The organism is Brevundimonas sp. EAKA (assembly GCF_000698025.1).
GTDB classification, from domain to species: Bacteria; Pseudomonadota; Alphaproteobacteria; order Caulobacterales; family Caulobacteraceae; genus Brevundimonas; species Brevundimonas mediterranea_A.
The window spans coordinates 1-44,839 of the sequence record NZ_JMQR01000012.1 but is presented as its reverse complement, the minus strand read 5'-3'; the positions used below and the strand labels follow the sequence as shown (position 1 = coordinate 44,839).

The window sequence follows — 44,839 nt, the reverse complement described above, 5'->3', positions numbered from 1 at the left end:
CCTCAAGAGGCTCTGGCTTGAGGGCCGGACCGCCGAGCAGATCGCCCGCGAACTGAAGAACGGCATCAGCCGCAGTGCGGTGCTGGGCAAGGTGCACCGGCTCGGCCTGTCGACCGGACGGCCGGGGCGCCTGTCCGCGGCCTCCAGACCCGAGACGCCCCGGGCGCGCGTCGAGAGATCCGGAACCCGGCCGGTCAAGCGGTCCGCGACGGACGCCCCGGCGCTCCCGGCCGAACCCGTGCCCAACCTGCCGTCCCGGGGCATGACCATCCTCACCGTGAAGCCGGGCCAGTGCCGCTGGCCCTACGGCGATCCGGCCGATGCAGGCTTTTCCCTCTGCGGCCGGCCGGTGGCCCGGGGCGCCTTCTGCGCCGGCCACGCGGCGGTGGGCTATCGAACGCCGCCGGGCGGCGCCCCGTCGCTGCTCAACCTTGCGGGTCTGGCCTGAGCTCTGGCCCGGTGTCGCGACGTACGTTTGATGAGGATCGTCGGCGGTCTCCCGGAGGCCGCCGTCTTGCTGTGCGGTCCGGGCCATCGACCGGTCGGGACGGCGGCGCGCCGCCGTCGGAGACGCCGGGCGCCGGGTCGTCGTCCGTATCGGCGCAAGCGATGCGCCGAGTTGTGTCGTCGTCGCGAAGGGCGACGACGACCTGCCCCCACACAACGCCCTCCGATCTTGTCACGGCGCCCCGGAAGTCAACGGCTGCGCCGTTCCCCTCCGCGGGCCGCAAAGGGGCGGCCCGCTCCGGTGACTGCCGGGGACCCCGCCGTGGCCAAGACCGGGGTCGTTGCGCATGGGGCGCACGGCATTCTCAAAGGAATGTTCCAATGACCTTCTACAGCCATCCCTTCATCGCCTCCGCTTCCCAGAAGTCCGACTCCGCCTTCGACGACCTGACAGCCTCCCTGAACGAGGCTCGCCCGCATCCGACCGAGGAGGCCCTGGTCCAGCTCGGGCGCGCGCTCATGACCGAGCTGGTGGACATGATCTCCGACACCGCGCTGGAGGATTATCAGACGATCCTCGGAGAGGCCCTGATCGGCGCCTTCCATTCGGCGGCCGGACGGATCGAACGCGATGCGGATCGGGCGCGCGATGCGATGCGATCGCTCGACCGCGACTTCGATGGATCGGAGGCGGCGGACACCGAGCTCCAGGACGCCACCGCGAAAGCCCGGGCCGGCGATGCGGCGACCCAGGCCTGCGAACTGATCCGGGACGCGGCGTCGGAGACCTGGACGGTCGCGACCGGAGAGGTCTGGACGGCCTGGCGGGGCAGCCGGCGCGGTACGCGTCTGACAGCCGCCCAGCTGGAGGCGAAACAGGCGATCAGGGCGATCCGGCAACGGCGGTCCGGAGAGGCCGATCCGGGCGGACCGGTGGTCGCCTTCCGGGGCGCGCCGACGGCCGACAGCGCGGAGGACGCGGGCCGGATCTTCGACGCCCTGAACTGGGCGAAACAGGAATGGCCGGACATGGCCCTGGCGACGACCGGGGCGAAGGGCTCCGAGAAGCTGGCGATCAAATGGGCCCGGCAGAAGGGGGTGACCCTGATCCTCGCCCGGGCGGATTTCGATGCCCACGGCAAGGCGGCTCCCTTCCGGGCCAACGACGAGCTGATCGCGCTCGAGCCGGAAGTCTGCCTCACCCTGGTCCATTCGGTGGATCGGGCGCGGGCGGATCATCGGCCGTTCGGACCGGCGCTCAACTTTGGACAGAAGGCGATGGAGTCGGGACTGCGACACGTGTCCATCAAGGCGCGGGCCGCCTGACGGATCAGGCCTGACATCGACGACCCGCTCGGCTTCGGCCGGGCGGGTTTTTTTTGTTTGTCATCCGGGCGCGGTCGGGCGGACTTCCGCTTCCGGCGACAGGGTGGGCCTTTCAGGGCCAGCCCTTGTTTTCTGTTGTTTGGGCATGTCGGCGAGTGATCGGGATGGCTGACAATCTGCGAAAAGGGCCGGAGGGCAAGATAAAAGGGCGTTTTGGGCGCTTCGCGTTTCTTGTATTCTCTCCGTGACTTGGGCGAGGGGACTTTGGCCGTTGGCGACTTGGGATGAGTTGCCGGGCGGCGAAGGCCTTCTCCTCTGCCGGGAGGGTTCGAATGCTGGTCCGAAGCGCCATCGACGAGCGGGTGTCGGCCGGCTCCGGTCAGGACGCCGACGGGCTTCGGGTGAGCCTGCCGCTTTCCCTGAAGAAGGATCGCGCCGGGGTCCGGACCGGGATGCTCCAGCGGCTCGCTTGCTCTCGCGCCTTCGCGCTCGGGGACCGCTCAGGTGTGCTGAGGGCGGCGCAGAACCGGTCAGGTCGGGCCTTTCGCCTCGACGTCCGTCAGAAGGTGATCGTCAAGGCGCTGGTCTCGCGCCACGCCGGCCGGGGCGCCGAGAGAGCGGCTGCGCTGGGCAAGCATGTGGCCTATCTCGGCCGGGCCGGGGCGGGGCTGGAGGGCGAGCGGCCGGACTTCTTCGATCGGGAGCTGAATGGGATCCGTCCGGCGGTCGAGACGGACGGCTGGAGCGAGGACCGGCATCATTTCCGCTTCATCGTCTCGCCCGAGCATGGCGAGCGGCTCGACCTGAAATCCTATGTCCGGGAGGTCATGGGACGGGTCTCGGCGGACCTCGGAGAACCGAACCTGACATGGGTGTCGACCTGCCATTACGACACCGACCAGCCGCATGCCCATGTGCTGGTTCGCGGACGGCGGGAGGACGGACGCGACCTGGTCATTCCGCGCGACTACATCGGCTACGGCTTCCGGGCGCGGGCGCAGGAGGTGGCGCAGGAGCGGCTGGGCGATCTCTCCCGGGTCGAGGCGGAGCGGCGGGTCTGGAAGGAGACCGAGGCGGACCGGTTCACGGGGTTCGACCGGCGGCTGATCGCGGAGGCGGACGCCGGTGGGACGGTCATGGACGGCGTCGGCGCCAACGACGCCTGGGCGGCGCTGACGCGGGGGCGGCTGAGACATCTGGAGCGGCTGGGTCTGGCGACGCGGACGGGGCGGCGGTATCGGCTCGACCCGGAGATGGAGACGAAGCTGCGGACCCTGCAGGCGCGACGGGACATCATCCGGACGCTGAATCAACGGCGCCTCGAAGGGGCCAAGGAGGTACGGGTCTTGGGGGCGGCGGCGGTTCGGGGCGTGGTGGTGAAGACGGGGTTCCATGACGAGGCGGGGTCGTCGCCTTGGGTGGTGGTGCGCGATCTTGGAGGAATCGAGCACTACGCGAAATTGCGGGCGGGAAGTCGGCCCCTTGTCGCGGGCGAGACGGTGCGGCTTGAAGCGGCTTCGGCCGGATACGCGCGGGTTGCGGGAAGAACGCCGGCGGATCTCAGTCGGTAGACGCGTCGGCATGGCCGCGCTCCGCGTCTGTGCTCGGCAGGGCGAAGCTTCAGCGCGGTTGACCCGGTCGATCCGGACAGCGAAGGTCCCCGGCTTGGGGGCGTGCGTGCAGACTTTTCTGGGTTGGATTGACGGTGATCCGTCACATGAGGCCGCAGTTCTCAGGGCGCTGGGCGCGAGCGGACAGCAGGATGCGCGAGAGGAGCTTGGTCTCGGCAGTCTGAGAGACAGTTTCGCCGATACCTTTTTCCCGGGGCTGAGCACGATCCAGACCCGCGCGCGGTATTTTTTCTTCGTGCAATGGTGCTGCGAACTCGCCGCGCGACGATCAGCCGAGGACGGGATCCTGACCGCCCTCCATCGTCATGAGGTGGAGCTGATCTCTGCGCTCAGCCACCTCGGTCAGGGCAAGGGGGTGATCGGGATCGACAGCCAGGATCGCCTCAGGCGAATGCCGTCCGACATTTATTGGTCCGGTCTCATGCGGCTGGGCATGCGCCAGGCCGAAGGTTCACCCGTCCACTGGGCCAGAGGCGTCGTCGCCGCCCGGGAGACGGAGCGGCAATCGCCCGGTCGCGAAGGTGAGGCGGCGATAGAGTCCACCTTTGGATTTGATTCCGACCGTCCCCGGATGCCGGACAATTTTCCAAACCTGCCGGCTCTGGACTTCGGCCTGACGACCGACGAGGCCCGGACGCTGCGACGGCGACTTGCAGGGGCCTGCGCTGATCGGGATGGCCGTCTGCATCAACACAATCTGATGAGCGTGTTCATGACGCACCGCAGGGCGCTGCCGCGCGGAATGAGCCTCTGGGACCACCCGATGGTCCCGGCGCTTCAGAGCGAAACCCAGCAGCTGTTGCAGCTCGCGCGGGCGTTCACGGAAGTCATGTACGGCGCCGGGATTCTCTACCGCCGCACGGTCGCCCGGTTGTCGCTGCCCGAAGGCGGTCAGCTCGACCGATATGAAGGTTACGCCGCGGGTCTCCAGGACTGGGCTAACGCTCTTCGCCCCGCCGATGTTCATCTGGTTCTCGACCATATCGATGAAGCGGGTCGCCTCGGTTTCGCCACCAGGCATACCATCAGCCCCGAGACCCTGGCGTTCGTGAAGGCCTGGGCGGCCCTCTGTCGAGCCGGGCCGGATCTGCCCGCCAGCGAGGCGGCGGCGGAACTGGTATCAAGACGCGAGGTTGCCCTGAAAGGGCGGGCGGGCACTTCCCGCATTCGACTGGCGAGCGCGCGATCCCGCTGGAGGGGCGGAGAGGCGCAAAGGCTCGATTATCGCTGGGGCACCGCGCACCAGTATCTCAACGATCTGGCCAGCGTCCGATAATGCTGGGCGCGCGGATGAGAACCTCGCTGTATGACCTCGTGCGGCCGCCCGTCGGCTGGCGGTTCGACGCCCTGGTCGTCTGCACCTATTCGGCGGATTTGCGCAGTGTGCTCGCGCTCCCCGCGGCCCTGCTATCGGACCGTCCCGGCGGCGATCTCCAACCCCGGGCCATTACCCCTGCGCAGATCGCCGCCCTGCGCCGGATCTGCGATCGGACCGTCATCTTCTGCCAGGACGGTGCAGTGGCCGGCGCGGACGGTCTGCCGCCAGCGGTGATCGAACTCGAACCCCTGGTGAATGCGGTCCGCCTCGAAGGTGGCGGGGCCTTTCATCCGAAGGTTTGGCTCGTCCGCTTCCGCGACGACCGCGGTCGGGTTTCGCTGCGCCTGGCGGTCATGAGCCGCAACCTGACGGCGGATCGATCCTGGGACGCCGGCGTGGTTCTGGAAGGCCAGCCGGGTCGGACGCCGCGAGATGACGGTCTCACCCAGCTCCTGGACGCCCTGCCGGACATGGTGCGCAGGCCCCTTCGACCGGCCCAGGCTGCGCTTGTCCGCGATCTGGTCGGCCAGGCCCGGACGACGCGCTGGATCCCGCCCAAGGGGTTGGCCCGACCAGACCTCCGCCTCATCTGCAAGGATCAGACCTGGCTGCCGCCTCCCAGTGACAGCCTTGTGGTCTTTTCGCCCTTCCTCACCAAACCCGCTCTGCGGCAACTGCGCGCGACGCGCCGTCTGGCCCTCGTCTCCCGGGCGGACGCACTCGACCGATGCTGGGGCGAGGCGGTGACGGCTTTTGATCGCCGTCTGGTTCTGGATCCCCCGACGGGCGAGGACGACGCCCGCCCGGGCCAGCTCCATGCCAAGATCTACGCCTGGGATCGCGGTGATCGTCGCGGCCTGGCGATCGGTTCGATGAACGCCACCTCGGCCGCCTTCTCAGGGGCCAATGTGGAGTTCATGGCGGTGTTCGACGCCACGGCCGCCCTGCCTGACGGCGTATCATCGCTCCTCGACACTCTCGCGCCGGTGCTCGTCGATCATGCGCCCGAAGAGACGAGCACGCCGGAGGAAACGACTGACGACCGTCCCGCCCGCCGGGCGTTGAGCAGCCTCGACCTCACGCTCGATTGCGCGCCGGATGGCGAAGGCTGGCGTGTCTCCCTGCGTGCGCCCAATCCCCTGTCCGATGCGGATCAGGCCGAATTGATCGGCTTGACCTTCCGCCCCGCAACCTTGCCCCTGGATCAGGCATGCCCTTGTCTCGACGGACTGGCCGAACGTCAGGCGGCCGAATTTCCAACGCGCCTGGCGCTCGCCCAGATCACCGGCTTCATCGTCTTCGCATCGCCGACGATCGCGCCCTTCACCCTCCGGCTGGAGGTGCTGGGCGTTTCCGAGGACGAGAGGCGCAGAGCCGCTCTCCAGGCCCTCATACCGGACACGAGAAGTTTTCTGGAGTTCGTGAGGGCCTTGCTGGGTGACGATGCAGCGCTTCAGGCCCTGCTCAATCCTGGCGGCCCCGCCGCCGGTTGGGCGGCGGCGGCGGGCGGCATGGGGGGTGGCCTCCTCGAACTGCTGATCCGCGCCGTGGCGGACGATCCGCAGCGATTGGAGCTCCTCGTTGAAGCCTTTGACGGGTTCGGGGCCCAGGAGTTCGAGCGCCTCGCGCCGCCGGAGTTTCGCAAGCTCTGGACCGCCGTGATGGCGGCGCGAGAGCCGGCATGAGCGAGCCGACCCGGTTCCAGCAGGCCACGGCCGACTACGCGGTCAGCCGTCTTTGGCGCGACCGCGCGCCGGCCTACCGGTTCCTGGTGGCCGACGAGGTCGGCCTGGGCAAGACGATCGTCGCCAGGGAGATCATCCGCCAGACGCTCACGCGTTTTCCGGAAGGCCCGGTCGACATCATCTACGTTTGCTCCAGCCAGGCCATCGCCAGTCAGAATCTCGACAAGCTCGTCATCGATGCGGGCGGCGCCTCGGCCCGGGCCACACGGCTAAGCCTGCTGGCGATAAACACGCGGAGCGAGGGCGACGAGGATCGCGTTCGCTATTATGCGATCACGCCGGATACCTCCTTCAATCTGACCCGGGGCGCCGGGTCGATGCGGGAACGCGCTCTGATCCATCGCCTGTTGCGATCCAGGCTGAGGCCGGCGGGGTTCGAGGATCTCCTGCGCGAGCGGGCGGGACGAAAAAGCTGGGACGATCACGTCACGGACCTCGCGGACGTCCGGCTCGATCCCCGGATCACTGAAGCCTTCGTCGGGGCGGTCCTGTCGGACGACGCCCTGGTCGCCGAGATACGCCGGCTGGCGGCATTGGCGCTCGATGAGGCAACGCCCCTCGCGTTCCGACGCGCGCGAAGCGGTGTTATCGGGCGGCTTCGCGCCCTGCTGGCCCGGGCGGGGGTCGACGCCGTCGCGCCGGCCTGTCTGATCGTGGTCGACGAGTTCCAACGCTACGCCGATCTACTCGCCGCGCCCACGCAAGGCTCTTCCCTGGCCCAGGAGCTGGCCATGGGGCTGATGCGCGCGGGTGACCCGGGACGGCGTGTGCTGCTTCTGTCGGCGACCCCCTATCGCATGCCGGGCGCCGCCGTCGGCGGCCAGACCTATGACAACTTCGTCGATCTGATCCGCTTCCTGGCCGGCGACGCCCCGGCGAAGGCCCTGGACGACGCGCTTGGCGAGTTCGCCGCCGCGCTGCGAAGTCCTGAACGGTCGTCTGATCGGATCACGGCGGCCCGGGACCGGGCCGCGGGCATTCTGAAGCGCGTGATGAGCCGCACGGAGCGGGTCAGCTGGACCCAGGGCGGGGCCAGCATGGTCGAGGAAGTCATTTCCTACCTCGATGTCGAGCCGGGGGACCTTGCCGGCGCCGTCGCGGCGCGCCGCATCGCCCGCAGCGTCAAGGCGCACGACCCGACGGAATATTGGAAGTCTGCGCCCTTCTTCCTCGACTTCATGAGGGACTATCAGTTCCGGCGTTCGGTCATGGCGACCTCGCGGGTCGAGCGTCGTCGTATCGCCGCAGACCTCAAGCCCCTGTTGATGCAGCAGGGAGATCTCCGTGGACTGCAAGCGACGCCGATTCCCAATGCCCGGATGCGCGCCCTGATCGCCGACGCCCTGCCGAAAGGCGTGGAGAACCTCTTATGGGCTCCCCCCTCCCTTCCCTACCTCCAACCCTCCGGCGTATTCGCGGATGCACCGGCTGATCTCAAGCGACTGGTCTTTAGCGAATGGCGCCTCGCGCCGGACGCGATTTCCGCCTTGGTCTCCTACGAGGTCGAACGGCGACTGGCCGAACGATGGAAACCAAAACGGCGCCGACGCGCCGGCGCCGGACGTCCGGATCCCCGCCGCGCCCATGCCGACTTCGCCAAACCGGGCGAGTTGTTGCGCCTTCACCGCCCGGGCCGGGCCGGCGCGACCGACTCCCATCCCGCCGCCCTCGCCCTCCTGGTCCCCGGCGTCCGGCTGGCGGAGTTGGGCGATCCACTGTCGCTGGCGACAACGAATGGCGGACCTGTTTTGGCTGCGGCCGCCGAGGCCGCCGTCCGCCGCCAGATCGTCGGCGCGCTCAAAGACCTGCCCAAGGGCCGCCCCGAGGGTCACCCTGACGAGCGTTGGTATTGGGCGGCCCCTCTCTTGCTCGACGGCGCCGACGCGAGAACCTGGCTGGCCGGGAAGAACCCCCTCGGCGCATGGCATGACGGGCGCGACCAGGGCCCCGATCCCGCCCGGGCGATGCGGCTGATTCTGGCCCATCCCGAACGGCTGGGGCCTCGTCCCAAGGATCTTGTGAAGGTCCTCGCCCAAATGGCGCTTGCCGGGCCTGCGGTCTGCGCCCTGCGCGCGCTATCGCGCACCTTTCCCGTCGTCGGTCTGGAGCCCGCGGTTCGCAGCGCGGCTTTCAAGGTGGCGCGCGGGTTCCAGACCCTCTTCAATCAGAACGACGCGACCGTCGTGGTTCAACTGGCCTATCCGCGCATCTCGACCTATTGGCTCCAAGCCCTCGCCTATGCCCGGGACGGTAATCTCCAGGCGGTGCTGGACGAGCATTTTCATTTGCTGTCGGACGCCATTTCCCTCGACAGCAAGGGGCCGGCCGATCGGATCCGGAGGGCCGGCGAAGCCGTCTACGGCGCTCTGACCCTGCGTCGCGCGACGGTTCAGGTTTCCGGCCTGGAGCGACGGCGCGGAAGTGGGATCCAGTCGGTCGGCCTGCGCTGTCGGCATGCGCTCAGATTCGCCGAGATCAAGGACGCCACGGGCGGCGTGAGTCGTCTTGACGCTGTGCGCGGCGCGTTCAACTCGCCATTCCGGCCGTTCATCCTGGCCTCCACCACGGTCGGGCAGGAGGGGCTCGACTTCCATCCCTGGTGCCATGCGGTGGTGCACTGGAATCTGCCCCGGACCCCGGTTGAGCTGGAGCAGAGGGAAGGCCGGGTTCATCGGTACAAGGGCCAGGCCGTCCGGCTGAACGTGGCCGCGGCCTTCGGCCTGGAGGGCCTGTCCGGGCGCGGCATGAACGGCCTCATCGATCCGTGGCGAAGACTGTTCGAACTGGCCGCCGAGGCGGAACCCGACAATGAATTGGCGCCGAGCTGGGTGTTCGAAGGGGGAGACGCACCGCGTAGAGTCAAACGGATCGTACCTCTTATGGCCTTCAGTCGGGAAGCGGACGCCTGGCCGCACCTGACTCGCCGGCTCGGTCTCTACCGGCTCGTCATGGGCCTTCCCAGACACCAGGACCTGTTCGCCGCGATCGAGGACACCGTGACGCCAGAGGAGGCGCGCGATTGGGCGATCGACTTGCGGCCGAAGGGCCGGCGTCGTTGAATCCCGCTCGGCGCCGGCGCGTATCAGTCGTCGATCTGCAAAAGGTCGTCTTGGCGACATCGCAGGCTCTTGCATAATCCTAGACGACCGCCGGCCGGGTTCCGATCCTCCAGAGACGCGCATCAGACCTCGCGGAAGACCAGAATCGCCGATACAGGATCGTCTAGACTAAACACCACGTCATCCTCCAGGAGCGGCCATCGTCTGCGGTCGCAATCGACCCGTGGCCGCCGACCCCGACTCGCGCGAAGCTGCGTCCCCCTCCTGCTCCTGATCGGAAGCCCGTGCCCCTCGACGCTCTTCGCGCCTATCAGCCATCGCTTCCGGCGCTCTGCGGTCTTGAGGCGGCGGTCGAGACTCTCGCCACCGCGAGCGCGGCCGATCGGGGGGCGATCTTCACCCGGCCCGAGGTCGTCGAGTTCATCCTCGACCTGGTCGGCTACACACCGGACAGACCGCTTGCTCGCCTGCGGCTTCTGGAACCCTCGTTCGGCGGCGGCGACTTTCTGAGGGCGGCGGTTCGTCGCCTCGTCCAGTCCTACAACGACGCCGGCGGCGCCGCGCCGGCCGTCGATCTTGCCGAGGCGATCCGCGGGGTTGAGCTGCACCGGGCGACCTTCGCAGCGACGGCGGCCCAGCTGACGGCCGACCTGGAGGGACTCGGCCTCACTTCCACGGACGCGACCCTCCTCGTCCAGCGCTGGCTGTCCTGCGACGACTTTCTCCTGGCGCCGATCGCGGAGAAGTTCGACGTCGTGGTCGGCAACCCGCCCTACATCCGCCAGGAGCTCATTCCGCAGTCGCTGATTGACGAATACCGTCGGCGCTACGCCACCGTCTACGACCGCGCCGACATCTACATCCCCTTCATCGAGCGATCGCTGGACCTGCTGACCGGGCAGGGGGTCCTGGGCTTCATCTGTGCCGACCGATGGACCAAGAACCGCTACGGCGGCCCCCTGAGAAAGCGGGTCGCCGAGCGCTTTCATCTGCGGGCCTATGTCGACATGGTCGACACCCCCGCCTTCCTGTCCGACGTCGTCGCCTATCCGGGGATCTTCGTGATCGGCGCGGAACGGGGCGAGATCACCCGGATCGCGCGCCGGCCGGTGATCGAGGCGGCGCCGCTGTCGGATCTGGCCAAGGCCTTGACCGGTCAGCCGGCCGATGCCGAGGTTCACGCGGTCGGCCTGGTCACCGGGGGCAGTGAACCCTGGCTTCTGGAAGGGTTTGACAGCCTTGAGGTCGTACGGCGTCTCGAAGCGGCGTTTCCGACCCTGGAAGAGGCCGGCTGTAAGGTTGGCATCGGCGTGGCGACCGGCAACGACGAGGCCTTCATCGGCCCCCTCGATGCCCTCGACGTCGAGCCGGACCGGAAAGTTCCCTTGGTGATGACCCGCGACATCCATGCCGGGGACATCCGGTGGCGGGGTCTCGGCGTCATCAATCCGTTCAAGGACGAGGGCGGTCTGGTGTCGCTGACGGACTACCCGCGTCTGGGCGCCTATCTCGAAGCGCGCCGCGAGGCGATCTCGCGCAGACATGTGGCCCGGAAATCCCCGGCGAACTGGTACCGGACCATCGACCGCATTTCTCCAGAACTGGTCGGGCGGCCCAAGCTTCTGATCCCGGACATCAAGGGCGAGGCCCATATCGTCTATGACGAGGGTCGCTATTACCCTCACCACAACCTCTACTTCATCACCTCAGAGACCTGGGACCTGCGCGCGCTCCAGGCCGTGCTTCTTTCAGGCATCGCGCGCCTGTTCGTGGCGACCTATTCGACCAAGATGCGCGGCGGCTATCTGCGCTTCCAGGCGCAGTATCTCCGCCGCATCCGTGTCCCCCGATGGGAGGACGTCAGTCTCGCGCTGAGGGCGCAGCTGACCGAGGCGGCGGAGCGACGTGATCAGGTCGCTTGCAACGCCGCCGTGGCGGAGCTGTATCGGCTGACGGCGGAGGAGCGGCTTGTGATAGGCCTGACGGGGGACGGCGACGATGCTTGATCTGGCGGACTACGAGCGCAAGGCGCACGAGGCGGTCATGGCCTTCTGGGGCAACCGGGAGGCGGCGCGTCAGAAGCAGATCGAGGCCGGGCGGATCGACGCCGGCGAACGCGCAGGCGTCACCGCGGGCAAGAACATGGACGGCTTCGTCGCCATGGTCATCGACTTGGTGCATGCCAATGGTCTCGGCCACGCCCAGATCCACAAGGAACGACGGGTCCTGACCCTTCCGGGCTATTTCCGGCCGACGAAGCTGTGGGACCTGCTGGTGATCCATGAAGGCCGCCTGATCGCCGGGGTCGAGTTGAAGAGCCAGGTCGGCCCCTCGTTCGGCAACAATTTCAACAACCGGACCGAGGAAGCGATCGGAATGGCGCATGACCTGTGGACCGCCTATCGCGAAGGCGCCCTGGGCCAGCATCCGCGTCCGTTCATCGGTTGGATGATGATGGTCGAGGACCACCCCGCCTCGCGCTCGCCGGTGCGGGACGCCTCACCGCATTTCCCGGTCTTCCGGGAATTCCAGGGGGCGTCCTATCTGAAACGCTACGACATCCTGTGCCAGCGCCTTGTGCAGGAGCAGCTCTATACCTCGGCCGCGCTGATGGCGTCGCCCCGCTCGGCGGTCGGGGACGGCGCGTTCCAGGACCTGTCCGATCTCACCAGTCTGAAGACCTTTGTCACGACCTTCGCGGGTCATATCGCGGCTGAAGCCGCGCGCTCGGCCTAGGTCGCCGGGCGTGACCGACCCGTTGGCGCCGAACATCCCGCCGGAGCTGGTCGATCTTCAGGCTGCCTCACCCAAGGCCGGCGGGGAGAAGCAGACCGCGCGCCGAGCTGTCGAAATCCTCCTGGAGCAGAAGGCCGGCTTCCACCAGCCGACCGCCCGGGAGCGTGACGCCCTTCTCGTCGCCTTCGCGATGAAGCGCCGGGTGATTTACGGCGCCGCTTTCGATGTCATTCGGATGGGCCGCCCTGTCGATCTCACCGATCCGGCCGGAATTGCTGAGAACCTCGACGCCATCACCGTCTATGAAATCAAATCGACCAACAAGCTGAAGACCCGCGCGGATTTCGGCGGCTACTTCTTCGATCTGACGACCGCCGAGCTGCTGGTCGCTCAGAGCCTCGGGGCGCAGTACAGGTTCGCCTTCGTGAATATCATCTCGGAAACCTGGTTGGAGATGACGCTGCAGGAGGTCTTCGCGAAGGCGCGCAAGATATACCCGAAGTGGGCCGTGTCGTTCTGATGGCCGAACGGGAGTTCGCCGGGGAAAAGCCTGATTTTGACTCCTGCCTGACGTTCAGAAGGGCAGCGCCAGGCCGCTCTTAAACGGGCCATCGGACCCATTTTCCTACAAGCGGGGGGGCGACCAAGCCGGCGCACCGGCGGTCTGTGCCGCCACTGGCTTGATCACCGAGCTGGGTTGCGCGAGTGGCGCGACGACATCGAGTGATCACGGCAACTAGCCTTGTTCCGATCGGGAATAGCGTCGAGAGCCCTTCTCGCGAGGGTTTTGCCCATTGGCGGATCTGATCCGCTCAAGCCGCTATTCTTGGCAGACCACCCGCCCGAAGGCCCCGACTTCGCTGCAGGCCGACACGAAAGTCATCAGCAACCAATAGAGCTGGACGAAATGGGGAGATGGGGCGTTGCCGGCTTTGATGCTGACCAGAGCGTCGCTCACGCGCTGCTTGCTCAGCGAGGAGGTCACGACATAGGCGCGCCGCATCGTATCGGGCGTCGAGCGCACGGCGCCGATCGCATCTGCGACCGTCGCGATGTCGCCACGGACGACGCGATCAATCGCCGACGTGACCCTGTCCTTCGTGTAAACGCCCTCCCAAGAGGCGACCTTGCGCCCCATCTCGCTTTCCGGCAGCGCCATGTTTCCCAGGTTCTTCAGCGCTTGGCTGACCGCTTCATGGAAAGGCGACGCGCCGAGCGACAACCCTTTATGCTTCGCATGGTAGAAAGTGACCGTCGGCGGCGTGGCTCTGGTATTTAGCCCGATAAAGTCAGCCCACTCGTCGCTGAGATCGTCACAGAGCAGCACATCGTCCTGGTGAGCGATCTGGTTCACCACCACTCCAAATACCGAAGTGGGGTCAAACGCGGTCTGCACTGCCGTTAGCCCACCCTTTTCGCTGACCGTGTCAGCCAATGCGCGCTCGGTAAGCAGGTATCTCAGCAGGTCCTCACCGCCAGCCGCGAACACGTCGTCGCGGTAGAGCGTGCCGTCGATATAGGCCAATGCCAAATCGTCGAAGAGCACGACGAAGCGGCTCTCGCTATTAATGTACGACCGTAGGGATTTTCCGCCCGGATCTTGGCCGACCGGGAGGTCTGCCCGTTCAACGGTCAGGCTTTCGGCGGCCGACAGATCAAGGCTCCGCAGACTGATCCGTCCTTTGTTGATCTTGATCTTGCCGAGAGTCCGCCGACGCCCTTCGGTGGGCTCAAGGCGAAGCTCCTTCCTCACCATCCGCACCGCGAGGCTCGTGCCCAGCCCTTCGAGCACTTCCACCATCTCATCATGGGATAGCGCGACCGGCTGTTGCCCATTTTGCCTGACGAGCCGAAGCGGACTGTGTTCGTCTAAAAGCTCTTCGGCCAGTAGCGCGGTATTGACCGAAAAGAAGGTTGGTTGCAGGCGCGCGCCGTAGGTCGCCAGGCTGACCGATCGTGCGAACGTCCGCAAAAATGGAGCGACTTCGGCGTTCTGATTTCCGAGCTCCTCGATCATGCCAACACACCAGGGCACCAGTTCTTCGTGACCCGCTGTGTCCGATCGCTGGGAGATACGCCCGGTGCTCGGCGTCGTCGTATAGTGCCCGTCATCCCGGCGTAGCGTGTAGCCCTGAGGGGCGAACCGGCTGCCACCGGCGGGGCCTACGACGTTTCGCAGATCTTCCGATTCCAGCATCTTTGACCGCAGGACGTGTTTGGACGGACTAAGGTTGCGAAGGCGCATTTTTTCGAAAATGGCGTCACTATGCGCAAGTGCCGCTTCGACCCGTTCAGCATCCATCCGGTCAAGATGCCTGGCCTTGAAAGCGGCCGTCAGATCGAGGCCGGACTTAAGGACAGCAACCTTGCCCTGATGCTCGACGAGCATGAGAAACCCATAGACCCGCTCCTTCAGCCGCGGCGGAGGATCGAGAAAGCCAGGGTCGCGGTGGTAGGCGAAGCAGATGGCCGACCATCTGACGCCGTTCAAATCCTCCCGATCATGGCGAAACAGGTTCTGCGTTGGTTCAATCGCCTGCCGTCGCAGATCGCGAAAAAGCCCGTCGACTGCCTGGTCAGTAATTCGCGCGGTCACCTCGTAGAAGTAGGCAGCCTTCGCAACATTTAGATTTTGGATCATCGCCTTCCCCGTAGGCGCCGAACATCTGCCTGTTGAGGAGTAAGATCAATCGTTCCGGGTTAGTCACTACCGAACCTCTCGCGGTGGCTGTAAGCCTGTGGGTGGCGAAGGTCCCGGGCAGGACTAGGAGCAGGCATAATGATCGAGGTATTCCCCAATCTCCATGTGGGCTCTGAGCAGGACGAACAACGGATCCGGGGAGCGCCGGGTTGGTTCGTAATCCATGCCTGCAAGGAGCCGTTTCATCGTCAAGCGCTCGGCTATTCGGGTAGGGCGGCGTCTAAAGATCATCCGGAATATTTGATTGCGCGGCGACCCGGGCGGTTGATCCTGAACCTGGTCGATGTCGACAACGTCAATTACATCGGCGCGGAAATTGTAGACGCTGCGTTGGCGGCCATTAACGAAAATATCGGCTCGGAAAACATTTTGATTCATTGCAATCAAGGCGCTTCAAGGTCGCCCTCAATAGCTCTCCTCTACCTGGCGAAGCACACTGATACATTCAGTGGCCTAACGCTCGATGCTGCGCTCGCCGCGTTCAGGGCGCTCTATCCGCACTACAATCCAGCTCGCGGCATGGCGGACTACGTCCGCATCAACTGGGAGCGCTATGCTCAGTAGAACAACGGCCCAATCCGCCCGATGAGGTCGAGGGCTGCCAAGACTGAGGGGTATCGCTGGCAGCGCTATCGATGTCGGACGACTGTAAGACAGCGACGGCCTTCAGGAGGTGACCCTCCGGGCTATCGCTTCGGCATGCGTGCTTCCGCCATCACGGGGTGGAACAGTCCGCCAACTGGCATAGGTCGGGCGCGCTGGCCGGACTACTCGATGGCCGTGCTCACGTCAGCGGCCAGCCGGCGCTCGATCTGGTCTTCCTGGCCCCATCCTCGCGCGCCTCCCAGCCGCACGGCTGTGTAGATGATGGCGCGGCGGAGAAACGGGACGCCGCGGTTGGCCATCGCCTCGCGCAGGATCCGATCGGCCTCCAGGCGGCTGTACGGCGTTGATCGGGTGATGCCGCTCGGTCCGTCCTTCCAGACGCCGGTTCCGCTGGTGGCGTAGAGATAGTCATGGATGATCGCCGCCTTCACCCAAGGCCCGTCGGGCGGCAGGATGATCCACGCCCAGCGCGGGATCGACGCCAGATCGGTTGGAAAACCGGGACGCACCGTGATGTTTTCAGTCCTGTCGCCGGGGCGATAGGTCAGCGGATCGTGGAGCGCCCAGAGACTTCGACCCCCCTTGAGCGAGGGCGCGCGCTTGTTGTCGAGGAGCACGAGCACCAGTTTCCCGTCGAACCTGTCGATCCATTCGTCAGCCTGGTCCGTGACCACCGGTTCGACATTCTGGGTCATTATTCTTCTCTCTGCGGATGAAACGTCCTCCGCTTGGACGAGGTCAGCCGGGGTCTGGTGGCGCGGGCAGGGGGGCGCAGCCCAACTCGGAACCGAGATCCAAGAATGTCCGGACTTCGAGCCGCGGAAACAGCTCTAGATCCGCCCGAATCTCCACCTCCTCCAGTGACGCCCGCATGGAGCAGTAGTCGGCGGACCGCGGCGTATCCTGGTCAAAGATGAAGGCCGCCATCCGGCCATCGGGCGTCGTCAGCACCTTCCAGTAGGCGGACGGCAGTCGGTGCCGCTCGTGGCCGTTGGGCATGGGCATCGCCGGCATCATCCGCTCGTAAAGCGGCCCAGTGAGAACATAGAGCTCTCTCGGCGAGTCCTCCGGAGAAGTTCGCGCCACCAGGCCACGCTCCTGCGCTTCGAGGTACTGCCACGAGGCCTGGTTAAGCGCGGAGCGCTGGGGCGTGATGTTGGAGAGGATGTTGGTGTCCCCAGCGAAGGCCGTGCCCGAGAAGGCCGCCAGCGGGGCCTGGTGTCCCCGGTCGATCTGGAGGGCGTCCGGCGCCTCGTCGTAATCGTCGGGTTCCAGGGTCTCGGTTTCCGACAGCCAGGGGTCCGCCTGCCAGCGGCGCCCCCCGGAGGGGCCCACCGTGTCGCTGGTGACGCGGTAGGCCACCCAGTCGGCGAACTTGCGCCGGTCGTTGGATGACAGCGTGTAGATCTCCCGCACGACGACATCGTTGGTGGCCGAGGCCCCGGTCGGACATCCGTGCAGGCAATGGAAGGTGTGCAGCTCGGCCCGATCCTGCGCGAACGCCGGAACGGCCATCGCCGAAAGGGCCAAGGTGAGGATCAGCCGCTTCATGCTTCCGTCCCCTTGGCGGCCGGCTTCGGTGCGGCCTCGATCCGGAGCTCATCGAAACAGAACACCAGCCTTTTCATCTGTCGCCCTCCTCGTCATCGAACGACGCGACCGTAGAGGGGGGCTGCGTCATTTCCGGACGTACGGTCCGGGAATGCGCACATGCTCCCGGGTGATCGTATCATGAACGCCGCGATCAGATTCACCATATTCGCGAGGAGTGATGAGGGCCTTCGCCCCGGAGGATGAGAGGCGGCGCGTGGGAGCGGATTGGGGGCTGGGCCCCCAGTACGTCTGCAGCTGACTCATCGCGGCGGTTCGGAGTGTCCGCTAGCCGGAAGCAGGCATGACCTTCGATGGCTTCAAAATGGTGCCCGCGTAACCTCCGCGTTGACACCTCCGGACCAGTTGCACCACCCTAGATAGGGGCGTCATAGATGGCGCAGGGGACGGTAGTGGCGGCATGGTGCTCGAGGGTCTGGCCTCTATCCGAGGTCTCACACCGCTGGAGGAAGGCGGAGCCGTCGCAAGGACGGGCTTCATCTACCAGGACCATGTCGCGGCCGGGTTCTGCCTCGACATGCTGGCGAACGAACAGCTTCGCGAAATCTGGTGCGAAGCCGAGGACGACGTCACCCTGATCTGGCTCGGCAGCGACGGCGAGTGGGTTGAGCTAGTGCAGGTCAAATCGGACAAGCATCCTCAGCTTTGGAGCGTCGCTCTGATCTGCGAAGGGCACCCGGCCTCGATTGCCGCCAAGAGTCTGGCTCACGATCGATGTGCTGAACCCTGTCGTTTCCGCCTGGTTACACAGGGGGACATTCACCCCGATCTCGCCGTCCTCAAACTCCCGATCGGCCATGAGGACCGCACCTTTGCCAACCCGAAGATGAAAGACGCCCACGAGAAGGTGTCGCTCAGGATGGGCAACCTCCTGTCACTCCGACAGCGTGGCGCATCCCACTGGATCGGAGATCTGGTCTGGACGGTGGCGGAATCAGAGGCGGCGATCCGCAACGCCAACCTCATCGCTCTGGAGCGTTGGCTAGAGGATATGGGCGAGGTCCTGTTCTCGGACCAGCGGGACGAGCTCTACGACCGACTGCTTCGCCGGATCATGACCGCGTCCTGCACGCGTTGGAGGGACGGCCCAGAGACCAAGAAGCTCCTTCGGGACTTGTTCATTGAATGGCTGAAGGCTCAGGTTGCCGCAGTCAAGGGCGTTTCGACGGGTAAAGCCGGCGAGGTGCTCCGCTTCAAAATGACCGCCGCGGGCTTGGAGCTAGGCGTCATCGACATGGCCGAAGATATCAGGCGCCGGCACCGACGCCTGGAGCTGGACCCGAAATACATGGGCGGGTCTGAGACGGCCGATATGGAGTCCGAAGCGCTGGCCATCCTTAATCAGCTTGTGTCCCAGCTGGATCGCGGGAGTCTGGATCTTGACGGCGTGGCGTTCCACAGCCTCTGCCTTGACGCCTTGGCGGGCCTCCGTGCCAGCCATCCGGAAGCCCGTTTCGCCGCGCTCCAAGCGGTCATGTACATCGCCGCAGACCGCTGCCGACATCGCTTCGTCCAGGCGCGCGTATGAAAGCGCTTCGGCACCACGCTTCACGACCCGCCGGACGGGCCCTGCTCGCCGATGACGTGGTCGAGTTTCACGCGGGGCGACTGGTCCTGCTGCTGTTCATCTGCGGCCAGAACTCAAAGATCAGGGGTTTGACCAAGATGGCGAAACTAGACTTCTTCATCCGATATCCCGACTTCTTCGCTCTGGTGAATGGCCAAGATGGACGTGGAGCGCCCGTCGAGGCCGCCATGGTTCGCCACCACTATGGCCCGTGGGACAAGCGCTACTACCATGTGCTGGCCTTCCTCGAGGCTCGGGATCTGATCAAGGTCACGCGGTCAGGCAAGGCTGTGCATCTAGCTTTGACCAAGTCAGGTAAGGTCGCCGCCAAGGCGCTGGTCGGAACAGAGGCGTTCGCCGAGCTCGTTGCGCACATGCGGGTCGTCGCCGCAGCATTCTCGGGCCGGACCGGCACTGAGCTCAAGACGCTCATCTACGCGACGTTCGGCGAGGACGTCAGTGACCGTCCTCTCGGCCATATCATCGGGGGTGAAAGCTGATGCCGTATCGTCTACTGATTCACAACATCTCGCGGACGACGCGCGACGGCGTCGAAGAAGTGCTGCCCTTGAAGTCGGGGGTCAACGTCCTCGTCGGGGAGCAGAACTCAGGCAAGAGCACCTGGCTGAGAATGCTCGACTTCCTGATGTTCCAGACGAAATCGGCCAAGGAGCGGTTTGAGGACGTTCTGGTCGCCAAGTATGGCTCGATCTCCGCGCATATGACTGTTGGCGACCGGACCCTGACCCTGACGAAGGCTTGGGACTCTGAAGGGGCCAAATCCATGACGCTGGTGGACGGCGAGCGCATGGCGACGCCTGATGTCGAAACACTGTTCATGACGCTGCTGGACATTCCGATCCTGCGGTACCCGCAAGGCGCTCTAACTAGCGACCGAACTTGGCCGACGCTGGGGTGGCGATCGCTGTACCGCCACATCTATCGACGTCAGGACTTTTGGGGAGATCTAGCGCCGGAGCAGCCCGATAGCGAACAGCAGGCGGTCCTGCTGCAGTTCCTCGGTCTGGCCGAGGCGCTGTTTTCCGTCGATCTCGCCAAGCTGGCGGACACGCGTCGGGAAATCGTGCGCGCGGAGAACCAGAAGGACTTCTTCCTTCAACTGGTGCAGCAGATCGCGCCTGGTCTGTTCCCCGACGAAGATCTCCAGGTCGGGTTGACCGAAGCCTCCATCGAGACCGCAAAGGCGAGACTGGACCGGGAGGTTGGAGGTCTCGTCGAGGCGCGATCGGCCGAGCTGGGCCGCGTTCAAGACCAACTGACACGTGGCAAGGTCGACCTGCATGACCTCTTGGACCGACGCGCGAGGACATTGGACGCGCGGACTGGTCTGAAGTCGCGAATGGATGCCCTATCAGCGCGTATTCGGGAACTTACAGACTATCGCGACACCCTCACACAAGAGGCGAGTCGGCTATCCCGGGCCGATGTCGCCGCAAAGGTCTTCGCCCCCTTGAAGGTAACCCACTGTCCGGCCTGCGATCAGTCCGTGGAGCCCCGACCAGCTAAGGTCGGCTGCTGCTTCCTCTGCGATCAGACCACGAGCGGCGACGAGGCCACGCTGACGGCGGCCAATACCCGCTTGAACTTCGAACGCGACCAGATCGCTGGCGAGTTGAAAGAGGCGCGAGACCTTTTGAGCGCAGCCAATGCGGATCTGAAAGAGCGCCATTCGGAACTGACGCTCGTGGAACGAGACCTTGAGGGCATCGAGGTCGCACTGCGACCCTTTCAGGCAGCCGCCAGCCATATTCTCCCCGAGAGCGTGGCTCTCCTCGACCAGCAGATCGGGGCCATGGGATCGCGCAAGCAAGCACTCGACCGCCTCTACGAACCGCTTCGCACGCGCGACGCGTTCACAGAAACAATTGATCGTCTGCGTCGCGATGCGGCCGCGCTAGAAGCCAAGGTGACTCAGCATGAAGAACAGGTCTCGTTCGAAACCGCGTCAGATTGGCTCAGCGAGGGCTTCAACACCTACCTGAACCGCATCCGGTCCCTAGACCCAAAATCTTGGATCAAGTCCGGTGCCGTGACGGTGCGCGTCAGCGACCGGCGAACCACCTTCCAGATCGGCGGGCGTCCCGCGCGGGCCCAGCTCGGCGGCACCCTCGTGCTCTACTGGGTACTAGCCTATCATTACGCGCTATTGGATTTGATACGCCGGATTGGGACGCACTATCCGGGCGTCGCCATCCTCGACACCTTCCCAGACATGGCAGTGGGCGCAGGGCTGAGGGATCCGCTTGGGCTCGCCATGCAGCCATTCGAGGAGCTCTCCCGTCGGGAAGACGTCCGTCCCATCCAGGTCATTCTAACGGCCCGGGATTTCCCGGCGACTGCATCTGCCAACCTGATCCAACTGACCGATTCCTGGCGATAAGGCAGCGATCCCGGCAGGGGGCGTCAAACACTGATCTCGCTAACGCCGGCGGCCGAAAGGAGGTCGAAGACTGATTTGATCTTGTGGCTTCGGTCGGTCCCGCACCGGGTCATGAGAAGCCTTTCCCGCGCTCGCGACGCCGCAACGAAAAAGTTCGAATGGCCTTCGTTAGGGTCCTTGTCGAAGCTCCACCACTCCTGGTCATTCAGGCCTAGGAGCATCACTAGGTCGTACTCCAGACCCTTGCTCTTGGTTATGGTGAGGAGCGGCGTCTGACCGACGCCCGAGAACCGATTGAGGACCGTGGACCAGTCGGCACTTCCTTCGGCAGATTCAATTAGGAAGGCAACCGTGGCTTTGCGGACTCGGTCGAAGAGATCGCCAGCCGCATACTGCGGCGCGACTGCCCGAAGGGCTGCCACGCCTAGGAAGCCTTCGATCACCGCCACCTTGGCGGCGACGTCGCCGGGCGATGGCGATGCTCTGGCCGAAAAGCGGTTCGCTCGGTGAAACGCGTCTAGCTCAGTCGCCAATTCAGTCTCGATCGAAGGTTCGTCGTCGATGACCACGCCGCGGACGGCTGCGAGATGTCCTACCGCCGCCGACCACAATACGCCGCCGTGCCTGCGCGTCAGCAGATCCAGCATATCAAGGATGATCCGAGGGTAGGTTTCGGTCATCAGATCCTGGATCGAGGCACCCCCGACATCCCTGTCCTCGTTGCGGAAAGCGATCTCACGCGACGCGAAGGCATTTTTCAAGCGGGTCTCCCAATCGCCGGCCTTCTGCCTGACGAGGAGACCGATGCTTCGCGGCGAGGAGCCGGAAGCTAGCGCAGTCGCAACCTTATCGGCGATCGCTACGGCCTCGGCGTCTTCATCTGCGGCAACCAGGATGGCGCAGATGTCGATGGTCGGAAGATCCGGGGCCGGTCGCACCGCGACGAAGTCCGGCTCTGATGGTGCCAAGTTGGATTTCAAGGTGTTGAGCACTTGCACGATGCGCTCGTTGCTCCGGTAGTTGCGCGTCAGACTGACCCGCCCCGACGCCGGCGAATCCGTGAGGAAGTCGGCCTCGTAGGCTGCGAAGACATCCGAGCGGGCTCCGGCCCACCCCATGATCCTCTGCTTGTTGTCGCCTACGGCGGTCAGCCGCGCGGCGGATCCCTTGAAGATTTCGGCGATCAATCCGTACTGAACGGACGTGGTGTCCTGAAACTCGTCGAGAAAGACGTGGCTGTAGGTCGCGCAGATTGCCCGACGGATTGCGGGATTGGCGTGGATCACCGCCCGGGCAAGCAAGCCGATCATGGCAAAGCCGAAGCGTGGCGTGTGCTGGATCAACGCCGCCCGAAGCTGGACCAGTTGCAGGAACTGAGCATGGTCGGCAATCGCAAGAGGATGCAAGTTCATCCCCTGGGCCGCCTTGGTGAAGGCGTCCAGACCAACGCCCTGAATGCCCGCAGTTGTCGGGTTTTTCCCTATCATTGTCTTGGCCCAATGAGCGGAATGATTGGGGTCATCCAGCCCGAAAGTCGCGCTGCGGCGGAGATCTTCGAACTCAATCCGCTTGATGAAGGGCGCGATCTCATAGGGGCCGAGAAGGGCGAGATGGTCGGGCAAGGCGCGCCAGAAGCGGTCAAGCAACTGCTTCGCGAAGGCGTCGAACGTCATGGAGTCGAGCCGCCGAGCCAAGGTCGAGCCACAACGGCGCTCGACCCGCTCACGCAGATTTGTCGCCGCATCCCGCTTGAAGCTGATTGCGAGGATACGGCGGGGATGGCGACAGCCTCCAGTCTGCAGGAGAAAGGCGGCTTTCTGTCCCAAGAGTTCGGTCTTGCCTGTGCCCGGTCCCGCTACGACCAGCATACTGGTCGGTGCCCCAACTGCCGCGAGCGCAGTAGGCTCCAAACCCGCGACGCCGATCGGTGCCCAGTCCTCCGCCGGGATCATGCCAAAGGCGCTTCTAGAGACGCCTTCACATGGCCGATCAGGCGCGACAACACGGGCGGACAACATAGCTCAATGTCCAAGTCATCGATCTCGCCCAACGCCGCGAGGTGAACCGCAGGCTTTCCCCGGGTGCCGAGGAATAGATAGGCATACCAAGGAAACAGATCGGCCTCCGCAAGGCCGACATAGGCGGCGGGTCCCAAGCCGTCGTCGCCTAAGACGCGTCTCGCTGCGCTCAGCTTCCGCGCCGGGTCATCGGGCGACTGGGGGCCTGTAGCTCCCGGTGGCAATGTTTTGTAGGCTCTGGGGAAGGCGGAAAGCATCAACATGTCGAGGTCCAAGGGACCAGACATGAATATCCCTTCGCTTTCGAACGCCTGGGCCCACTTGGAAATGGTTACCGCATCTATGGGCGTGCCCGGTGCAGGGGCTGGTCGCACCATCCTAAGCGCTGTGTCGACGTCCTGCAGTGCGGGCCCTTGCAAAGGCCTTCTTGAGTCCATCAACGCAGCCGCGGCCGATCTGAATTGCTGATAGTCTCCCGTGCTACGGCCCATGTCGACGTCGAGCAGGGTCGTATGTGGGATGCCCAGCTGCTCAACGAGCCGCCAGAAGTGCTGGATGTGGCGTCCGCCAATGGGGACAATGGCAACGAAAGATCGGTCGATCGGCACACCTAAGGCCTCTGCCAACCGCGGCAGGACAATTTCTTCGGACGGGCCTTCGCCGAAAATGGCATGGCGCGCGAAATAAATCTCAGGGTGGGCGCGCACCGCCTCCCGGAGGAACTTGGACGCATCGGCATCGCCTTGCGGCATGGCTAGGGCTGCGACATGTGACACGCCTGTGGCCTGCACTCGCCTGACATGACGGATTGCTGATGGATCGACTCGCCCGACGATGGCGGGCGCATGGCTGGTCAGAACTGCTTGCACCCGTGCAGTCTTAGTCAGCTTCTCAAGCTCGCTTAGCAGTCGCGACAGGAAGAATGGTGACAGGTGATTTTCGGGCTCCTCGAAGGCGAAGAGGGTCAGCGCCGGCGCGCGGGCGAACTCGGGCTGGAATGGCGACGGTGGATCGTCGTCGATCTCCCCTTCGAGATCCAGTTTCAGATCGAGTAACGCCTTAACCAAAGCGAAATGGAACAGCGACCGCTGCCCGTCGCTGAGATCTTCCAGCGTCATAAGCCTACCCGTCGCGGAAGGCGTCAGCATAACGGTTGCCGTTCGAACGATTTGCTGAAGGTCCGGCGCGAGTATCGACAGACTCGCCGTCGTCCCGGTTTCTGCAGTGTTCAGCTGCGACCAACAGGCGTTGATGGCAGCATTGACGCGTGTAAGCGCACCCTCCGCATCCAGCGTCTCGGCCGCCTTGGCGATGAGCGCATCGATCTCGGCTTTTTTCTCCCACCGGATCGACCGCATCAAGCTCCGTCCCAAGCTCTTCACGGTGAGCTGAGTCAAAGCCGTGATATCGCGCGAAGCGGGTATGTAGCGGACGAGCACGTGGCCGCGTTCGGCGGCGGAGAGCTTCTTTTTTAGAGCAGGATCGACGTCTCCAAAAGGCGCGGCGTCGTCGCTCAGAATCCAATAAAGGCCGTCTTCGACAATACCGTCCAGAGTGCCAGCCAGTTGCCACGTCGCCTCGAGGCGGATCCTGATTTGGGGGACCTCGCCAGCCTTCTCGATAATCATGTGCCGGAAGGCCGGCGGGACGGTCTTCTCTGCGGCCGTATCGTCCGTCTCCAGCTCAGGGAACCGGATCGACGCCTCGATAAACAGACGCCGCTGCGAATGGCTCTCCAGCCGCTCGGTCGGCGGCACGAAGAAGTCGGCAGGTTGCACGGTTCTCTCTTCGCGGGTCTCGCCGAAGAGACGAAGAAGCGCTTGGACCAACGAGCTCTTGCCAGCTCCGTTGCGGCCGATGAAGACACTGGCTCCCTCGTCTAGGCTCACGATGGTGGCCGAGGAACCTAGCGCATCTGCCGCCTCGGACGCGGCGGCCCCGAAACTCCGAAAATTCCAGACCCTGAGTTGGTCGATGTACATGAAGGCTCCGCTACCATACGAGGCTGACAGCACCCCGCGCGACTAACCAAATAACTCTGGCTCAGCGAAGTCACGAGTTCGGACATCCCCCATCCGAATAGGCCGTCATACTATTCGAGCAGCTGCGACGGCTGGATAGACAACGCAACGGCGATTGAAACAATCGTGTCGAGGCTCGGGTTTTCCTCACCTCGCTCGACGCCCGCGAGATAACGCAACGATAGGTCCGCTTCGCCAGCGAGCACCTGTTGGGACCACGCTCTGGCGGTCCGGTACTTTAGAACATTTTTGCCGAGACGGGCTCTCCAATCCATGAGGCATGGGTCGGCCGAACAAGGCCCTCAGGAAAGGTTCTATACAGCTAGCAATATGTTGCCCATGCTTGCTGCGGTGATTTGCAGGATCGGCTTTTTCAGTGACCGTTCGAATTCCCAAACCGCAAAAATACGGTCGCGATGCTAGTGAGCTCTATGAGCAGCACGCCTCGTGGCTGCGAACGGCGATAGCGAAGCGCTACGGGCGGCAGAATGCCGACGACTTAGCTCAGGAAGTTTGGGCGAGAGTCATACCGTATCAGAACCGTGTACGCGTCCGATCCGCTAGAGCGTTCTTGCTAAAGGTCGCTGCGAACCTCTTCTGGGACAGCCTTAGGCGCAGCGGCGGTAGTGTCTACGGGCAAGAGCGGCACGTTGAACCAAGGATGGGGTGGGACCTATCCACTCAGAACGAGGTGGTGTTTGCAAAGCAGCTGATCCTCAGCTTGCCACAACCGCTCCGGGATGTCTTTGTGTTGTCGCGGTTCGGCGGGCTGACGAATGAGCAGATCGCCGAGCAGCTCGGTATCAGGCCCAAAACTGTCGAGTGGCGCATGACCAAGGCCCTGGCCCACTGCGCCGCCCAGTATCGACGCTAAGGATGGGGCGCAGGATGGCCAGCCCGAACAGCCGGGTTTCGGCGGCGGATACGGAGGCGGCGGCGTGGCACGCCCGTCTCGGGGTCCGGAGCGTCTCCACCCGGACAATCGAGGAGTTCTTCGCCTGGCGGGCGGCGCCCGCCAACGCAGAGGCCTATCGGCGTGTGGAGAAGGCGTGGGCGGCGACGGGCGGTCTGGGGGGTGATCCGCAGATCCAGGCGGCAGTGGCCGAGGCCATGAACCGCAGGGGCGGCCTCGGACTGAAGGCCCGCTATCGGAAAACGCTCTTCGCATTCGCGGCGGCGACCGCGGTCGTGGCGCTCGGCCTGGGCGCCTGGTTATGGTCCGACAGCCGCTCGCTGATCTCGACCGCCGTCGGCGAGCAGAGGGTCGTGCAGCTGGCGGACGGCTCGACCGTGCGGCTCGATACGGGTTCGACCATCCGGGTGCGGCTTGGGGAAGACGAGCGCCGCATCGAGCTCGACCGGGGGCAGGCGCTGTTCACGGTGGCGCATGACCCGGGCCGCCCGTTCATCGTAGACGCCGGCAAGACCGAGGTGACCGCCGTCGGGACGGTGTTCGACGTGCGCCGCATGGGCGGTGCGGTGCGGGTGACTCTCGTCGAGGGGGCTGTCGATGTCACGGCGGCGTCGGGCGCGGCGCCGTCACGGATGCGGGCGGGTGAGCGGGCGCGGGTGACGGCGGCGGGCCTGAGCACGCGCATCGTCGATACGGCCAAGGCGACGAGCTGGACGGACGGGCGGCTGGTGTTCGAGGACACGCCGCTGCGCGAGGCGGTGGCCGAGGTGAACCGCTATCTCGAGGACCCCATCGCCCTGGAGGACGCCGTCATGGCGGATGTGCCGGTCAACGGCGTGTTCCGGGTCGGAGACCGGGCGGCGTTCGCGTCGGCGGCGGCGGACGGCCTTGGTCTGGAGGCCCGGGCGCAGGCCGACGGGACGCTGTTGCTCTCGAGGCGGATAAATAATTGAGGTGAGCTCCGGGGTTCCACGGGGTCCCGGCCGTCTCTCCCACGTCGCCACAAGGCGTCGAGGGGAGGAGACGACACCATGAACCGCATGAACCTGCTGACCGGAAGCGCCCTGGTCGCCTGCGTACTTGCCGCGGGGCATCCTGCCTGCGCCCAGGCGGCGCGGGACTTCGACATCCCGGCGGGGTCGCTGCGCGATGCGCTGAACAGTTTCGCGACCCAGTCCGACCAGCAGATCTTCTTCGCCGGCGACCTGGTGGCCGGGCGGCGCTCGGACGGCCTGCGGGGACGGTATGTCCCGACGGCGGCGCTGGAGGTCCTGCTGCGCGGCTCGGGCCTGACCTGGTCAGAGACCCGCCCCGGCGTCCTGGTGCTGCGGCGGGCCGCGACAGCGTCGACGGACGCCCCGCCCGCCCTGCTGGACGAGGTCATCGTCACCGGAACGCTGTTGAACGCCTCGGGCGAACTGGCGTCGCCGGTGGTGATGCTGGATCGCGCCGAACTGGACCGGCGGGGGTTCGCGACCGTCGCCGAAGCCCTGGTCGATCTGCCGCAGAACTACGCCGGGTCGGGGACGCCGGCCGCCCTGCTGTCCTATGCCGATCCGGCCGGCTCCAACAGCGTGGCCGCGACGGGCATCAATCTCCGGGGCCTGGGCGCCGACGCCACCCTGGTGCTGGTCAACGGGCGGCGCATGGCCGGGACAGGGTCGCGCGGCGAGTTCGCGGATGTGTCGGCCCTGCCGTCGGCGGCGGTGGAGCGGGTCGATGTCCTGCTGGACGGCGCGTCGGCCCTTTACGGATCGGACGCCGTGGCGGGCGTGGTGAACGTCATCATGCGCCGGTCGGTCGACGGTCAGGAAAGCCGGATCCGGTTCGGGGCGGCCCGGGGCGGCGCCGAGGACCTCACGGTCTCCCATCTGGCGGGAACCTCATGGACCGGCGGTTCGGGCTTCCTGTCCTGGGAATATCAGACGGTGAACGCGCTCAACTCCGGCGATCGGGCCTTCACGGCGGACGGCGATCTGCGCCCGTTCGGCGGATCGGACCGGCGCGCGGTGTACAGTTCGCCGGGCAACGTCCTGGCCTACGATCCCGCCGTGGGCGGCTATGTGTCGGCCTGGGCCATCCGGCCCGGGGCGTCCGGTTACGCCCAGGGGCCCGGAGACTTCGCGGCGGGGACGGCCAATCTCCAGAGCCAGCTGGTCGCGGTCGATCTCCTGCCCGAGGTCGAGCGGCACAGCGTCTACGGCCGGGTGCGGCAGTCGGTCGGCGACCGGCTGGACCTCTCGGCCGATCTGCGCTTCAGCCGCCGCGCCTACGGCTTCGACAACGCGGCGCCGATCACCATCTTCAGCGTGAACGCCGCCAATCCCTTCTATGTGTCGCCGAACGGCGCCGCGTCGCAGCTGATCGGCTATTCCTTTCTGAATGATCTGGGCGTGAGCCGGCAGGAAGGCGTCTCCCGCAGTCTCGGGGTGACGGCCGGCGCCGACTACGACCTGGGAAGCGGCTGGTCGCTCGACGGCTATCTCGCCTTCGCCGAGGAGCGGGGCGAGAAGGAGACGACCGGTCTGCTGAACTCGGTGTTCCTCAACGAGGCTTTGGGCAATACGGCGGACAATCCGCTGACGGGCTATTCGGCCCCGCGGGACGGCTATTTCAATCCCTACGGAGGCGGCGGGGCCAACGGGTCGGCGGTGCTGGACTTCATCGGGTCGGGCCTCATCGGTTCGGTGGATCGCAGCCGGTCACAGTCCGCCAACCTGCTGCTGCAGGGATCGCCCTTCAGCCTGCCGGGCGGAGCGGTTGACGTCGCCCTGGGGGTGCAGTTGCGTCGGGAAACCTTCGACAGCCGGCTGACCTCCTTCACCGGGTCGGCGGCGCCGCGGGAGGTGGTGAGCCCGCAGAGCGACCGTCGCATCTCGGCGGTGTTCGCTGAGGCGCGCATACCCTTCGTCGGTCCGGACAACGCCCGGCCGGGGTTGCGGCGCCTGGAGCTGTCGCTGGCCGGACGGGTGGAGGAGTATGATGACTTCGGCCGCACCTCCAACCCCAAGATCGGCCTGGTCTGGTCGCCGCTGGAGGGGCTGAATGTCCGGGCGTCGTGGGGCACCTCCTTCCGGGCGCCGGGTCTGACCCAGCTCTACGACGCCAGCCAGGCCGCGCCGACCTTCGTGGAGCGGGCCGACGGGACGTCGGTGCTGGCCCTGTACCGGTACGGCGGCAATCCGGACCTCGAGCCGGAGACGGCGGACACCTGGACGGCGGGCTTCGACTACCGGTCGGACGCGGGGCTGCGGCTCTCCCTCAATCTGTTCGACACCCGGTTCGCCGGACGGATTTCGCAACCGGTCAACGAGGGTCTGGAGCGGGCCTTGACCGACCCGGCCCTCGCGCCGTTCGTGCAGGTGATCAATCCGGCCGCCAACGCAGCCGACCTGGCTCTCATCCGCTCGTATATCGAGGACCCGGCCTACGCCTACGGCTCGCTGTATCCGGCCACGACCTACGGGGCCATTCTCGACGCGCGCTGGGTCAACGCCTCCGAGGTCCATGTGCGGGGGCTGGACCTGCAGGCGAGCCGCGCCTTCGCCTTCGGCGCTCACACCCTGACCCTGGACGGCAGCGCCTCCTGGCTTCTCGACTATGAGACTCGGCTGACGCCGACGGCGACCACCGAGTCGGTCCTGGGGCGGATCGGCTATCCGGTGCGGCTGCGGTCCCGAGCGGGCGGGACGTGGGCGTGGCGGGATCTGACCGCGGGGCTCCACTGGAGCCACGTCGCCGCCTATGAGGACTCGGCGGGGGCGCGGATCGACGCCTGGGACACCGCCGACCTGCAGGTGAGCTGGTCGCCGGAAGCCGGCGCCCTGGCGGGGTGGCGGGTGCTGGCCACGGTGCAGAACCTGACCGACGAGGATCCGCCCTTCTACAATTCGTCGGCGGGCCTCGGATACGACCCGGGCCAGGGCGACCTGATGGGCCGCGTCGCCAGCCTGCAACTGATCCGTAGCTGGTGAGGAGAGACCCATGCATCTCTCAACCCGCTTGGCGGCGGCGCTTGCGCTCGCCTGTCTGACCCCGGCCGCTCCGGCGGTCGCCAGCCAGGACCTTCAGGACGGAGGGTCCGCGCCGGAGCGCACCGTGTCGCTCGACGATATCCTCGCCATGGAGACGTTCGGGACCGCAGCCCTGTCGCCGGACGGATCCTGGGTGATCTGGGAACGGCGTCGTCCCTATGACACCGCGCCGCGCTTCGACCGGTCCCACCGGACCGGCTGGGCCGTCAGCGAGCTGAAAATCGCCCGGGTAGCCGGAGGGGCGGTGGAACCGCTCCTGCCACCCAATCCGGACGAGGGGCTTCTGCTCGGATCCTGGTCGCCGGACAGCCGCCGGGTGCTGGTGTTCCGGCTCCGCGACGACCGGCTGGAGGCGGGGGTGGTCGAGGTCGCGACCCGCGCGGTCGTCTGGACCGGACTGACGCCCGACCTGATCAACGGCGTCAGCAGCGCCTGGCTGGACGGCGACCGGCTGGTGCTGACCACGCGGCCGGACCACAGCCTGCCCTGGCTCCTGCGCTTCGACGGCACGGGACAGGCGGAGATGAATCGCCGCTGGGAGCGCACGGCGGCGGGGCGCGAGCCCTCCCGCACCCGGATCGAAACCCGCGCCGGTCTGGTCACTCTCGACGCCCGGACGCCGGCGCTCGAGCTCGTCGTGCTGGACCTGCGGACAGGCGAGCGACAGGTGCTGGCGGAAGGGGAGATCCGGGATTTCGCGGTGTCGCCGGACCGCCGCAGGGTCGCCGTCCTGACCTCGGCCGAAGGGGCGGCGAGGGATCCCGGGCCGGCCGTGCAGAGCGCCATACAGACCCGAAGCCGGCTGAGCCTGGTGGAGGTGGCCAGCGGCGCGGCGGTCGCGGCCGAGGGTTCATTCGACGTGGCGCCGCATCTGCTGCGCTGGTCGCCGGCCGGTGACGCCGTCCTGGTCTGGGCGCGCGAGGACGGGCAGGTCTGGGCCGACGCCGCTCTCTGGGCGGTCGGCCAGGACGGCCGGCGCCGCGCGTTCGAAACGGGCGATCTTCAGCCGTTCGAGGCGGGGCGGGGCGTCGACGAGCTCCGCTTCGCCCAGGCCGACTGGCTGGGCGGGGAGGCGGTGCTGCGGGCGCGACGCCCCGGCGGCGACAGGTTCGACTGGTGGCGGGTCGGGGCCGGCGCGCCGCGTCCCCTGACGACCGGACTCGCGAAGCCCCCCGCGCGCCTGTCGGCGGTGAGCGGGGACGAGGTGTTGGCCTTCGCCGACGGCCGCCTCTGGGCGTTCGGCGGGGCGCGGGGTCTGAGCGCGCTCACGCCCGAGGATGGATCGCTGACCGACGGCGAAACCTTCACCCTGATGACCCCGAGCCGCATACGGGCGAACGAGCCGCCACGCCGCACCTGGGTCGCGGCGCGGACGCCGGCCGGCACGGAAATCCTGAGGGACGGCTTAAGCTCGGGCGTCCGCTCGACGCAGATCTGCGATGGCGCCTTGCTGGGTCGCTCGGCCGCAGAGACCGCAGTCCTCACCCTGTGTCTCGACGCCGGGGTGGAGACCCTGGCCCTCGCGGCGCCGGCCACGGATCGGGTCCTGGACCGGGTCAACGAGACCTTCGGGAGCCTTCAGCTTCCGCAGGCGCGGCCGATCCCGCATCTGGACCGGCTCGGGCGGGAGACGACCAGCTACCTCTACCTGCCGCCGGGCCGCCGGCCCGACGAGGTCAGGGGCCTGATCGTCATGGTCTATCCGGGAAGCGTCGACAGCGGCCGCCACCTGGACGCGACCGCGCTGGGCATTCTGTCCCCCAGGGCCCAGGTGCTGGCGAGCGAAAACTACGCCGTCCTGTGGGCGGCCCTGACCAGCGAGGACGAAGGCCCGCGGTCGGACATGATGGACGACTTCGTACGCGGCGCGGACCTCGCGGTGGACGCGGCCCTGGCCGCAGCGCCAGGCCTGCCGGAAGACCGGATGGCGGTGCTTGGCCACAGCTTCGGCGGCTATACGGCGCTGGCGATCGCGACCCGGCCGACCCGCTTCCGCAGCTTCGTTTCATGGGCGGGGCCCTTGTATCCCGCAAGCAAGTGGGGCGAGTTCGGTCCCCATGACCGGATCTGGCCGGAGTATGCGGCGTCGCTCGACGCGTCCCCGGGGGCGGTGGAGGGCGGGCAGGCGATGATGGGCGGACCGCCGTGGGCCGATGTGGAGGGCTACGCTGCCGCCAGCCCCTATATGCAGGCCGACCGCATCACGGCGCCGATCCTGCTGATCACGGCCGATCGGGACTATGTGCCGATGACCAGTTCGGAACGGATGCTGACGGCGATGCACCGGCAGGGCAAATGGGCCCGGCTTGTCACCTACTGGGGCGAGACCCACTCCAACGCCAGCCCGGCCAATGTGCGCGACGTCTACCGGGAGATCTTCGACTGGCTGGACCGGACGCTCGGCGAGGAGGCGCTCAGACCCCCGGCAGGCGCCGCTCCCATGCCCGAACCCATCCCTCGATCGCCGCCGTCGTCATGATGTCGACATAGCCGCCCCGCCAGGCCAGCGCTTCGCGGGTGAGGGCGGCGCCGGCCGGGTCGACATCGACCAGACCCATCGACGCAAGCCGGCCGTCCAGAAGCCAAGGGCGGAGAACATCAAGCCCGTCCGCGATCAGATGGCCGTAGAAGGCGGTCATCTCGCCCTTCGATCGGCGGGCGGTGATCGCCTCCGGGAGCCGGTCGCCGAAGGCCTGCCGGGCGAGGGCCCGATCGCGCCGGCCAAGGGTCAGCTGACCGGCGGGCAGGGCGAGGCAGGCCTCAACCACCGGCTGGGCCAGCAGAGGGTGGAGAACCGAGACCACACGGGTCTGGAGCGACGGTCCGTGAAGGCCGCAGCCCTGGACCAGGCCGAGGATCTGGCGCCGTTTCGCCGGTCCGAGGTCCTCGATGTCCTCGAGCCAGGGATGGCGCGGAATGTCGGCATGGCGGCGCGGCCCGATCAGGGGATTGGGGCTGTCGACGGCCTGCGGCGTCCAATGGCGGCGCAGGGCCTGATGCGCCAGCGTCCAGACCGATCGCTCGTTCCAGCGGGCGAGATCCGGCAGGGCGCGGGACAGCAGGGCGCGGCGGCCCCGGTCGCGATAGAGATCGGCGAAGACGCCGATATCGGCGGGCTGGACGAACATCGAGTCCCCGCCCTTGCCGGTGACGACGCCGTCGATGCCGGCTTCGGCGAACCGTCGGGCCCAGTCGGCGTCATGCAGGACGTCGAGGGCGGCCAGACCAGGGCGGACACCGGTGCTGAGCTGACCCAGCATGTCCTCGGTGAGGCGGCCGACGGCGCGCGGGACGCTGGTCGCGGCGATGCCGAGATGGGCCGCGAGGCTATCGATCCAGGGGCGTTCGTCGGCCGTGGCGTCGGGCCCCCAGGCGTTCAGCCACAGACGAACCTGGTCCTTGCCGCGAGCGGCCACGGCGGCCGCGACGATGCTGGAGTCGAGTCCGCCGGAGATCTCGACCGCGAGCGCGCCGCTCCCGCGAACGATCCCGGCGAGGGTCTCGTCGACCGCCTCGCGCAGCGACCGGGCGGCCGCCTGGTCGGTGACCGGCGGGGCGCGGCGGGCGGTCCAGTCGGGCCGCCACAGGGTGACGGGGTCTTCGGCCGCCATGTCCTGAAGGGCCCCGGGCATGAGGGCCGCGGGCCCGTCGAGAAGCAGGCCGCCCGAGGTCGAATAGGGGTCGTGCAAGGCGGCCTCGACCCGGGCGGGGTTGATGCGCCAGCCCCGGCCGGCCGCCGCCGCGAGCCAGTCCGGCACGTCCGAGGCGACCAGGGTCAGCGGTCCCTGTCTCCACCAGAGACAGTCGAGCGCGCCGGACGGGTCCCGCAGCAGGCCGGCGAGCCGCCCCTTTGCGTCGAGTCGCAGGCCGATGTAGCGGCCCCAGAACCGCGCGATCAGCTTGCGTTCGTAGTCCTGCGGGTCCTCATTCCGGATAAGCCCAAGGTTGGGGCGGTGGCGGTTATAGACATCCCCGACCAGCCGCCAGGCCCCGACCCCGAGAACCTGCGGACAGCCCGGTCCGGCGACCGCCAGCCAGGTCGCCTCCGACAGATCGGACACGGTCATGCCGTCGGCGAGGGCCCGGGACCGCAGACCGGCCGGCAGGGGGTGATCGGCGGGGCAGTCCGGGGCACGGCTGCAGATCAGATAGCGGCCCATCAGACCGCCATGATCGGCGTGAAGCTCGAAACACGCTCGCGCGTGTCGCCGACGACCCGGTCGCCGACCTGGACCCAGCAGTGCGCCAGGAAGGGCCAGGAGCGCCGCCCGGGCGAGGCAGGGGAGCGGATAAGGGCCGGCGGCGGAGGCGATCTCGCCGATCAGGCCGGGGAGGGGCGCTCGGGGATCGTCTGGAGCGCCGTCGGCGAGAAGGCCCAGGGTCCGCAGGTCGCCCAAGATATCCTCTTCGGCGAGGATTTCGCCGGCCCGGGCGCCGAAGCGGACCAGCGGTCCCGCGTCGACGAGGAGGGCGTAGTCATCGGCCCGGACGTCCAGGACGACCAGATCGTCGTGGCAGCGGGCGAGATGAATGTGGGGCGCCAGAAAAGCGGGCGTGTCCTGCGGCATGGCCTGTTCGCGAATATGGCCCGGGCGGGGGGGGGGGGGCCTCCCGCCCGGGGAAGGTTCAGATCGGCGTCTTGCTGCGCATCAAGCCGATCTCGACGAAGTCGCCGAACGGCTCGTGCCGGGTGAGGTCCCGGGCGCTGCCGAGGCGGGTCAGGGTCACTGGGTTCTGCATCATCAGGGTCGCTCCTGTTGGAGGAAGACCGGAGGATCGAACCGCGCAGGGCGGTCGCCCCATGAGGAGGCGGCCGCCCCTTCCGCGTCAGATCGGTGTCCGGCTGCGGTCGACGCCCAGTTCGGCGAACGGGCCTTCGGGCTCGAGTTGGGTGAGGGCCCGGACGCTGCCGAGACGGACGAGCGCGATTCTGGTGGTGGTCATCGTGGTCTCCCTGGTTGATCGCCACGGATGTGGCCCGATCAGTCAGCGCCCGGATGATCCCGCTGCAAAGCTATATCCGGCGTATATCCGGGCGGCGCCGGAGACGCCCGCGGCGATCATCGCCCGGGCTTGGGCCGGCGGGCCGCCAAGTCCTCGCGGCCTTCATCAAGGAAGCTCTCGGCCTCCTCGGCCCGCTGGCCGCCGACCTCCGCCAGGGCGTCGAACATCTCGCCCAGGGCGGCGATCAGCGAACGGGCGTCGAGGTCGCGGATGCGGTCGCCCATCTTGCCGTCGTAGGCCTGCAGGAAGATGGTGAAGGTGGTCATGAATTTGTTGTCGGCGGTGCGCACGGCGAACGCCGGCGAGCCGATGGCGATGGCGTGGAGCAGGCCGTAGAAGTCGGAGTTGGTGGCTTCGCTGAACCGGTGCAGGTAGTCGAGGTTGAGGCGGCCATGGCCGGCCTCGAAATGCTCATAGGTGCGCAGCGGCATGTTGAGACGGGCGGCCAGGTCCTGGGTCGAGAGGCCCCGCAGTTTGCGGACACCCTTCAGCGCCGCCGATCGAAGGTGGCCGTCATCCCCGTACTCCAACGCGGACTCCCCCTTGAATACTTTCGGGTTGCTGATCGACGATCAGTCATGGTGCGTCGGTACGGCCGGGCGATCAACGCCCGCGTGTGCGGTTCCTGACATAATCGTCGTAAACGGACAGCTTCTCGCGGTTGGTCCGCAAGTTTCTTGCGGCCGGGCCGACGTTCTTTGGCGGCGCACGCGCGTCGCGGCCTCAACCCATTGGCGAGAGGCGTCGCGGCGCCGATAACGGCAGGTCTATCTGTACGGAGTGCGTCGTGCCGAGAGCCCGCGATCCCTTCAGTCTGGCGCTCGAAAGCATCCGGGATCGGGCGATGCGGGGCGTCTATGAACCCGGCGGCGCCGTGGTGATCATCGAGGAGGCGCGCCGCCTCAATCTCTCGACGACGCCGGTGCGGGAGGCCCTGGCCTGGCTCTGCGGCGAGGGGCTTCTGGAACGGGCGCCGCGCGCGGGATATCTCGCCCCGCGCCTCGACGCCGCCCTGTTGCGGGACCGCTTCTGGGTTCGGCTGCTCGCCCTGAGGACCAGTCTGGAGCTGACGGCGGATCTCGGCGCCGCGACGACGGCCGAAGCGGACGTCGCGGGCGACCGGGCGGTTCGGGACCTGTTCGACCGCCTTGTGCGGGCGACGGGCAACCGGGCCCTGGTCGAGACCTTCGGGCGGGTGGACGCCCAGTTGCGTCTGCTCGGCGACGCCGAGTTCCGGGTCTTCACCGACGCGGCGGACGAGGCTCGGGCGCTCGTGCGCATCGAGACCGTCGGCTCGCGGACCCAGCTGCTGACCGCCATCGAGGCCTATCATCGTCGCCGCATGGCAAACGCCGCCGTCCTCGTCCTCGAGGTCGAACGGCGCGGCCACCGGCCCGCGGACGGGGCGTGAGCCGTGCGGGCCCGGCTGATCTTCCTCGGCCTCGGCCTTGCGGCCGGATCCCAGGCGGCGACGCAGGCCTTCGCCTGGCTCTATGAGGCGGCTCCGGCGCTCGGCCCCGCCTGGCGCGTCTCCGGGGATCTGGCGCTCTACCCCGCCTGGGCGATCTTCCGGTGGCGGCTTCAGTTCGCGGGCGAGGCGGAACAGTCGTTCGCCTCCTGCTCGCCTCTGATCCTTCTCGGCGCGCTCGGGGGCCTGGGTCTCTGCGTCCTGGTGGAGGAGGGGACCGGCCTTCGGCGGGTCCGCGGCTGGGGCGGAGCGGCCGACGCCCGTCTCGCCGGACTGACCGCGAACGGCGGCTGCATCCTGGGCCTGCTCGGGCGGCGGGTGCTCGCCACGGCCGACCTGCGGCCCAGTCTGGTCACCGGCGGGACGCGGTCCGGCAAGGGGCGTGGTCATGTCATGCCGACCCTGCTGTCGTGGAACGCCAGCGTCCTCGTCCATGATCCGAAGCGCGAGCTGTGGCGGCTGAGCGCCGGCTGGCGGTCGCGGTTCAGCCACGCGCTCTATTTCGATCCGCGCGACCCGGCGACGGCCTGCTGGAATCCGCTGGCCGAGATACGCCCGGGACCGGGAGAACTCGCCCAGGTCCAGCGGCTGGTGTCGATCCTCGCCGATCCCGGCGGGGTGCGCGATGACGAGGCGATCTGGGACAAGGCGGCCTCGGAAATCCTCGAGGCCGTGGTCCTGCACGTCCTCTACACGGCCGAAGATGGAGACAAGACCCTCCTGACGGTGCGCGGCATGCTGGCGGATCTCGACGAGGCGGCGGAGGTCATGGCGCGCGCCCTGCATCGGCGGGGCGCCGGCGGCGAGCCCGAGACCCATCCCTTCATCGCCACCGCCGTGAAGGGTTATGCGGCGATGCACGACCGCTTCCGCACCTCGGTCCAGGGCACGGCCCGCTCCTATCTCAAATGGCTGGCCGGGGAGGACATCGAGCGCGCCCTGTCACGATCGGATTTCGCCATGGGCGATCTGATGTGCGCTGACGCGCCGCTGTCGCTGTACGTGCAGGTCGCCCCGGCCGACGCCGCGGCTCTGCGTCCGCTGGTGCGGCTGTTCTTCTATGCGGCCGCCCAGTCGCTTACGGTCCGCGAGACCGAGGCGGGGGATGGGCGGCCCAAGCGCCACAATCTCCTGATGCTGATGGACGAGTTCCCGCTGCTCGGACGGGTCAGCTTCTTCGAGAAGTCGCTGCGTCTGCTCAGCGGCTACGGGGTGAAGGTCATGTTCGTCGCCCAGTCGCTCAACGACATCGTCGAGACCTATGGGGTCAACAACACCATCCTCGACAACTGCGCGGTCTACACCGCCTTCTCCGCCCTCGATCCCCTGACCCAGGAGAAGGTCTCGAAGCTGACCGGCTCGGTGCTGGAGACCCGCACGAGCCGCAGTTCGCCGGCCGGTTTGGGCGCCGGCCACAGTTCAGTGTCGCGCGCGCAGATCGAGCGGCCGCTGCTGGAGCCCGGAGAGATCCGGGCCTTGCCGGACGATGTCCAGCTGGTCTTCGCGGCCGGCGCCCGCCCCCTGCGGACGCGCAAGCTCCTCTACGACCGGCGCGAGCCTTTCCGGAGCCGGGCGCGCGATGTCGCGCCCCACCAGGCCGACCGTCTGGATACGCCGCCCCGGTCGCCTCACCCCTGGGCGGGACGGCGCGGGCTGGGCGAGGATCCGAAGGGCTCCCTGCCGCTGTTCAAGGAGGTGGCGGCGGCCATCGACGACAAAAAGGTCGCGGCGCGGGTGGCCGATATCTACGGGCGGGTGGCGCAGGAGATGGCCGCGCAGGAGGCGGCGCTCGATCATTTGCGAGGACTGGGCGATGGCTAGGAAAGAGGCGACGACCTGCAGGGTCCAGGTCTATCTCACCGACCCCAAGGTGGTGGCCGGATTGAACCGGGAGGCCCGGAGCGGCAGGCTGGCGCTCAGCCAGGCGGCGGGGCGCGCCATCTCCCGCGGCCTGCTGAAAAGCCCGCAGGCGGATCCCGAGGACCGGCTGCTCCAGCTGGAGCGGTCCCTGCGCGACCACATGCGATCCACCGCCCGCGACATGCAGATCGTGCAGGAGCTGCTGATCGAGGTCGCGCGGGCCTTCTTCCTGCGCCTGCCCGATGCGGTGGTCGACCAGGATCCGACCGTGCAGGCGGCGGTCGATCGCCGGATCGAGCGGCTGCTCGACGCGACGGCCGCGCGGATCGTCGCCGGACGCGCAGAGCGGCCCGGCCCCGTGCCGCCCGAGGACAGGTCGTTCGGCCCGGCCAACTGATGGGGGCCCACCCGATCATCGCCGAGCGCAAGCTGGAGGCCCTGCGTCACGCCCTCGGCGAGACGGTCCTCGCGGCCCTGGTCGAGCCGGCGGTGGTGGAGATTCTCGCCAATCCCGACGGGCGGTTGATCCTGGACCGCAGCGGCGAGGGCCGGCGCGACACCGGCGCGACCCTGTCGGCCGAGGCGCGGGAGCGGGTCGTGCGCCTGATCGCGGACTATGTCGGCGAGACGGTCACGCGGGATGATCCGAGGCTGTCGGGCGTCCTGCCCGGAACCGGAGAGCGGTTCCAGGGCCTGCTGCCGCCGGTGACCGCGGCGCCCGCCTTTTCGATCCGCAAACGACCCGCCGTGATCTGGACGCTGGAGGACTATGTCGCCGACGGGACGATGACGGAGGGCCAGGCCGGAGTGCTGCGCGCGGCCGCGACCGACCGGCTCAACATCCTGATCTCGGGCGGCACGGGGTCAGGCAAGACGACCCTGGCCAACGCCGTGCTCGCCGAACCGGCCTTCGCCCGGGACCGGGTCTTCCTGGTCGAGGACACGCCGGAACTCCAGTGCTCGGCCTGGGACGTGGTGGCGGTGCTCACGCGGCGTCAGCCGATCCCGATCGGGGTCGTGGACCTCGTCAGAGACGCCCTGCGCATGCGGCCGGACCGGATCGTGGTCGGGGAAATGCGCGACGGGGCCGCCGCGCTGGAGACGCTGAAGAGCTGGAACACGGGTCATCCGGGCGGGCTTTCGACGATCCACGCCAATTCGGCGGACGACGTCCTGCGCCGGCTCGAGGACCTGATCGCCGAGGTTTCGACCCGGACGCCGCGCCGCGCGATCGCCCAGGCGGTCGACCGGATTGTCCACATCCGCCGAACGGCGACCGGCCGGCGGGTGGAGGCGGTCCTCGGCGTCGAGCCCTCCGGCGACGACGCCTATGCGATCAGCGTCCTGGCCTGAGCCCGATCCTGACCCCCTGAATATGGCGCCCGATGTCCGAATGCCCTGCTCGCGGGCCCGGCCCGCAAGTCGTTGCAAGTCGTCAGGCGGGTCGACGGTAGTCGTGACTCGCAAGTCGTCACAAGTTGTTTGTTGAGTTGAAAAGACTTGTAATAGAGTCGTCGGCAAGTTGCGTAAAATAATCGGTCCACGGTGTTGACAGCCTGTGGATATATTTGCTTGCAATGTGTCGCGGCGTATTGAGATGCGCTGAAACAAAGGAAGTCAGACATGCGACGGATACTGGGGCGCCGGCCTTTCGGCGCGATGACGAAGTGCGCCCTGCTGCTCGGCGGGGTGATGATGGCCGGGCCGGCCCTGGCCGGCGGCTCGGGAATGCCGTGGGAAGGCCCCCTGCAACAGGTGGTGCAGTCGATCACCGGACCGGTGGTCCAGGCCGCCGCCGTGGTGGCGGTGGTGATCTTCGGCGCCGGGATCGCCATGAGCGAGAACGGCTCTTCGATGCGGCGCGGGCTGGGCATCATGTTCGGCCTGTCGATCGCTTTCGCCGCCTCGACCTTCTTCCTCGACTTCTTCGGCTTCGCTGGCGGGGCGGAGATCGGGTGATGGCCGCCTCCGGTTCCGATCCCCGGCCGGAAGGCTGGGACCTTCCCGTGGCCCAGGCCCTGGCCGAGCCCGTGCTGATGGCCGGGATGCCGCGGGACTACGCCATCGCCATGGGCACGATCGCCATGGTGCTGGGCCTGGCCCTGCGGATCTGGTGGCTCGGCCTGCTCTGGTGGGCGGCCGCCCATGCCATCGGCCTGTGGGCGGCCCGGGCCGACCGGCGTTTCTTCGACGTCCTGCGCCGGCACCTCGCCCTGCCGGGCCATCTGGACGCGTGAGGCCGCGATGCGCTTTCTCGATGAACATCGCCGCCGGCCCGCCGCCCTCGCCGACCATCTGCCCTGGGCGGCCCTGGTCGCGCCGGGCGTGGTCCTGAACAAGGACGGGGCCTTCACGACCGGCTTCCGGTTCCGGGGACCGGACCTGGAGTCCTCGACCGAGGACGAGCTCATGGCGGTGCGGGCGCGCCTCAACAATGCGCTGCGGCGTCTCGGCACCGGCTGGTGCCTGCATATGGAGGCGCGCCGCCGCGCCGCCGCCCCCTATCCGGAGAGCGAGTTCGATCTCGACGTGGCCTGGCTGCTGGACGCGGAACGCCGCAGCCGCTTCGAGGCCGGCGAGCCCGCCTTCGAGACCGATTTCCGCTTGGCACTGACCTGGCTGCCGCCGGCCGACGAGACCCGCCGGATGGAGCGCTGGCTGTTCGACGGCCTGGCCCGGAGCGGCGCGGACTGGCGCCAGGCCCTGGCGACCTTCGAGCGGGAGGCGGCGACCACCCTCGATCTCCTGTCCGACGCCCTGCCCGAGATCGCGCCGCTGGACGACGCCGGCCTGCTGACCTGGCTGCACGACTGCGTCTCGCCGCGCGCCTTTCCGGTGACGGTCCCCGAGCGGCCGATGTTTCTCGACGCTTGGCTGGCGGACGCCGATCTTTCGGGCGGGATCGCGCCTCGTCTGGGCGGACGGTGGCTCAAGGTGGTGTCCGTGCGCGGCCTGCCGTCGGTCACCCGGCCGGGTCTGCTCGACGCCCTCGGCGCCCTGCCGTTCCCCTACCGCTGGACCGCGCGCTGGATCGGCCTCGACAAGCCCGAGGCCGAGCGCGAGATCGTCAAGCTCCGCAAGCGCTGGTTCGCCAAGCGGAAAGGCGTCGGCGTCCTGCTCCGGGAGGCGATCACCAAGGAAGAGGTGCCGCTGCTCGACACCGACGCCGCCTCCAAGACCGAGGAATGCGACGGCGCCCCGGCGGCGCTCGGCGCCGAGGCCTGCGCCTTCGGCTATCTGACCCTGACGGTCACGGTCCTCGACGACACCGAAGACGGGGCGGCGGCCCGGGCCCGCGCGATCGAGGCGGCCCTGAACGCCCAGGGCCTGCTGGCGCGGATCGAGGACCTCAACGCGGTCGAAGCCTGGCTCGGCTCCCTGCCCGGCGAGCCCTATGCCGATGTCCGCCGCCCGCTCGTCTCGACCCTGAACCTGGCCGACCTGCTGCCGGTCTCGGCGGTCTGGGCCGGACCGTCCATGGACGAGAACCTCGGCGGCCCGCCCCTGGCGACGGCGCGCACCACCGGCTCCACCCCGTTCCGTCTGGTGCTCCATGTCGGGGACGTCGGCCACGCCATGGTCGTGGGGCCGACCGGTTCGGGCAAGAGCGCGCTCCTGTCCTTCCTCGCCCTGCAGTGGTTCCGCTATCCAGGCGCCCGGGTCGTCTTCTTCGACAAGGGGCGGTCCGCCCGCGCCGCGACCCTGGCGGCCGGCGGCCGGTGGCGCGCCCTGGAGCCCGGCGCCCGGTTCTCGCTCCAGCCGCTGGCGCGGATCGACGAGGAGAGCGAGCGGGCCTGGGCCTCGGAGTGGATCGCCGAGACGGTCCGCCTCGCCGGACTGGAGCCCGCGCCCCGGGTCCGGGAGGAGATCTGGGCGGCGCTGACGGCCCTGGCCGATACGCCCCTGGCCCAGCGCACCCTGACGGTCTTCTGCGCCCTGGTGCAGGACAAGGCCGTCGCCGCGGCGCTCGAGCCCCTGACCCTGAAGGGGCCGCACGGCGCCCTGCTGGACGGCGAAGGCGACGCCCTCGTCGCCAGTCGCTTCGACACCTTCGAGCTGGAGGGCCTGATGGCCACGCCGTCGGCGGTGGCGCCCGTCCTGTCGGCCCTGTTCCATCATCTGGAGCGCGGGTTCGACGGGCGTCCCACCCTGCTCGTGCTGGACGAGGCCTGGCTGTTCCTGGGCGAGACCGCCTTCGCGGCCAAGATCCGGGAGTGGCTGAAGACCCTGCGCAAGAAGCGGGTGGCGGTCGTCTTCGCCACCCAGAGCCTGGACGACGTGGCGGCCTCGCCGATCGCCGCCAGCCTGATCGAGAGCTGCCCGACCCAGGTCTTCCTGCCCAACCCCCGGGCGCTCGAGCCGTCCTCGGCCCATCTGTACCAGGGGTTCGGCCTGAACCGGCGCCAGCTGGAGCTGATCGCCTTCGCCACGCCCAAGCGCGCCTACTACTGGCGCCAGCCCCGCGGCCGCCGGCTCTTCGACCTGCGGCTGACGGGCGTGGCCCTGGCCCTGTGCGGCGCCGGCGCGCCGGAAGACCAGACCCTCATCGACGACATCCTCGCGACCTCGGGAGAGGCCGGGTTCGCGCGGGGATTCCTCACAGCCAAGGGAGTGCACCATGTTGACGCCGTCCTCGACGCCTTCGCCCCGCCGCTCGCGGCCGAATAAGCCCCTGCTGATTCTTGCCGCCGGCGTGGCGGCGAGCCTGATCGTGACCGCCACCCCGGTTCCGGCCCAGCAGGTGGTGTTCGATCCGCGCAATCACATCGAGAACGCCCTGCAGGCCGCGCGGCAGCTGGAAAGCCTGGCCAATGAGGCCCGGACCCTGGCCGCCTCGCCCTACAGCCATCTGACGCGGAACAGCCAGTCCCTGCGCGACATGGCCGAACTGGCGCGGACCGCGCGGGGCCTGGCCACCTCCGTCGGCGGCCTCGAGCAGCAGTTCCGCGACCTCTATCCGGACGACCTGGGGAGCGCGGACCTGGCGCGGCTTCTGGAGCAGGGCGAGGCCCGCACGGTCGCCGCGCGCCGGACGGCCGAGGATGTAGCGCGGACGGCGGCCGAACTGGAGCGTCTCGGCCAGGGGCGCGACCAGCGGCTGACCGGCGCCCTGTCGGCCAGCGAAACGGCCCAGGGCCAGACGGCGGCGGTCCAGTCCACCAACCAGATGCTGGCGGTGCTGGCCGAGGACCTGGCGGCGCTGCGCACCATCATGCTGGCCCAGTCGCGGCTCCTGGCTGAGGCGACGGCGCGGGAGGCGGCCGACCGGGCGGCCGGCGACGAGGCGCGCCGCCGGCGCTGGGCGCGGTCGGCCGGGACGCCGTCGGCGCCCGCCTTCGATCCGCTGTCGCACGCGCGGGATTGAGGAGTGGTCCGATGTCGGTCGGAGTGGAAACCCCCAATGAGCTGATGGTGGTGTTCTCCAACACCATCTCGGCCGGGTTCGACGCCCTCCAGGGTTCGGTCAACGGCGTCTTCGGCCTTCTGATCGTCCTGGTGGTCGCCCTGACCGGCATCCAGTGGGCCCTGTCGCCTAACCGGGAGGTGCTGGCGTCCGGCTTCGGCAAGGTGCTGCTGATCGGCGCCTTCGCCTGGCTGATCAACGACTGGCAGGCCCTGTCGGAGACGATCTGGGCCGGCTTCATCGAACTGGGGCTGACCGCCGGCGGGGGCTCGCTCAGCCGGGCCGATTTCCTCAATCCCGGCGCCATCCTCGCCCAGGGCTGGGAGATCGTGAAGGCGCTCGGCGAGACCCCTGCGCCGGTCGACAATCCGCTCGACGTGGTCGGCAACATGGCCGACGCCCTGATCCTGGGTCTGGCCATGATCGGCATCATGCTGGCCTTCGCCGTGCTCGCCCTGCAGATCGTCGTCACCCTGCTGGAGTTCAAGATCGTCACCCTCGGGGGCTTCGTCCTCCTGCCGTTCGGCATCTGGAACAAGTCCGCCTTCCTGGCCGAGCGGCCGCTCGGCTACGTCGTCTCCTCGGGCCTCAAGGTGCTGGCGCTCGCCATCGTCGTCTCCGGCGCGCGAACAATCTTCGACCAGCTCCAGCCCTCGGCCAACCCGGACATCTACGAGGCGCTGAGCATCCTGGTGGCCTCCATCCTGCTGGCCATGCTCGCCCTGTTCATTCCCAATCTCGCCTCGGCGCTCGTCACCGGCGGACCGGCCCTCGGCGCCGGCGCGGCCCTGTCCGGCGCGCTGGCGGTCGGCGGCGCGGGGGCCCTGGCCCGTCTCTTTTAAACATCTGACGCTGCCGAAGGTCTACACGGTGTGGATTTTGGGGGTGGCCGGAAGTTTAAAAAAAAAAAAAACAGTGAGCGGGGTTAGGGATCTGAACTCATGGGCAGATAGAATGCGGGGCAGAAGT

35 protein-coding genes are annotated in these 44,839 nt (G+C 67.5%); 26 read left to right on the top strand and 9 right to left on the bottom strand.

Annotated features, from left to right (window positions below; genetic code table 11):
* The 9 genes from ER13_RS03385 to ER13_RS03345 all read left to right on the top strand — a co-directional run.
* Window positions 1-448: GcrA family cell cycle regulator (locus ER13_RS03385; protein WP_052004802.1), on the top strand; the 448-nt coding region annotated here is incomplete at its 5' end.
* A 380-nt stretch (window positions 449-828) separates the two neighbouring features.
* Entirely contained in the window at window positions 829-1,773 is a 945-nt protein-coding gene (locus tag ER13_RS03380) for a DUF2493 domain-containing protein (RefSeq protein WP_035306469.1), read from the top strand.
* Window positions 1,774-2,105: 332 nt separating this feature from the next.
* On the top strand, window positions 2,106-3,344 hold the full coding sequence (locus ER13_RS03375; protein WP_035306467.1) for a DUF3363 domain-containing protein: 1,239 nt from the start codon (window positions 2,106-2,108) through the stop codon (window positions 3,342-3,344).
* 106 nt (window positions 3,345-3,450) lie between these two features.
* Complete coding sequence (locus tag ER13_RS03370; protein WP_155988065.1) at window positions 3,451-4,680, top strand: DUF6361 family protein; 1,230 nt, start codon at window positions 3,451-3,453, stop codon at window positions 4,678-4,680.
* 14 nt (window positions 4,681-4,694) lie between these two features.
* Window positions 4,695-6,407: a phospholipase D family protein gene (locus tag ER13_RS03365; RefSeq protein WP_155988064.1), complete on the top strand. Its 1,713-nt coding sequence runs from the start codon at window positions 4,695-4,697 to the stop codon at window positions 6,405-6,407.
* Window positions 6,404-9,526, top strand: a complete 3,123-nt coding sequence (locus ER13_RS03360) for a helicase-related protein (RefSeq protein WP_052004800.1) — start codon at window positions 6,404-6,406, stop codon at window positions 9,524-9,526. Before ER13_RS03365 ends, ER13_RS03360 begins: the two co-directional genes overlap by 4 nt.
* Before the next feature lie 284 nt (window positions 9,527-9,810).
* Window positions 9,811-11,532, top strand: coding sequence for an Eco57I restriction-modification methylase domain-containing protein (locus ER13_RS03355; protein ID WP_081836110.1), 1,722 nt, complete (start codon window positions 9,811-9,813; stop codon window positions 11,530-11,532).
* On the top strand, window positions 11,525-12,262 hold the full coding sequence (locus ER13_RS03350; protein ID WP_035306458.1) for a PaeR7I family type II restriction endonuclease: 738 nt from the start codon (window positions 11,525-11,527) through the stop codon (window positions 12,260-12,262). Before ER13_RS03355 ends, ER13_RS03350 begins: the two co-directional genes overlap by 8 nt.
* 10 nt (window positions 12,263-12,272) lie before the next feature.
* The gene (locus tag ER13_RS03345; RefSeq protein WP_197019710.1) at window positions 12,273-12,782 is read left to right on the top strand and encodes a hypothetical protein; all 510 of its coding nucleotides are present in this window, start codon (window positions 12,273-12,275) and stop codon (window positions 12,780-12,782) included.
* 300 nt (window positions 12,783-13,082) lie between these two features.
* Here the strand turns inward: ER13_RS03345 and ER13_RS17625 are convergent, their stop codons facing one another.
* Complete coding sequence (locus ER13_RS17625) at window positions 13,083-14,903, bottom strand: hypothetical protein (RefSeq protein ID WP_052004799.1); 1,821 nt, start codon at window positions 14,901-14,903, stop codon at window positions 13,083-13,085.
* 138 nt (window positions 14,904-15,041) lie between these two features.
* Between ER13_RS17625 and ER13_RS03335 the strand changes: the two genes are divergently transcribed.
* The gene (locus ER13_RS03335) at window positions 15,042-15,527 is read left to right on the top strand and encodes a dual specificity protein phosphatase family protein (RefSeq protein ID WP_035306455.1); all 486 of its coding nucleotides are present in this window, start codon (window positions 15,042-15,044) and stop codon (window positions 15,525-15,527) included.
* Window positions 15,528-15,730: 203 nt separating this feature from the next.
* On the opposite strand, the gene ER13_RS03330 is transcribed toward ER13_RS03335, so the two are convergent.
* Window positions 15,731-16,264: a DUF1353 domain-containing protein gene (locus ER13_RS03330; RefSeq protein WP_052004797.1), complete on the bottom strand. Its 534-nt coding sequence runs from the start codon at window positions 16,262-16,264 to the stop codon at window positions 15,731-15,733.
* A 43-nt stretch (window positions 16,265-16,307) separates the two neighbouring features.
* Window positions 16,308-17,120: a DNA/RNA non-specific endonuclease gene (locus tag ER13_RS03325; RefSeq protein ID WP_035306452.1), complete on the bottom strand. Its 813-nt coding sequence runs from the start codon at window positions 17,118-17,120 to the stop codon at window positions 16,308-16,310.
* Between the two features lie 460 nt (window positions 17,121-17,580).
* On the opposite strand from ER13_RS03325, the gene ER13_RS03320 reads away from it, so the two are divergent.
* From ER13_RS03320 to ER13_RS03310, 3 genes are read left to right on the top strand one after another with little or no spacing between them, the layout of a single operon-like run.
* A complete protein-coding gene (locus ER13_RS03320; RefSeq protein WP_035306450.1) occupies window positions 17,581-18,708 on the top strand; it encodes a dsDNA nuclease domain-containing protein in 1,128 nt (375 codons plus the stop codon).
* Window positions 18,705-19,247, top strand: coding sequence for a hypothetical protein (locus ER13_RS03315; protein WP_052004794.1), 543 nt, complete (start codon window positions 18,705-18,707; stop codon window positions 19,245-19,247). The genes ER13_RS03320 and ER13_RS03315 overlap by 4 nt, the downstream gene beginning before the upstream one ends.
* Window positions 19,247-21,148 carry a hypothetical protein gene (locus tag ER13_RS03310; protein ID WP_035306448.1) on the top strand — a complete coding sequence of 634 codons (1,902 nt, stop codon included), beginning with the start codon at window positions 19,247-19,249 and terminating at the stop codon, window positions 21,146-21,148. Before ER13_RS03315 ends, ER13_RS03310 begins: the two co-directional genes overlap by 1 nt.
* Window positions 21,149-21,171: 23 nt before the next feature.
* On the opposite strand, the gene ER13_RS03305 is transcribed toward ER13_RS03310, so the two are convergent.
* The 3 genes from ER13_RS03305 to ER13_RS19270 all read right to left on the bottom strand — a co-directional run bounded on the left by ER13_RS03305 (window position 21,172) and on the right by ER13_RS19270 (window position 25,462).
* On the bottom strand, window positions 21,172-23,100 hold the full coding sequence (locus ER13_RS03305; protein ID WP_035306445.1) for a UvrD-helicase domain-containing protein: 1,929 nt from the start codon (window positions 23,098-23,100) through the stop codon (window positions 21,172-21,174).
* Window positions 23,097-25,148 carry an ATP-dependent endonuclease gene (locus tag ER13_RS03300; RefSeq protein WP_052004792.1) on the bottom strand — a complete coding sequence of 684 codons (2,052 nt, stop codon included), beginning with the start codon at window positions 25,146-25,148 and terminating at the stop codon, window positions 23,097-23,099. Before ER13_RS03300 ends, ER13_RS03305 begins: the two co-directional genes overlap by 4 nt.
* A 110-nt stretch (window positions 25,149-25,258) precedes the next feature.
* The gene (locus ER13_RS19270) at window positions 25,259-25,462 is read right to left on the bottom strand and encodes a helix-turn-helix transcriptional regulator (RefSeq protein ID WP_081836108.1); all 204 of its coding nucleotides are present in this window, start codon (window positions 25,460-25,462) and stop codon (window positions 25,259-25,261) included.
* Between the two features lie 101 nt (window positions 25,463-25,563).
* Between ER13_RS19270 and ER13_RS17885 the strand changes: the two genes are divergently transcribed.
* The 4 genes from ER13_RS17885 to ER13_RS03280 all read left to right on the top strand — a co-directional run bounded on the left by ER13_RS17885 (window position 25,564) and on the right by ER13_RS03280 (window position 32,613).
* Complete coding sequence (locus ER13_RS17885) at window positions 25,564-26,061, top strand: RNA polymerase sigma factor (protein ID WP_081836107.1); 498 nt, start codon at window positions 25,564-25,566, stop codon at window positions 26,059-26,061.
* Window positions 26,062-26,075: 14 nt separating this feature from the next.
* On the top strand, window positions 26,076-27,053 hold the full coding sequence (locus ER13_RS03290) for a FecR domain-containing protein (RefSeq protein WP_052004810.1): 978 nt from the start codon (window positions 26,076-26,078) through the stop codon (window positions 27,051-27,053).
* 78 nt (window positions 27,054-27,131) lie between these two features.
* Window positions 27,132-30,074, top strand: coding sequence for a TonB-dependent receptor (locus ER13_RS03285; RefSeq protein ID WP_052004788.1), 2,943 nt, complete (start codon window positions 27,132-27,134; stop codon window positions 30,072-30,074).
* Between the two features lie 10 nt (window positions 30,075-30,084).
* On the top strand, window positions 30,085-32,613 hold the full coding sequence (locus ER13_RS03280; protein ID WP_035306438.1) for a prolyl oligopeptidase family serine peptidase: 2,529 nt from the start codon (window positions 30,085-30,087) through the stop codon (window positions 32,611-32,613).
* On the opposite strand, the gene ER13_RS19265 is transcribed toward ER13_RS03280, so the two are convergent.
* From ER13_RS19265 to ER13_RS03270, 3 genes are all read right to left on the bottom strand, one after another.
* Window positions 32,549-33,745 carry an asparagine synthase-related protein gene (locus tag ER13_RS19265; RefSeq protein ID WP_368664383.1) on the bottom strand — a complete coding sequence of 399 codons (1,197 nt, stop codon included), beginning with the start codon at window positions 33,743-33,745 and terminating at the stop codon, window positions 32,549-32,551. The two genes, ER13_RS03280 and ER13_RS19265, sit on opposite strands and share 65 nt — an antisense overlap.
* Before the next feature lie 548 nt (window positions 33,746-34,293).
* Window positions 34,294-34,383: a lasso peptide biosynthesis protein gene (locus ER13_RS19260; RefSeq protein WP_368664382.1), complete on the bottom strand. Its 90-nt coding sequence runs from the start codon at window positions 34,381-34,383 to the stop codon at window positions 34,294-34,296.
* An 811-nt stretch (window positions 34,384-35,194) separates the two neighbouring features.
* Entirely contained in the window at window positions 35,195-35,668 is a 474-nt protein-coding gene (locus ER13_RS03270; protein ID WP_052004785.1) for a helix-turn-helix transcriptional regulator, read from the bottom strand.
* A 257-nt stretch (window positions 35,669-35,925) separates the two neighbouring features.
* Here ER13_RS03270 and ER13_RS17615 point away from each other — a divergent pair, with 257 nt between their 5' ends.
* The 9 genes from ER13_RS17615 to trbL all read left to right on the top strand — a co-directional run bounded on the left by ER13_RS17615 (window position 35,926) and on the right by trbL (window position 44,712).
* The gene (locus ER13_RS17615) at window positions 35,926-36,549 is read left to right on the top strand and encodes a GntR family transcriptional regulator (protein ID WP_052004782.1); all 624 of its coding nucleotides are present in this window, start codon (window positions 35,926-35,928) and stop codon (window positions 36,547-36,549) included.
* A 3-nt stretch (window positions 36,550-36,552) separates the two neighbouring features.
* Complete coding sequence (locus tag ER13_RS03260; protein ID WP_035306431.1) at window positions 36,553-38,427, top strand: type IV secretory system conjugative DNA transfer family protein; 1,875 nt, start codon at window positions 36,553-36,555, stop codon at window positions 38,425-38,427.
* Window positions 38,420-38,863, top strand: a complete 444-nt coding sequence (locus ER13_RS03255; RefSeq protein WP_035306429.1) for a hypothetical protein — start codon at window positions 38,420-38,422, stop codon at window positions 38,861-38,863. Before ER13_RS03260 ends, ER13_RS03255 begins: the two co-directional genes overlap by 8 nt.
* Window positions 38,863-39,819 carry a P-type conjugative transfer ATPase TrbB gene (gene trbB / locus ER13_RS03250; RefSeq protein WP_052004780.1) on the top strand — a complete coding sequence of 319 codons (957 nt, stop codon included), beginning with the start codon at window positions 38,863-38,865 and terminating at the stop codon, window positions 39,817-39,819. The genes ER13_RS03255 and trbB overlap by 1 nt, the downstream gene beginning before the upstream one ends.
* A gap of 270 nt (window positions 39,820-40,089) precedes the next feature.
* Window positions 40,090-40,425, top strand: coding sequence for a TrbC/VirB2 family protein (locus ER13_RS03245; RefSeq protein ID WP_035306426.1), 336 nt, complete (start codon window positions 40,090-40,092; stop codon window positions 40,423-40,425).
* A complete protein-coding gene (locus ER13_RS03240; protein WP_035306423.1) occupies window positions 40,425-40,703 on the top strand; it encodes a VirB3 family type IV secretion system protein in 279 nt (92 codons plus the stop codon). The genes ER13_RS03245 and ER13_RS03240 overlap by 1 nt, the downstream gene beginning before the upstream one ends.
* 7 nt (window positions 40,704-40,710) lie before the next feature.
* Window positions 40,711-43,134: a conjugal transfer protein TrbE gene (gene trbE, locus ER13_RS03235; RefSeq protein WP_035306419.1), complete on the top strand. Its 2,424-nt coding sequence runs from the start codon at window positions 40,711-40,713 to the stop codon at window positions 43,132-43,134.
* Window positions 43,085-43,831: a conjugal transfer protein TrbJ gene (locus ER13_RS03230; protein ID WP_035306416.1), complete on the top strand. Its 747-nt coding sequence runs from the start codon at window positions 43,085-43,087 to the stop codon at window positions 43,829-43,831. Before trbE ends, ER13_RS03230 begins: the two co-directional genes overlap by 50 nt.
* Window positions 43,832-43,842: 11 nt before the next feature.
* Window positions 43,843-44,712 carry a P-type conjugative transfer protein TrbL gene (gene trbL / locus ER13_RS03225; RefSeq protein ID WP_231492464.1) on the top strand — a complete coding sequence of 290 codons (870 nt, stop codon included), beginning with the start codon at window positions 43,843-43,845 and terminating at the stop codon, window positions 44,710-44,712.
* The last annotated feature ends 127 nt before the right edge of the window (window positions 44,713-44,839 follow it).

Bases quoted from the DNA above. Each gene is read 5' to 3' on its own strand.
- ER13_RS03280 (WP_035306438.1), top strand. From the start codon at position 30,085: ATGCATCTCTCAACCCGCTTGGCGGCGGCGCTTGCGCTCGCCTGTCTG.
- ER13_RS03375 (WP_035306467.1), top strand. From the start codon at position 2,106: ATGCTGGTCCGAAGCGCCATCGACGAGCGGGTGTCGGCCGGCTCCGGT.
- ER13_RS03230 (WP_035306416.1), top strand. From the start codon at position 43,085: ATGTTGACGCCGTCCTCGACGCCTTCGCCCCGCCGCTCGCGGCCGAAT.
- ER13_RS03300 (WP_052004792.1), bottom strand. From the start codon at position 25,148: ATGTACATCGACCAACTCAGGGTCTGGAATTTTCGGAGTTTCGGGGCC.
- ER13_RS03365 (WP_155988064.1), top strand. From the start codon at position 4,695: ATGAGAACCTCGCTGTATGACCTCGTGCGGCCGCCCGTCGGCTGGCGG.
- ER13_RS03330 (WP_052004797.1), bottom strand. From the start codon at position 16,264: ATGACCCAGAATGTCGAACCGGTGGTCACGGACCAGGCTGACGAATGG.
- ER13_RS03305 (WP_035306445.1), bottom strand. From the start codon at position 23,100: ATGATCCCGGCGGAGGACTGGGCACCGATCGGCGTCGCGGGTTTGGAG.
- ER13_RS03285 (WP_052004788.1), top strand. From the start codon at position 27,132: ATGAACCGCATGAACCTGCTGACCGGAAGCGCCCTGGTCGCCTGCGTA.
- ER13_RS03310 (WP_035306448.1), top strand. From the start codon at position 19,247: ATGCCGTATCGTCTACTGATTCACAACATCTCGCGGACGACGCGCGAC.
- ER13_RS03350 (WP_035306458.1), top strand. From the start codon at position 11,525: ATGCTTGATCTGGCGGACTACGAGCGCAAGGCGCACGAGGCGGTCATG.
- ER13_RS03245 (WP_035306426.1), top strand. From the start codon at position 40,090: ATGCGACGGATACTGGGGCGCCGGCCTTTCGGCGCGATGACGAAGTGC.
- ER13_RS03380 (WP_035306469.1), top strand. From the start codon at position 829: ATGACCTTCTACAGCCATCCCTTCATCGCCTCCGCTTCCCAGAAGTCC.
- trbB (WP_052004780.1), top strand. From the start codon at position 38,863: ATGGGGGCCCACCCGATCATCGCCGAGCGCAAGCTGGAGGCCCTGCGT.
- ER13_RS03335 (WP_035306455.1), top strand. From the start codon at position 15,042: ATGATCGAGGTATTCCCCAATCTCCATGTGGGCTCTGAGCAGGACGAA.
- ER13_RS03240 (WP_035306423.1), top strand. From the start codon at position 40,425: ATGGCCGCCTCCGGTTCCGATCCCCGGCCGGAAGGCTGGGACCTTCCC.
- ER13_RS03360 (WP_052004800.1), top strand. From the start codon at position 6,404: ATGAGCGAGCCGACCCGGTTCCAGCAGGCCACGGCCGACTACGCGGTC.
- ER13_RS03325 (WP_035306452.1), bottom strand. From the start codon at position 17,120: ATGAAGCGGCTGATCCTCACCTTGGCCCTTTCGGCGATGGCCGTTCCG.
- ER13_RS03255 (WP_035306429.1), top strand. From the start codon at position 38,420: ATGGCTAGGAAAGAGGCGACGACCTGCAGGGTCCAGGTCTATCTCACC.
- ER13_RS19265 (WP_368664383.1), bottom strand. From the start codon at position 33,745: ATGGCGGCCGAAGACCCCGTCACCCTGTGGCGGCCCGACTGGACCGCC.
- ER13_RS03315 (WP_052004794.1), top strand. From the start codon at position 18,705: ATGAAAGCGCTTCGGCACCACGCTTCACGACCCGCCGGACGGGCCCTG.
- ER13_RS03320 (WP_035306450.1), top strand. From the start codon at position 17,581: ATGGTGCTCGAGGGTCTGGCCTCTATCCGAGGTCTCACACCGCTGGAG.
- trbL (WP_231492464.1), top strand. From the start codon at position 43,843: ATGTCGGTCGGAGTGGAAACCCCCAATGAGCTGATGGTGGTGTTCTCC.
- trbE (WP_035306419.1), top strand. From the start codon at position 40,711: ATGCGCTTTCTCGATGAACATCGCCGCCGGCCCGCCGCCCTCGCCGAC.
- ER13_RS03290 (WP_052004810.1), top strand. From the start codon at position 26,076: ATGGCCAGCCCGAACAGCCGGGTTTCGGCGGCGGATACGGAGGCGGCG.
- ER13_RS19270 (WP_081836108.1), bottom strand. From the start codon at position 25,462: ATGGATTGGAGAGCCCGTCTCGGCAAAAATGTTCTAAAGTACCGGACC.
- ER13_RS17625 (WP_052004799.1), bottom strand. From the start codon at position 14,903: ATGATCCAAAATCTAAATGTTGCGAAGGCTGCCTACTTCTACGAGGTG.